General features: G+C 62.7%; 58 protein-coding genes (1 of these 58 only partly in view). 30 read left to right on the top strand and 28 right to left on the bottom strand.

The features are described from left to right. Positions 1-125 precede the first annotated feature (125 nt). From RSO67_RS23815 to RSO67_RS23805, 3 genes are all read right to left on the bottom strand, one after another. A complete protein-coding gene (locus RSO67_RS23815; RefSeq protein WP_170849743.1) occupies positions 126-269 on the bottom strand; it encodes a hypothetical protein in 144 nt (47 codons plus the stop codon). A 125-nt stretch (positions 270-394) separates the two neighbouring features. Next, positions 395-877, bottom strand: coding sequence for a MaoC family dehydratase (locus tag RSO67_RS23810; RefSeq protein WP_315840836.1), 483 nt, complete (start codon positions 875-877; stop codon positions 395-397). A gap of 8 nt (positions 878-885) precedes the next feature. After that, positions 886-1,344 (bottom strand): MaoC family dehydratase, encoded by a 459-nt coding sequence (locus tag RSO67_RS23805; RefSeq protein ID WP_315840835.1) that lies wholly within the window; start codon positions 1,342-1,344, stop codon positions 886-888. Between the two features lie 178 nt (positions 1,345-1,522). Between RSO67_RS23805 and RSO67_RS23800 the strand changes: the two genes are divergently transcribed. Further along, a complete protein-coding gene (locus RSO67_RS23800; protein WP_315840834.1) occupies positions 1,523-1,852 on the top strand; it encodes a DUF4282 domain-containing protein in 330 nt (109 codons plus the stop codon). Between the two features lie 126 nt (positions 1,853-1,978). Here the strand turns inward: RSO67_RS23800 and ychF are convergent, their stop codons facing one another. The 4 genes from ychF to RSO67_RS23780 form a co-directional block, all read right to left on the bottom strand. Beyond that, the gene (gene ychF, locus RSO67_RS23795) at positions 1,979-3,076 is read right to left on the bottom strand and encodes a redox-regulated ATPase YchF (RefSeq protein WP_175367602.1); all 1,098 of its coding nucleotides are present in this window, start codon (positions 3,074-3,076) and stop codon (positions 1,979-1,981) included. 9 nt (positions 3,077-3,085) lie between these two features. Beyond that, a complete protein-coding gene (pth, locus tag RSO67_RS23790) occupies positions 3,086-3,709 on the bottom strand; it encodes an aminoacyl-tRNA hydrolase (RefSeq protein WP_184513813.1) in 624 nt (207 codons plus the stop codon). Positions 3,710-3,730: 21 nt separating this feature from the next. After that, on the bottom strand, positions 3,731-4,447 hold the full coding sequence (locus RSO67_RS23785) for a 50S ribosomal protein L25/general stress protein Ctc (RefSeq protein ID WP_315840833.1): 717 nt from the start codon (positions 4,445-4,447) through the stop codon (positions 3,731-3,733). Between the two features lie 241 nt (positions 4,448-4,688). Next, positions 4,689-4,940 carry an accessory factor UbiK family protein gene (locus RSO67_RS23780; RefSeq protein ID WP_089261793.1) on the bottom strand — a complete coding sequence of 84 codons (252 nt, stop codon included), beginning with the start codon at positions 4,938-4,940 and terminating at the stop codon, positions 4,689-4,691. A 199-nt stretch (positions 4,941-5,139) separates the two neighbouring features. On the opposite strand from RSO67_RS23780, the gene lgt reads away from it, so the two are divergent. The 5 genes from lgt to RSO67_RS23755 all read left to right on the top strand — a co-directional run bounded on the left by lgt (position 5,140) and on the right by RSO67_RS23755 (position 9,806). Further along, entirely contained in the window at positions 5,140-5,991 is an 852-nt protein-coding gene (gene lgt / locus RSO67_RS23775) for a prolipoprotein diacylglyceryl transferase (protein WP_315840832.1), read from the top strand. A 1-nt stretch (position 5,992) separates the two neighbouring features. Beyond that, entirely contained in the window at positions 5,993-7,117 is a 1,125-nt protein-coding gene (locus tag RSO67_RS23770; RefSeq protein WP_315840831.1) for a class I SAM-dependent methyltransferase, read from the top strand. Continuing rightward, positions 7,114-7,881, top strand: a complete 768-nt coding sequence (gene pgeF / locus RSO67_RS23765) for a peptidoglycan editing factor PgeF (protein ID WP_315840830.1) — start codon at positions 7,114-7,116, stop codon at positions 7,879-7,881. Before RSO67_RS23770 ends, pgeF begins: the two co-directional genes overlap by 4 nt. 196 nt (positions 7,882-8,077) lie before the next feature. Next, positions 8,078-8,686 carry a hypothetical protein gene (locus RSO67_RS23760; RefSeq protein ID WP_315840829.1) on the top strand — a complete coding sequence of 203 codons (609 nt, stop codon included), beginning with the start codon at positions 8,078-8,080 and terminating at the stop codon, positions 8,684-8,686. A gap of 166 nt (positions 8,687-8,852) precedes the next feature. Continuing rightward, positions 8,853-9,806, top strand: a complete 954-nt coding sequence (locus tag RSO67_RS23755; RefSeq protein WP_089263589.1) for a ribose-phosphate pyrophosphokinase — start codon at positions 8,853-8,855, stop codon at positions 9,804-9,806. An 11-nt stretch (positions 9,807-9,817) separates the two neighbouring features. Here RSO67_RS23755 and RSO67_RS23750 read toward each other — a convergent pair whose 3' ends face one another. Continuing rightward, positions 9,818-10,330 (bottom strand): 6,7-dimethyl-8-ribityllumazine synthase, encoded by a 513-nt coding sequence (locus RSO67_RS23750; protein ID WP_315840828.1) that lies wholly within the window; start codon positions 10,328-10,330, stop codon positions 9,818-9,820. A 422-nt stretch (positions 10,331-10,752) separates the two neighbouring features. Between RSO67_RS23750 and RSO67_RS23745 the strand changes: the two genes are divergently transcribed. The 4 genes from RSO67_RS23745 (at position 10,753) to proC (ending at position 13,812) form a co-directional block, all read left to right on the top strand. After that, positions 10,753-11,253 (top strand): YbjN domain-containing protein, encoded by a 501-nt coding sequence (locus RSO67_RS23745; protein WP_315844344.1) that lies wholly within the window; start codon positions 10,753-10,755, stop codon positions 11,251-11,253. A 19-nt stretch (positions 11,254-11,272) separates the two neighbouring features. Beyond that, a complete protein-coding gene (locus tag RSO67_RS23740; protein ID WP_315840827.1) occupies positions 11,273-11,653 on the top strand; it encodes a GNAT family N-acetyltransferase in 381 nt (126 codons plus the stop codon). Between the two features lie 26 nt (positions 11,654-11,679). Next, on the top strand, positions 11,680-12,840 hold the full coding sequence (locus RSO67_RS23735; RefSeq protein WP_315840826.1) for an IS30 family transposase: 1,161 nt from the start codon (positions 11,680-11,682) through the stop codon (positions 12,838-12,840). 138 nt (positions 12,841-12,978) lie between these two features. Beyond that, positions 12,979-13,812, top strand: coding sequence for a pyrroline-5-carboxylate reductase (gene proC, locus RSO67_RS23730; RefSeq protein ID WP_315840825.1), 834 nt, complete (start codon positions 12,979-12,981; stop codon positions 13,810-13,812). Here proC and RSO67_RS23725 read toward each other — a convergent pair whose 3' ends face one another. From RSO67_RS23725 to RSO67_RS23715, 3 genes are read right to left on the bottom strand one after another with little or no spacing between them, the layout of a single operon-like run. Further along, a complete protein-coding gene (locus tag RSO67_RS23725) occupies positions 13,813-15,201 on the bottom strand; it encodes an ATP-binding protein (protein WP_089261811.1) in 1,389 nt (462 codons plus the stop codon). An 18-nt stretch (positions 15,202-15,219) separates the two neighbouring features. Beyond that, positions 15,220-15,942: a response regulator transcription factor gene (locus tag RSO67_RS23720; protein ID WP_315840824.1), complete on the bottom strand. Its 723-nt coding sequence runs from the start codon at positions 15,940-15,942 to the stop codon at positions 15,220-15,222. Further along, on the bottom strand, positions 15,939-16,505 hold the full coding sequence (locus RSO67_RS23715) for a MarR family winged helix-turn-helix transcriptional regulator (RefSeq protein WP_315840823.1): 567 nt from the start codon (positions 16,503-16,505) through the stop codon (positions 15,939-15,941). Before RSO67_RS23715 ends, RSO67_RS23720 begins: the two co-directional genes overlap by 4 nt. A 236-nt stretch (positions 16,506-16,741) precedes the next feature. Between RSO67_RS23715 and RSO67_RS23710 the strand changes: the two genes are divergently transcribed. Beyond that, entirely contained in the window at positions 16,742-17,854 is a 1,113-nt protein-coding gene (locus RSO67_RS23710) for a branched-chain amino acid aminotransferase (protein WP_315840822.1), read from the top strand. 62 nt (positions 17,855-17,916) lie between these two features. Here the strand turns inward: RSO67_RS23710 and RSO67_RS23705 are convergent, their stop codons facing one another. The 6 genes from RSO67_RS23705 to uvrC form a co-directional block, all read right to left on the bottom strand. After that, on the bottom strand, positions 17,917-19,314 hold the full coding sequence (locus RSO67_RS23705; protein WP_315840821.1) for an MATE family efflux transporter: 1,398 nt from the start codon (positions 19,312-19,314) through the stop codon (positions 17,917-17,919). A 145-nt stretch (positions 19,315-19,459) separates the two neighbouring features. Beyond that, on the bottom strand, positions 19,460-20,497 hold the full coding sequence (prmB, locus tag RSO67_RS23700; RefSeq protein WP_315840820.1) for a 50S ribosomal protein L3 N(5)-glutamine methyltransferase: 1,038 nt from the start codon (positions 20,495-20,497) through the stop codon (positions 19,460-19,462). After that, a complete protein-coding gene (locus RSO67_RS23695; protein WP_315840819.1) occupies positions 20,497-20,976 on the bottom strand; it encodes a molybdenum cofactor biosynthesis protein MoaE in 480 nt (159 codons plus the stop codon). The genes prmB and RSO67_RS23695 overlap by 1 nt, the downstream gene beginning before the upstream one ends. Before the next feature lie 24 nt (positions 20,977-21,000). Then, positions 21,001-21,252 (bottom strand): molybdopterin converting factor subunit 1, encoded by a 252-nt coding sequence (gene moaD / locus RSO67_RS23690; protein ID WP_315840818.1) that lies wholly within the window; start codon positions 21,250-21,252, stop codon positions 21,001-21,003. After that, complete coding sequence (gene pgsA / locus RSO67_RS23685; RefSeq protein ID WP_315840817.1) at positions 21,249-21,860, bottom strand: CDP-diacylglycerol--glycerol-3-phosphate 3-phosphatidyltransferase; 612 nt, start codon at positions 21,858-21,860, stop codon at positions 21,249-21,251. The genes moaD and pgsA overlap by 4 nt, the downstream gene beginning before the upstream one ends. Before the next feature lie 121 nt (positions 21,861-21,981). Further along, positions 21,982-24,075: an excinuclease ABC subunit UvrC gene (gene uvrC / locus RSO67_RS23680; protein WP_315840816.1), complete on the bottom strand. Its 2,094-nt coding sequence runs from the start codon at positions 24,073-24,075 to the stop codon at positions 21,982-21,984. Between the two features lie 317 nt (positions 24,076-24,392). Between uvrC and RSO67_RS23675 the strand changes: the two genes are divergently transcribed. Next, a complete protein-coding gene (locus RSO67_RS23675) occupies positions 24,393-25,013 on the top strand; it encodes an outer membrane protein (protein ID WP_068731146.1) in 621 nt (206 codons plus the stop codon). 149 nt (positions 25,014-25,162) lie between these two features. Here the strand turns inward: RSO67_RS23675 and RSO67_RS23670 are convergent, their stop codons facing one another. From RSO67_RS23670 to RSO67_RS23655, 4 genes are all read right to left on the bottom strand, one after another. After that, positions 25,163-25,378: a cold-shock protein gene (locus RSO67_RS23670; protein WP_068731145.1), complete on the bottom strand. Its 216-nt coding sequence runs from the start codon at positions 25,376-25,378 to the stop codon at positions 25,163-25,165. A gap of 253 nt (positions 25,379-25,631) precedes the next feature. Beyond that, positions 25,632-26,492, bottom strand: coding sequence for a 23S rRNA (adenine(2030)-N(6))-methyltransferase RlmJ (locus tag RSO67_RS23665; protein ID WP_315840815.1), 861 nt, complete (start codon positions 26,490-26,492; stop codon positions 25,632-25,634). A gap of 32 nt (positions 26,493-26,524) precedes the next feature. Next, entirely contained in the window at positions 26,525-27,211 is a 687-nt protein-coding gene (locus RSO67_RS23660; RefSeq protein WP_120288589.1) for a ribonuclease T2 family protein, read from the bottom strand. An 86-nt stretch (positions 27,212-27,297) separates the two neighbouring features. Further along, on the bottom strand, positions 27,298-27,768 hold the full coding sequence (locus RSO67_RS23655) for a hypothetical protein (protein ID WP_089261833.1): 471 nt from the start codon (positions 27,766-27,768) through the stop codon (positions 27,298-27,300). 164 nt (positions 27,769-27,932) lie between these two features. Here RSO67_RS23655 and RSO67_RS23650 point away from each other — a divergent pair, with 164 nt between their 5' ends. The 3 genes from RSO67_RS23650 to RSO67_RS23640 all read left to right on the top strand — a co-directional run bounded on the left by RSO67_RS23650 (position 27,933) and on the right by RSO67_RS23640 (position 29,726). Further along, the gene (locus tag RSO67_RS23650) at positions 27,933-28,226 is read left to right on the top strand and encodes a hypothetical protein (RefSeq protein ID WP_068731365.1); all 294 of its coding nucleotides are present in this window, start codon (positions 27,933-27,935) and stop codon (positions 28,224-28,226) included. Between the two features lie 50 nt (positions 28,227-28,276). Then, complete coding sequence (locus RSO67_RS23645; RefSeq protein ID WP_315844343.1) at positions 28,277-28,819, top strand: DUF3617 domain-containing protein; 543 nt, start codon at positions 28,277-28,279, stop codon at positions 28,817-28,819. Between the two features lie 115 nt (positions 28,820-28,934). Next, on the top strand, positions 28,935-29,726 hold the full coding sequence (locus RSO67_RS23640; protein ID WP_315840814.1) for a thioesterase family protein: 792 nt from the start codon (positions 28,935-28,937) through the stop codon (positions 29,724-29,726). A gap of 3 nt (positions 29,727-29,729) precedes the next feature. On the opposite strand, the gene RSO67_RS23635 is transcribed toward RSO67_RS23640, so the two are convergent. Next, positions 29,730-29,933 carry a tautomerase family protein gene (locus RSO67_RS23635; protein ID WP_068731140.1) on the bottom strand — a complete coding sequence of 68 codons (204 nt, stop codon included), beginning with the start codon at positions 29,931-29,933 and terminating at the stop codon, positions 29,730-29,732. Between the two features lie 132 nt (positions 29,934-30,065). Then, complete coding sequence (gene hisS / locus RSO67_RS23630) at positions 30,066-31,574, bottom strand: histidine--tRNA ligase (protein ID WP_315840813.1); 1,509 nt, start codon at positions 31,572-31,574, stop codon at positions 30,066-30,068. Positions 31,575-31,912: 338 nt separating this feature from the next. Here hisS and RSO67_RS23625 point away from each other — a divergent pair, with 338 nt between their 5' ends. The 4 genes from RSO67_RS23625 to RSO67_RS23610 all read left to right on the top strand — a co-directional run bounded on the left by RSO67_RS23625 (position 31,913) and on the right by RSO67_RS23610 (position 36,143). Continuing rightward, complete coding sequence (locus RSO67_RS23625; protein WP_315840812.1) at positions 31,913-32,506, top strand: phage holin family protein; 594 nt, start codon at positions 31,913-31,915, stop codon at positions 32,504-32,506. Then, positions 32,506-33,633, top strand: a complete 1,128-nt coding sequence (locus tag RSO67_RS23620; protein ID WP_315840811.1) for a YihY/virulence factor BrkB family protein — start codon at positions 32,506-32,508, stop codon at positions 33,631-33,633. The genes RSO67_RS23625 and RSO67_RS23620 overlap by 1 nt, the downstream gene beginning before the upstream one ends. A 152-nt stretch (positions 33,634-33,785) precedes the next feature. Beyond that, a complete protein-coding gene (locus RSO67_RS23615) occupies positions 33,786-35,273 on the top strand; it encodes an EAL domain-containing protein (RefSeq protein WP_315840810.1) in 1,488 nt (495 codons plus the stop codon). 15 nt (positions 35,274-35,288) lie between these two features. Then, positions 35,289-36,143 (top strand): TIGR01459 family HAD-type hydrolase, encoded by an 855-nt coding sequence (locus RSO67_RS23610; RefSeq protein ID WP_315840809.1) that lies wholly within the window; start codon positions 35,289-35,291, stop codon positions 36,141-36,143. A 1,123-nt stretch (positions 36,144-37,266) separates the two neighbouring features. Here the strand turns inward: RSO67_RS23610 and RSO67_RS23605 are convergent. After that, complete coding sequence (locus RSO67_RS23605; protein WP_089263591.1) at positions 37,267-37,662, bottom strand: response regulator; 396 nt, start codon at positions 37,660-37,662, stop codon at positions 37,267-37,269. 261 nt (positions 37,663-37,923) lie between these two features. Between RSO67_RS23605 and RSO67_RS23600 the strand changes: the two genes are divergently transcribed. The 8 genes from RSO67_RS23600 to RSO67_RS23565 all read left to right on the top strand — a co-directional run bounded on the left by RSO67_RS23600 (position 37,924) and on the right by RSO67_RS23565 (position 47,758). Beyond that, complete coding sequence (locus tag RSO67_RS23600) at positions 37,924-38,895, top strand: bifunctional riboflavin kinase/FAD synthetase (RefSeq protein ID WP_315840808.1); 972 nt, start codon at positions 37,924-37,926, stop codon at positions 38,893-38,895. After that, on the top strand, positions 38,892-39,452 hold the full coding sequence (locus RSO67_RS23595; protein ID WP_315844342.1) for a sugar O-acetyltransferase: 561 nt from the start codon (positions 38,892-38,894) through the stop codon (positions 39,450-39,452). Before RSO67_RS23600 ends, RSO67_RS23595 begins: the two co-directional genes overlap by 4 nt. A gap of 198 nt (positions 39,453-39,650) precedes the next feature. Further along, on the top strand, positions 39,651-42,647 hold the full coding sequence (gene ileS, locus RSO67_RS23590) for an isoleucine--tRNA ligase (RefSeq protein ID WP_315840807.1): 2,997 nt from the start codon (positions 39,651-39,653) through the stop codon (positions 42,645-42,647). After that, the gene (gene lspA / locus RSO67_RS23585) at positions 42,620-43,141 is read left to right on the top strand and encodes a signal peptidase II (protein WP_315840806.1); all 522 of its coding nucleotides are present in this window, start codon (positions 42,620-42,622) and stop codon (positions 43,139-43,141) included. Before ileS ends, lspA begins: the two co-directional genes overlap by 28 nt. Before the next feature lie 100 nt (positions 43,142-43,241). After that, a complete protein-coding gene (locus RSO67_RS23580; protein ID WP_315840805.1) occupies positions 43,242-43,955 on the top strand; it encodes a hypothetical protein in 714 nt (237 codons plus the stop codon). Between the two features lie 129 nt (positions 43,956-44,084). After that, positions 44,085-45,482 (top strand): pitrilysin family protein, encoded by a 1,398-nt coding sequence (locus RSO67_RS23575; protein ID WP_315840804.1) that lies wholly within the window; start codon positions 44,085-44,087, stop codon positions 45,480-45,482. A gap of 2 nt (positions 45,483-45,484) precedes the next feature. Next, the gene (locus tag RSO67_RS23570) at positions 45,485-46,846 is read left to right on the top strand and encodes a M16 family metallopeptidase (RefSeq protein ID WP_410001912.1); all 1,362 of its coding nucleotides are present in this window, start codon (positions 45,485-45,487) and stop codon (positions 46,844-46,846) included. A gap of 9 nt (positions 46,847-46,855) precedes the next feature. Continuing rightward, the gene (locus RSO67_RS23565; protein ID WP_315840803.1) at positions 46,856-47,758 is read left to right on the top strand and encodes a 2-dehydropantoate 2-reductase; all 903 of its coding nucleotides are present in this window, start codon (positions 46,856-46,858) and stop codon (positions 47,756-47,758) included. Here RSO67_RS23565 and RSO67_RS23560 read toward each other — a convergent pair. Beyond that, a complete protein-coding gene (locus RSO67_RS23560; RefSeq protein ID WP_315840802.1) occupies positions 47,755-48,438 on the bottom strand; it encodes an ROK family protein in 684 nt (227 codons plus the stop codon). The two genes, RSO67_RS23565 and RSO67_RS23560, sit on opposite strands and share 4 nt — an antisense overlap. A 155-nt stretch (positions 48,439-48,593) precedes the next feature. Between RSO67_RS23560 and arfB the strand changes: the two genes are divergently transcribed. The 3 genes from arfB (at position 48,594) to mutL (ending at position 51,442) form a co-directional block, all read left to right on the top strand. Beyond that, a complete protein-coding gene (gene arfB / locus RSO67_RS23555) occupies positions 48,594-49,010 on the top strand; it encodes an alternative ribosome rescue aminoacyl-tRNA hydrolase ArfB (RefSeq protein ID WP_093759989.1) in 417 nt (138 codons plus the stop codon). Between the two features lie 47 nt (positions 49,011-49,057). Continuing rightward, entirely contained in the window at positions 49,058-49,453 is a 396-nt protein-coding gene (locus tag RSO67_RS23550; RefSeq protein ID WP_315840801.1) for a VOC family protein, read from the top strand. Positions 49,454-49,621: 168 nt separating this feature from the next. Further along, a complete protein-coding gene (mutL, locus tag RSO67_RS23545) occupies positions 49,622-51,442 on the top strand; it encodes a DNA mismatch repair endonuclease MutL (protein ID WP_315840800.1) in 1,821 nt (606 codons plus the stop codon). 126 nt (positions 51,443-51,568) lie between these two features. Here the strand turns inward: mutL and RSO67_RS23540 are convergent, their stop codons facing one another. The 3 genes in view from RSO67_RS23540 to RSO67_RS23530 are tightly spaced (at most 23 nt apart) and all read right to left on the bottom strand, a layout consistent with a single transcriptional unit that may run on beyond the window. Beyond that, positions 51,569-51,958 (bottom strand): VOC family protein, encoded by a 390-nt coding sequence (locus RSO67_RS23540; RefSeq protein ID WP_315840799.1) that lies wholly within the window; start codon positions 51,956-51,958, stop codon positions 51,569-51,571. Positions 51,959-51,981: 23 nt separating this feature from the next. After that, positions 51,982-52,536: a 16S rRNA (guanine(966)-N(2))-methyltransferase RsmD gene (rsmD, locus tag RSO67_RS23535; RefSeq protein ID WP_315840798.1), complete on the bottom strand. Its 555-nt coding sequence runs from the start codon at positions 52,534-52,536 to the stop codon at positions 51,982-51,984. A 3-nt stretch (positions 52,537-52,539) separates the two neighbouring features. Continuing rightward, on the bottom strand, positions 52,540-54,762 hold the 3' portion of the coding sequence (locus RSO67_RS23530; protein ID WP_315840797.1) for a pseudouridine synthase. The gene runs 72 nt beyond the window's last position; the window shows 2,223 of its 2,295 coding nt (coding positions 73-2,295); its start codon lies off the right edge, out of view; its stop codon occupies positions 52,540-52,542.

The following is a 54,762-nucleotide window of genomic DNA, read 5'->3' as shown; positions in this document are numbered from 1 at the left end:
GTCGGATTGCTGTTGGTGGCCGTGGCATTGCTCGCCTGGGCCTGGAGTCGCTGAGGTCGCCATCGACCCCACTCACGAAAAAACCCGCGCAGTTCGGCGCGGGCCTAGTTAGCAAATCGTAAAAATTACTCGCTGACGACCGCGCTGCTCTCGAGCGTATAGGCGCCATCGGCATAACCCTTGACCACCATGCAGGTGGCCAGCATCACCGCAAGCGTTACGCTCGCAAAGATGAAGCCCACAAATTTCAATCCGGTGCGGTCAGCCATTGTCGTCCCCAAAATCGTCCTACGAAGTGTCGTCTCGGTCGTCATACCCGTGAGTCGCAGATCACGCTCACAAGGTTCAGAACCCCTTAACAGAGTTCGGGTTCCATCGATAAAGTTTGAAATGGTTAAGCCGCGTCGCCCCGTTGCGGCAGGAAGACCGAACCAAGGAAGCTGTAGACCTCCTCGCCGCGCTGATTAACGGCAACGTTCTTCGACTGCAAGATCCCCCAGCCCGGACGCGTAGCCGTCGCACGCACGGACACAACCTCGCTGCGATAGGTCAGGGTGTCACCCGCAAGAACAGGCCGTATCCAGCGCAGATCGCGAAAGCCCGGAGATGGCCCACCGACTGGGGGCTCTTCGCCCCGCGCTTCGGCTTCCGCCTTGGCGCGCTGGCCATCGGCCACCAGCAACTTCATGCAGATCGATGCCACGTGCCAACCCGACGCAGCAAGACCGCCGAACAGCGATTTGCGACCCGCCTCTTCATCGAGATGGAATGGCTGCGGATCGAATTGTTCGGCAAACGCCTTGATCGACTCGGCCGTGAACGTGAACGAACCGAGTTCGCGGCGATGACCGATTTGGATGTCTTCCAGATAGCGCATGCTGCGACCTAATTCCCGGCGACGGCTTCACGCCGCCCGATCATGATCGGCGTGATCATCTCGGAAATCATATGCCCCTTGGCGTTGAGTACGCTGAACTTGAATTTGACGATGCCCAAAGTCGGCCGGCTTTGCGATTCGCGTGCCTCGACCACTTCGACATCCAGTGTCAGATCGTCGCCCGGGCGAAACGGCGCAAGCCATCGCATCTGATCGACACCCGGCGAGCCCATCGATGCGGTCTTGTGCAGAAAGCCGTCATAGATCATCCGCATCATCAGCGAGCACATGTGCCAGCCGGAGCCGGAAAGTCCTTTGAGCATCGATGCGCTTGCGGCAACTTCATCGAGATGCATCGGCTGCGGATCGTATTCTTTCGCATAGGCGATAATCTCGTCGCGCGTAATATGGCGCGGCCCGAAGGTCCCGAAGTGGCCGGGCTTAAAATCTTCAAATGTCAGGGTCATAATGGGGAATGCCGTCGAGGAAGCCTGATTGTGGCCGTTATTTGCAGCAATCTCAACCCGGTCGCTTGCATGGCTTTCCCGCGATCCTGCCCGTCAATGTGGTCGGGCCGGGATATTTGAAGCCGTTTCTCAATGCAATTGAATTTGTCAGTCATCTACACGGCGGGGGATTTCACCGATGTTCGAATTTCGCGATCTGTTTCAGTGGGACCGTTTCATTACGCCCACCATCATCAAGACGTTCTACTGGCTGGTGATCGCACTGATCATTCTGTTCGGCATCTCCGGGATCTTCTCCGGTCTTGCCGCAATGGCCATCAGCCCGTTCGGCGGGTTCATCCTCGTGATGTCGAGTCTCGCCAGTGTGATCGTCGGAATCATCTTCGCACGCATTGCGGCTGAGTTCGTTCTGATCGTGTTCCGTATCAACGAACATCTTGGCGCGCTACGGGATCAGGGGCAAAACCTCGGGCAGGATCACGGCCACGGCCACGGCCAGCAGTACTGAGCGTTAGTTCTCTCCGCCGTCATTGCGAGGAGCCCTTGCGACGAAGCAATCCAGTCTTCGCTTATGGCTCCTGGATTGCCGCGTCGCTTCGCTCCTCGCAATGACGGGGAGAGGATTGAGAATATCTTACGTGTTGAACCGGAAATGCAGCACGTCGCCGTCGGCGACGACATATTCCTTGCCTTCCAGCCGCAGCTTGCCGCCATCGCGCGCGCCGGCTTCGCCACCGAGCCTGACATAGTCTTCATAGCCGATGGTTTCCGCGCGGATGAAGCCCTTCTCGAAATCCGTGTGGATCACGGCTGCAGCCTGCGGTGCCTTGGTGCCCTGGGTGATGGTCCAGGCACGGGCTTCCTTGGGGCCGACGGTGAAGTAGGTGATGAGGTGCAGCAGCGAATAGCCTGCACGGATCAGGCGATCGAGGCCCGCTTCTTCAAGCCCGAGCGTATCGAGGAATTCCACGCGTTCGGCACGTGACAGCGTCGCGATCTCGGATTCGATCTTGGCGGAGATGGCGACTGCGACAGCGCCCTCCTTCGCAGCATGTTCTGCAACCCGCTTCGAATATTCGTTGCCCTCGCCGGCCGCACCTTCCTCGACATTGCAGACGTAGAGAACAGGCTTGGAGGTCAGCAGGCCGAGCATTCCGAAAGCGCGCTCTTCCTCGGGCTTTCGCTCGAGAAAACGCGTCGGCTTGCCGTCACGCAGCAGCACCAGTGCGCGCTGGACCAGATCGAGCTGTTCCTTCGCGTCCTTGTCGTTGCCCTTGGCCTTCTTGGTCAGGTTGTCGATGCGCTTCTCGCAAGAATCCAGATCCGCGAGCATCAGCTCGGTCTCGATGATCTCGATATCGGCGAGCGGATCGATCTTGCCTTCGACATGGGTGATGTCATCATCGATAAAGCAACGTACCACATGGGCGACAGCATCGACTTCGCGGATGGTGGCGAGAAACTGATTGCCGAGGCCTTCGCCCTTCGACGCGCCCTTCACCAGGCCCGCGATGTCCACGAAGGTCAGGCGCGTCGGAATGATCTGCTGCGACTTGCCGATCTCGGACAATTTGTCGAGCCGCTTGTCCGGCACCGCGACTTCACCGACATTCGGCTCGATGGTGCAAAACGGATAGTTCGCAGCCTGCGCCGCGGCAGTTTCGGTGAGCGCATTGAACAGCGTCGATTTGCCGACATTCGGCAGTCCGACGATCCCGCATTTGAATCCCATGACCCTGTCCTAATTCTTCGACGGCTTCTCAGCGGAGCCGTTGTCGTCCTTCGACGTGAAACCCTTGGCCTGCATCGTCAGATGCACCTTGTTCTGAAACGACGAGTCCTGACCACCGACCAGCAGGCCGACATGATCGGACACCGCATCGTTGAACGCTTCGAGCTGAGGTCGTTCGGCCTTGGCGAAATCGCTCAGCACGTGATTATGCACCAGCTCCTTGGCACCGGGATGTCCGATGCCGAGGCGCACGCGCCGATAGTCGTTGCCGACATGCGCGGAGATCGAGCGCAAACCGTTATGTCCGGCAATGCCGCCGCCGATCTTCACGCGCACTTTCGCGAATGGCAGTTCGAGCTCGTCGTGAAACGCGGCGATGTCGCCGAGTGAAATCTTCAAATAGGCGGACGCTTCCTGCACCGAGCGGCCGGACTCGTTCATGAAGGTCATGGGCTTCAGCAGGATGACGCGCTCACCAGACAGCGTGCCTTCCGAGGTCTCGCCCTGAAAGCGACGGCGCCACGGTCCAAAACCGTGACGCCGCGCGATATCATCGAGAACCATGAATCCGATATTGTGCCGGTTTCCCTGGTATTTGGCACCAGGGTTTCCGAGTCCAACAAAGAGAAGCATGACGCGGAGCTCCGCGCCGGATTACTTCTTCTTCGCCGGAGCGGCGGCAGCAGCCGGAGCCTTTGCACCAGCGGCAGGAGCCTTGGCGCCGGCAGCCGGAGCCTTCGCACCCGCAGCGGCAGGAGCCGCAGCAGCAGCCGCAGCCGCAGGGGTCGCAGCTTCTTCACCGTAGCCCGACGGCGGCACGATGGTGACCAGCGTCAGGTCAGCATCGCGAGCCAGCGTCTTCACGCCCTTCGGCAGAACAACGTCGGTGATGTGCAGCGACGTGCCGATATCGAGCTGGCCGACATCGACTTCGAGGAACTGCGGAATGCTCTCGGCTTCGGCCTCCAGTTCGATCGTGTGGGTCACGATGTTGATGGTGCCGCCACGCTTCACGCCCGGAGCGCCTTCAGCACCCTTGATGTGCAGCGGAACGCTGACGCGGATGGTCGCGCCTTCGCCGAGGCGGAGGAAGTCGACGTGAAGCGGGAAGTCCTTGACTGGATCGAGATGGAAGTCGCGCGGAATCACGCGGTGCTTCTTGCCCTCGAGTTCGATGTCATAAATCGTGGTGAGGAACCGGCCAGCCAGAATGCGCTGACGCAGTTCGGCATCATTCACCGAAATCGCCACCGGGGGCTTGTTGTCACCATAGATCACTCCGGGCACTCGGCCGGCGCGACGCTCTGCCCGTGCGGCCCCCTTGCCGCCGACCGGACGTGAGGTCGCCTTCAATTCCTTGACGGTCGCCATCGTATAAGTCCTTGTTTTCTAAAAGTTAAAGGCCGCAATGCGGCCCGTTTTCACGCTGCAGCAAGCCTCCAGGGGTGCGGGGGCTGCGGACGTGGGCGGCTTCTACCGCCGAAATGCCAAAAAGACAAGGAAATGACAGGCTTTTTCTGCGTCTGTGGGGGCCCTCCAGGGGCTTATTTTAGCCGTCCGTGCACGGGCAGCCGATGTCCGACCGCCGTGCAGGCCACCGGCAGGCGCCCGCTCAGCCGCCGAGCTTGGCTTCCAGCGCCGCGATCCGGGCCTTCAGCGCCTCGTTCTCCTCGCGGGCGAGCCGGGCCATGTCCTTGACCGCCTCGAATTCCTCGCGCTTCACGATATCGAGGTCGCGCAGGATCTTCTCAGCCTGGTTACGCACAACCGTATCGACCTCGCGCTTGACGCCCTGGGCCGCGCCGGCGGCATCATTCATCAGGCGGCCAATCTCGTCGAAGAACCGATTGTTGGTCTGGGTCATGGCAAGAACTCCGGTCGGATGAACAAACACGCGGGATCGATGTGTGGATCGGCAATAGCGATCCCTCGGGATCGACAATGGCGATCCCGGCCGCGCAGTTCAAGTATCGCCTGCTTTTGGCGTTCACAACTGCAGAAGTCCCTTAATTCGTCACATGCCAATGCTTTACTGGCGCCATCGGGAGCCGTAAGCCCACCACATGCCATTCCTGACCATCGCCTTCCCCGTTTTCGATCCGGTCGCCATCGCGCTCGGCCCCATCGTCATTCGCTGGTACGCGCTGGCCTATATCGGCGGCATCGTGCTCGGCTGGATCTATGCCCGCGCGCTGATCAAGAGCACGAAACTGTGGGGCGGCCCCTCACCGATCTCCCTGCTGGATTTCGACGACTTCATCCTCTGGGTAACCATCGGCATCATTGTCGGCGGCCGCACCGGCTATGTGCTGTTCTACAATCTGGATTTCTTCATTGCCCATCCCGCCGAGATCTTCGAGTTATGGAAGGGCGGCATGTCGTTCCATGGCGGCTTCATGGGCTGCGTCTTTGCCGTGTTTTTGTTCTGCTGGAAGCGTGGCCTGTCAGTGCTGTCGCTCGGCGATATCACCTGCGCGGTCGGCCCGATCGGTCTGCTGCTTGGACGCCTCGCCAATTTCATCAACAGCGAATTATGGGGCCGCCACGCCGACACCAGCGTGCCATGGGCAATGGTGTTCCCCAATGGCGGCCCGCTGCCGCGCCATCCCAGCCAGCTCTATGAAGCCGGCCTCGAAGGCATCGGGCTGTTTCTCATTCTGGCCCTGATGATCCGGGCCGGTGCGCTGAAGCGGCCTGGCCTGATCCTCGGCGCCTTCATCTTTTTTTATGCGCTGGCGCGTATTACGGGAGAATTCTTCCGCGAGCCGGACCCACAACTCGGATTTCTGTGGGGCGGGCTCACCATGGGCATGCTGCTCTCCGTGCCGATGATATTTGTGGGACTCGTTTTGATGGTGCGCGCCTGGCGAAAGCCGCAGGCATCGCTCGAATTGAGTCCGGGCAAGAAGGCCTGATGTGACCGACCAATCGCCGCTGCAGGATGAAATCAAGCGCCTGATCAAGTCCACCGGACCGATGCCGGTGTGGCGCTACATGCAGCTGTGCCTCACCCATCCGCAACACGGCTACTATATTTCGCGCGATCCGCTCGGTCGCGAGGGCGACTTCACCACGTCGCCCGAAGTCAGCCAGATGTTCGGCGAGCTGCTTGGCCTGTGGTCGGCCTCGGTCTGGCGCGCGATCGGCGCGCCGCCCTTCGTGCACCTGATCGAACTGGGCCCCGGCCGCGGCACCATGATGGCCGACGCGCTCCGTGCCCTGCGCGTCCTGCCGCCGCTGTATCAGGCGCTCAACGTGCATCTCGTCGAAATCAATCCGGTGCTGCGCGAGAAGCAGAAGGCGACGCTGTCCGGCGTCCGCAACATCACCTGGCACGACAGTATCGAGACCGTTCCCGCGGGCCCGTCGATCATCCTCGCCAATGAATATTTCGACGTCCTCCCGATCCATCAGGCCGTGAAGCGCGAAGGCGGCTGGCACGAGCGCATGGTGGATATCGACAGCAACGGCCAGCTGATGTTCAGCGCGTCAACTGATCCGCTGCCGCGTTTCGACGTGCTACTGCCGCCGCTGGTGCGCGCAGCCCCTGTCGGCGCGGTGTTCGAATGGCGCCCCGATACCGAAATGATGAAGATTGCCAGCCGTGTGCGCGACGAAGGCGGCGCGGCTCTGATCATCGATTACGGCCATGTCCGCAGCGATGCCGGCGACACCCTGCAGGCTATCGCACAGCACAGCTATGCTGATCCGCTGAAGAATCCCGGCATGGCCGATATCACCGCGCATGTGGATTTCCAGGCGCTCGGCCGCGCGGCGGAGGATGTCGGCGCACGCGTGCACGGGCCGGTGACGCAGGGCGAATTCCTCAAGCGCCTCGGCATCGAGACGCGCGCGTTGACCCTGATGGCCAAAGCCACGCCGGAAGTATCGGAAACGGTCTCCGGCGCACTGAAACGCTTGATCGACAGCGGCCGCGGCGGCATGGGCTCGATGTTCAAGGTGGTCGGCATCTCCGATCCCAATATCGACACGCTGGTGGCACTGAGCGACGACACCGGCATAGAGACCCCGACATCATGACTTTCATATCACCTTTGCTGTCAGCCATTCCCGGCCTGCGCCACGCGTTCTTCACGCGCGACGGCGGCGTCTCCGAAGGCATCTATGCCGGCCTTAATGGCGGGCTCGGATCGAACGACGATCCTGCGCATGTGGCGGAGAACCGCCGGCGCATGGCGGCGGAGATGGGCGTCGCCCCCCTGCACTTCCTCACCGCCTATCAGGTCCATTCGCCCGATGTCGCCGTCGCCACGGCACCGTGGAATGGAGATTCACGGCCGCGCGTCGATGCGATGGTGACGAAGGTCGAGGGCCTGGCGCTCGGCGTTACGACGGCCGATTGCGGACCGGTGCTGTTTGCCGATCCCAAGGCGCGCGTCATCGGTGCTGCCCACGCCGGCTGGAAGGGCGCCTTCACCGGCGTGCTCGAGGCCACAATCGCAGAGATGGAAAAACTCGGCGCCAACCGCTCCGACATCGTGGTCGCGATTGGTCCGCTGATCCGCCAGCCGAGCTATGAGGTTGGCGCCGAATTCGTCGAGCGCTTCACCCAGGCCGACGCTGGCTTCGCCCGGTTCTTCATTCCCTCGACCCGCGCCGGCCATTCCATGTTCGATCTCGGCGGCTTCATCCGGATGCGGCTGGAGCGCGCCGGCATTGCCATTATCGACGACACCGGCATCGACACCTATCCAGACGACAACCTGTTCAGCTATCGCCGGTCAGTGCATCGGAACGAGCCGGATTATGGCCGCCAGATCCACGCCATCGTGCTCGAGCGGTAACTCGTGCGTTGACGCGCCGTTATCCTTAACGCGGCCGAACTGCCTCAAACTGAACGTGAATTGTCGGGGAGCGGTGACCATTTCGGTCACCCTGGAAAGACCTGTGGCTGCGCTGCCCTAGACCTTAACGCATTTTAACGATATCGCTCGACCTGTCCGGCCGCTTGCGGCAAATGGACGGAAGTCGGGACGCCCTATGCGATTTTCTGCCCTTACGACCGATCGAGCCAGACCGCGCCTGATCCAGGCCGCGCTGTTACTGACCGTAGCGTTCGGGCTTGCTGGCTGCGCCAATGTCCCCAATTCGGGCGGCGCCATGAACGCGCAGGCCAGCCTTTCCACCGCCTCCGGCCCGACGGTCGCATTCGAATCCATCGACGGACCCCCGCCGCAGGTATTCGACCGCATGGTCAACCTGCTGGATAGTGAAGCGCGCCTGCGTAACCTTGCGGTTGTGTCGCGCAAGGAGAGCGCGGCTTTCCGGGTTCGCAGTTATCTCGCTGCCCAAGTTCGCGGCGGCCAGACCTCGATCGCCTGGGTGTGGGATGTCTATGACCGCGACCAGAATCGCGCTTTACGCCTGTCAGGCGAGGAACAGAGCGGTAAAGGCGGCCGCGACGCCTGGGCCACGGCCGACGACCTCGTCTTGCGGCGGATCGCGCAGGCGGGGCTCACCGGCCTCAATGGCATGATCAATGGCACCACACCCGGCGAGCAGCCACCCGCGCCGCGCGGCAACGGACCCGCCATCGCCAGCACCGATGAATTGCCCGTGCAAGCCACCGCATTTGCCGAGACGCGCTGACTTCAGTTCACGTTAAGCAGAGGCCCGTATTTACGCAGGAAAACAGCGGCTCACGGGTTGCCAGCGGATGGCCGACCTTGATATCACCTCGCTCAGCTAGACGAGTTCTTGTGGGTAATCCGATATGCTGAACGTTGTATCCACCAAGCCGCGGGGAGACGCGTCGATGTCGGCCAAGAACGGTTCGATCAAACTGGTCGCCGGTAATTCCAATCCTGTCCTCGCGCAGGAAATCGCGACCTCGCTGAATATCCCGCTGACCAAGGCCAGCGTCCGGCGCTTCGCCGACATGGAAATATTCGTCGAGATTCAGGAAAACGTCCGCGGCTCCGACGTCTTCATTCTTCAATCCACGTCGTTCCCGACCAACGACCATCTGATGGAATTGCTGATCATCACCGATGCGCTGCGCCGCGCTTCCGCGCGCCGCATCACCGCGGTGATCCCCTATTTCGGCTACGCTCGCCAGGACCGCAAGGCCGGTGGCCGCACCCCGATCTCGGCCAAGCTGGTCGCCAACATGATCACCCATGCCGGCGCCGACCGCGTCATGACGCTCGACCTGCATGCCGGCCAGATCCAGGGCTTCTTCGATATCCCGACCGACAACCTCTATGCCGCGCCGCTGATGGTGCGCGACATCAAGGAGAAGTTCGATCTCGCCAATGTGATGGTGGTTTCGCCCGACGTCGGCGGCGTCGCCCGTGCCCGCGGCCTTGCCAAACGCATCAACGCGCCGCTCGCCATCGTCGACAAGCGCCGCGAACGCCCCGGTGAATCCGAAGTGATGAACGTGATCGGCGACGTCGCCGGCTACACCTGCATCCTGATCGACGACATCGTCGACTCCGGCGGCACGCTGGTGAACGCCGCCGATGCGCTCCTCAAATACGGCGCCAAGGACGTCTCCGCCTATCTCACCCATGGCGTCTTGAGCGGCGGCGCCGCCGCGCGCATCGCCAATTCCAAGCTCAAGGAATTGGTGATCACTGACTCGATCCAGCCCACGGAAGCGGTGAGCAAGTCACCGAACATCCGCGTGCTCTCGGTTGCCTCGCTGATCGCCGAAGCGATCGGCCGCACCGCATCGGAAGAGTCGGTATCGAGCCTGTTCGACTAAGGCTCGCGCCTTTACACGATCCCAGCCGCGACCTGACCGCGCAGACGTTCCAGACTGAGCAGGGTCTCGGCGCAGGCGGCGGCAACCTTGAGGCCGCTCTCCGCAAAGTGCTTGCGGAAGAATGCCGCGCGCTCTTCGGTCTCGTGGAAATCCTCCGGCGCCGTCACGGCCGAGAACACCGGGATCTCGGTACGTAGCTGCACATCCATCAGCGCACGGATGACGGTGTCAGCCACGAAGCCGCGGGTGCCGCTGTCGATCACGAGGCCGGCCGCGACGATGGCCGTATAGCGCCGCGTCTTGGCCAGCACCTGGACATGCAGCGGGATCTCGAACGAGCCGGGCACTTCGAACAGATCGACCTGGGACGGGCTGATATGACGCGCCTCGATCTCACTCAGAAACGACTCCCAACAGGGCGCAACAATGTCGCGATGCCAGGATGACTGCACGAAGGCGACGCGCTGCGGCTTGGCGAAGCGCGGATGCTGGACTGCGGATGCCTCGGAGGTGGTGTCGTTCATGGCCTGATACTTTCGTTACGGCCAAACTATGCCGAAACCGAACCAGCCCAGCAAGGCCGTCCACAGGCTGTATTGGGGTCCAACAGGACTCCCACGAGGCCGGGAAAGCTTGCGGGCCGCACGGAAGAATCAATAGTTACCACCCCAACCGGACTCGCGGCGCGCGAGGGCGCACCGCACAGACTCGCAATCCGAGAATCCGATTCCGATTTGTTCTCATTGCGGCGAGATGACCTGTGGATGAGGGCCGGTTTGTCTGTGGATGGATTCGTGGTGCCGTTGCGCAGATTCAGCAAATCACATCACTTCAAACTCGCAAGGTCTGGACGAATAGAACTTGCAGCCTGCAGCGACGCTCCGACATTTTCGCGTACCGGCCAGCTGTTTGCATCATCACATTTCAAGAGCAAGGTCGCGACGGCATGTCACTCCTCGAAGGTACTATCGATTCACGGCTCAACCCGCTCGCCGTTGTCGAGGATATTGCCGCCGATCATAACTGGGCGTTCGAGCGTTCCGGCGAAGACGAAGTCACAATTGTTTCCAAAGGTGACTGGACCGATTACCAGCTCTCCTTCACCTGGATGAACGAGATCGAGGCGCTGCATCTGGCGTGCGCCTTCGACATGAAGATTCCGCCCGCTCGCCGCGCGGAAGTGCAGCGCCTGATCGCCGCGATCAACGAACAGATGTGGGTCGGTCATTTCGATATCTGGACTCACTCAGGCATGGTGATGTACCGGCAGGCGCTGGTGCTGCCCGATGGCCTCACCGCGACGACCGCGCAGTGCGAAGCGATGCTCGTCTCGGCGATCCATTCCTGCGAGCGCTACTATCCGGCATTGCAGTTCGTGGTATGGGCCGGCAAGACCGCAGCCGAAGCGATGTCTGCTGCGATGTTCGACACTGCCGGCGAAGCATGACCACGCGCCGGTCATCACCGTGCCGGATGCGCCCGGTGAGGCCGAACGGCTGATGGTCGCAAATGCGTTGCTGGCCTACAATACCAAGACCGTTGGCCCCAACAATTATCAGCCGCTCTCGATCCTGATCCACGATCCCGCAACCGGCGAGCCGATCGGCGGCATCTGGGGCAAGACCGCGTTTAACTGGTGTTTCGTCGAGCTGTTCGTCGTGCCCGAACAATTTCGCGGCCAGGGCATAGGCTCGAAGGTCCTCGCCAAGGCGGAAGAGATCGCGCGTGAGCGCGGTTGCATCGGTCTGTGGCTCGATACCTACTGGTTTCAGGCGCGGAGCTTCTATGAGAAGCAGGGCTATGAAGCGTTTGGCGAGTGGGCTCAATTGGTCGGTGCAACACTCTAATCTTGTAGCAAAGATGGAGTGCGGACATGAACCGGCGACAACGCATTAACTACTCGGCGGCGCAACGATCCGAGATCTGGGATCGTTGGCAAGCAGGCGAACCGATGAGTTCGATCGGACGCCGGTTTGACCGCGATTCCTCATTGGTATTCTCGATCATATCGCCGACTGGCGGTATCCGGCCGCCGGATCGGTGCCGTGCCAAGCGAGCGCTTAGTCTGTCTGAACGGGAGGAGATTTCTCGTTGGCTCAGCATGTGCCGCTCCTTGCGGTCGATCGCACGTCATTTGGGACGATCGGCTTCAACCATCAGCCGTGAAGTCCGACGCAATGGTGGGGCGGATCGCTATCGGGCAGCCCGGTCCGATCAGGCCGCCTGGGATCGATCGCGGCGACCCAAGCTCTGCAAGCTGGCTTGTCGTCCGTTCTTGAGGCGGACAGTATCGACCTTGTTGGGGAGGCACTGGTCGCCGGAACAGATTGCCGGCTGGCTGAAGCGGACGCACCCGGCGGAGCCCGAAAAGCAGGTGTCACACGAGACGATCTATCGCAGCCTGTTCATCCAGGCGCGCGGCGTCCTGAAAAAGGAGCTTCTTGAGCACCTGAGAGCAAAGCGTACGGTTCGTCGCTCCAGGCATGCGAGCATGAAACGGAACGGGCTCGGCCAGATCAAGAACGCCGTATCCATCAGTGAACGACCGCCTTCCGTCGATGATCGTGCGGTCCCTGGCCATTGGGAAGGCGATCTGATCGGTGGATCGAGGAATAGCTATATCGCAACGCTTGTTGAACGGCATTCGCGCTATGTGATGCTGATTAAAGTCGCGAACAAAGATACCGAAAGCGTTGTCTCGGCGTTGATCAAGCAATCGCGGCGGTTGCCCAGCGAACTTTACAGGTCCCTGACTTGGGACAGAGGTAAGGAGCTCGCCGACCATCAGCGACTGGCATTGGCCGCCGACGTCGATATCTATTTTTGTGACCCTCGCTCCCCATGGCAGCGCGGATCAAACGAGAACACCAACAGGTTGCTGCGCCAATATCTGCCGCGGGGCACCGATCTCTCCTTGCACAGCCAAGCCAGGCTCAGCGCCATTGCAAGGCAGCTCAATGAGCGACCACGGAAAACCTTGCTTTATCAGACGCCGGCTGAGAGGTTTGCCGAATGTGTTGCAGCGATCGGTTGAACTCACCCGAAATCCCGAACTATCCGCGCGGCGGCCCGCGCTACTTCCTAAAAAAGAGCTTCGTATAGATCGGTTCAGGCTGTGCAGCCCGCCCCGCAATGATATGGTCCCGGCCGTTCTGACAGTCGGGATTTTGCGATGACCTCCTCCACGACCTCACGCGCGCTCAACACCATCGACGCCCACATCGTGCTGGCCGGCGCCGGGAAGATGGGCGGCGCGATGCTGACGGGCTGGATCGCTGGCGGGCTCGATCCCAAACGCGCCGTCGTGATCGATCCGTATGTCTCCGACGAGATCAAGGCACTCGCGGCCAAAGGCGTCCGCCTCAATCCGGATGTGAGAGACATCGGCGCTGTCGCCGCACTGGTTATCGCCGTGAAGCCGCAGATGTTCGCCGAGGTCGGGCCGACGCTGCGCACAATCGCCGGATCATCCCTCGTGGTCTCGATCATGGCCGGCACCACCATCGCCGGCATCGCCAAGGCCTGCGGCGGCAATGTGGTTCGCGCGATGCCGAATACACCGGCCGCAATCGGCCGCGGCATCACCGTGGCGGTTGCCGCCAGCGACGTATCGCAGGAGCAACGCGGCCTGACCGACGCGCTTTTGCGCGCCACCGGATCGGTCGAATGGGTCGATGACGAAAGCCTGATCGATGCTGTGACGGCCGTCTCCGGCTCGGGGCCTGCCTATGTGTTTCTGCTAGCCGAAGAAATGGCCCGCGCCGGCATCGCTGCAGGTCTTCCGCCTGAACTCGCGATGAAACTTGCACGAGAAACCGTATCCGGCTCAGGCGAATTGCTGCGCCAGTCCGATCTCGACGCAGCGACGCTGCGCAAGAATGTCACCTCGCCCGGTGGGACCACTGCAGCGGCGCTCGGCGTGTTGATGGCCGATGACGGCTTCGAGCCGTTGCTGACACGCGCCATCGCCGCGGCAACGGCGCGGTCTAAGGAACTGGCGAAGTAGTTACACCGGCACCCGCACCACCGCCCTCAATCCGCCCATCGGACTCTCGGCCAGCGTGATGTCGCCACCATGGGAGCGCGCGATATCGCGGGCGATGGCGAGGCCAAGACCTGTACCGCCTTCGTCCTGATTGCGGGCATCATCGAGCCGCAGGAACGGCTTGAACACTTCCTCTCGCATGTCGGCGGGGATGCCGGGGCCGTCATCATCCACAGTCACCGTGAGATAGCGATGATCGCGATGGCCGGTGATGGCGATGTCATTGGCATGGCGCGCCGCGTTCGAGACGAGATTGCCGAGGCAGCGTTTGAAGGCCGCAGGCTTCACCGTGACGATCGGCAGGCCGTGGAACGTGACCGTCGCCTTGTGGCCGTTGCGCTCGGCATCGCTGCGCAATTCTTCCAGCGCCGCCGCCATGTCTGTCGGCTGCGCCTGCTCGCCGCTGTCGCCGCGCGCAAAGGCGAGATAGGCCTCGAGCATGCCGGACATCTCATCGATATCCTTGCGCATGCCATCGACTTCCGGACCGTCCTCGATCAACGCAAGCTCAAGCTTGAAGCGCGTCAGGATGGTGCGCAGATCGTGCGAGACGCCGGCCAGCATCGCCGTGCGCTGCTCCATCGCGCGTTCGATACGCGCCTTCATCTCGATAAAGGCATTGGCGGCACGACGGACCTCGCGTGCACCACGCGGCCGGAAATTCGGCGCCTCGCGGCCCTTGCCGAAACTCTCGGCGGCGTCAGCGAGTTTGAGGATCGGGCGGATCTGGTTACGCAGGAACAGGATCGCGACGATCAGCAGGATCGAGGACGTCCCCACCATCCAGAACAGGAAGATTTCCGAATTCGATGCGTAAGCAGCACTACGCTGGGCGAAGATGCGCATCACGGCATCATCGAGCTGGATGCGGATTTCCACGAGATTGGAGCGGCCCACGGTGTCGATCCAGAACGGCCGCGTGATCTGTCGACCGATCTGGACAGACAGCGCCTGATCGAGCAACGAGAAGAACGGCTTCGGACCGGGCGGCGGCATGTCGCCGAGTGGCAGGAAATCCACCACGAGGCCAAGGCGCTGCTGAGCGATGGCTTTGATCTGCGTGCGGTCCTTATCCTGCGGATAGACCTTGTAGACATCGATCAGCGTTGCGATGTCCTGCACCACGGCCTGCGACAGGCGGCGCGTCACCGTGTTCCAGTGCCGCTCCATGAAGACAAAGGCGACCACCGACTGCAGCAGCACCATCGGTACGATCATGATCAGCAGCGTGCGGGCATAGAGGCCCGTGGGCATCACACTCTTGAAGCGCCGGCCCATCAGACTGTGCGCCGCAGAGACGCGGCCTGCCGCAGAGCGGAGGATGGTGATGCCGGTGTCGAGCGTGGTCATCGTGCAAACTTCATCAAACTATGGCGACGCGACGAGGCGATAGCCGATGCCACGCACGGCCTGCAGGAAGAGCGGATTGGCCGGATCGGTCTCGATCTTGCGACGCAGACGATTGATCTGCACGTCCACCGCACGCTCGTTCACGGTGCCACCGCCGCCGGTGAGTTCACCGCGTGGCACGGTCTCGCCTGGCGCCGCGGCCAGCACGCGCAGCATGTCACGCTCGCGGTCGGTGAGATGGATGATCTCGTCACCCTGGCGTAGCTCACCACGCGCGAGGTGATACACATAAGGCCCGAATTGCAGCGACTCTGCGCGTTCGACTGGCACCGGCGCACTACGCTTCAGGATGTTTGCGATGCGCAGCACCAGTTCGCGCGGCTCGAACGGCTTGGCAACATAGTCGTCGGCACCGATCTGCAATCCCTCGATCCGGCTTTCCGCCTCGTGCCGCGCCGTCAGCATGATGATCGGCACGGCCGAGGATGTGCGAATGAAGCGCGCGAGCTCGAAGCCGGTCTCGCCTGGCATCATCACATCGAGGATCAGGAGATCGAAATGCAGACCGAGCAGCTTGGCGCGCGCTTCCTTGGCGCTCGGCGCCGTGGTGACGCGGTAGCCTTCGCCCGAGAGAAAGCGCGAGAGGAGATCGCGGATACGGCGGTCGTCATCGACCAGCAACAGATGCGGCGCATCGTCGGCCAATGGCACCGGCATTCGTTTGGCCTGAGCTAACATCATGTCTTGTTTGTCCTGCCGTCAGTTTTGGCGGATGCTTGGCCCAAGATGACCTGCAGCACCTTGTCGGGATCATTGCGGTCGATCATGGCCGAGAGAAACCTGCCGATCGCTTCAACTTCGACCGGCGTAAAATCCTTGAGCGCGCGGTTGATGCGATCGGTCTGCAAACCCGCGAGCTGCGCAACGAGAGCTTCACCCTTGGCCGTGGCGAAAAGAAGCCGTTGCCGTCGATCGGCCTCGCCGGATTTCTGAACGATATACCCTTCATCGAGCAATTGCTTGAGGACACGGCCCAGCGACTGCTTGGTAATACGCAAGACATCGAGCAGATCGGCAACCTTCAGGCCGGGATAGCGATGCACGAAGTGTACGACCCGGTGATGGGCGCGCCCGAAACCGAACTGGTCCAGCACATCGTCGGGGTCGCCCACAAAGTCGCGATAGGCAAAGAACAACAGCTCGATGATGTCCCAGCGGCGCGGTTTCGCAGGATCGCCGCTGGATTGCCGCTGGATCGTCTCAAGCGATCGTGACGCCGCGTCCTTGGAATTTACGTCAACCATATTGACATATCTTGGGTTCAATCTTACAAAACTGACCATCGCGACGAAACATTAGAACTCTCGCCGCATGGCCCAATAGGGCCGATCTGAGACCATACCGGACTTCGGCATGGCGCTAAAGCCTGTCCTCGGTCATCCACCGGGGCCGGAAACGCTTTTGCCGTGGGTCCGCTTGACGTAGAACAACATCGACGCTGCCGCCCCCAGGAGCTGCGCCGTAAGCAGGAGTGAGATCCATGGGAGTTTCGTTCGATAAAATCGATGGCGCAGCTTTGCTGAAATTCGACATTCAGCCCGCGGGGAACGCGGTGTCCGAGGCTGACCGCGCAGCAAAGCTCAGGGATCCGGGCTTCGGCCGGGTTTTCACCGACCACATGGCTCTGGTCCGCTACAACCAGAAGGACGGCTGGCATGGCGCGCGCATCGAATCCCGCGCGAATTTCCCGCTCGATCCCGCGGCGGCCGTCCTGCATTACGCGCAGGAGATTTTCGAAGGGCTCAAGGCCTATGTGCGTGAAGACGGCGGCGTGAATCTGTTCCGCCCCGATGCCAATGCAAGGCGCTTCCGAAATTCTGCCGATCGTATGGCCATGGCCCCGCTGCCCGAGCCCGTGTTTATCGAAGCGATCGAGCAACTCGTGCGCATCGACCGCGCCTGGATTCCATCAGGCGAAGGCAGCCTCTACCTGCGCCCCTTCATGGTCGCGAGCGAGATCTTCCTCGGTGTGAAGCCGTCTGCGGAATACATATTCGCTGTCATCGCCTCGCCGGTTGGCTCCTATTTCAAGGGCGGCCCCGCCCCGGTGTCGATCTGGGTGTCGGAGAACTACACGCGCGCTGCGATCGGCGGCACCGGCGCCGTCAAATGCGGTGGCAACTACGCCGCGAGCCTGCGCGCGCAGGCGGAAGCCAGCGATCACGGCTGCGATCAGGTCGTGTTCCTCGACGCGGTCGAGCGCCGCTACATCGAAGAACTTGGCGGCATGAACATCTTCTTCGTATTCGAGGACGGTTCGCTGCTGACACCGCCGCTCGGCACGATCCTGCCAGGCATCACGCGTGATTCGATCATCGCATTGGCGAAGGACAAGGGCACGCAGGTGCGTGAAGAGGCTTACACGCTCGACCAGTGGCGTGCCGATGCTGCCAGCGGCAAGCTGAAAGAGGCCTTTGCCTGCGGCACGGCGGCGGTCATCTCGCCGATCGGCCAGGTGCGCTCTGCGAGCGGTGATTTTACCATCAATGGCGGCGCGGCTGGCCCCGTCACGATGGGACTGCGCAAACAGCTGGTCGACATTCAGTACGGTCGCGCGCCCGACCCGCATAACTGGATCCGCAAGGTTCTGTAAGCCTACGCGCCTGAAGACAACAAATGCCGCAGCCCTTCGAGACTGCGGCATTTTTATTTGGCTCAAGTCGCCGGCACGAGCCCGAGTTGCTCGCGCCGGGTCCAACGCCAAAGCATGACCGGTGCAACGACCGCCAGACCCGCTGCTAGCCCGATCCAGATGCCGACGCCGCCGAAGCCCAGCTTGAATGCGAACAGCAGGCTGAGACCCATGCCGAAGCCCCAATAGCCCAATGCGGCAAAGATCATCGGCACGCGCGTATCCTGCAATCCGCGCAGCATCCCTGCAGCCACCGACTGCGCGCCGTCCGCAATCTGGAACACCGCCGCACAAAACAGAAACGACATTGCCGTATCGATGACGACGGCATTGGCGGGATTGCTCAGATCGATGAAGGCGCCAATCAGGAGACGCGGCGCAGCCAGCAACAACATGCTCATCGACGCCATGAATACCACCGCAAGGCCGAATGCAGTCCATCCTGCTCGCGTGATGCCATCGCGATCCACGGCGCCTTTGGCCAATCCAACGCGGACAGTTGCCGCCTGGCTCAGTCCCATCGGCACCATGAAGGAGATCGATGCGATCTGGATTGCAATCGCGTGCGCCGCGATGGCGGCCGTTCCAAACTGCCCCATCAGGAACACCGCCGCATTGAAGACGGTGATTTCGAATGCGAGCGTCGCGCCGATCGGCAGACCGATGCGCCATAGCTTTGCAAGGCGCGGCCAGTCGGCACGCCACCAGTTGCCGAATAGACGATAGCGCCGAAACTTCGGATGCCATCCGACGACGAGCGCAAAGACTGCGAACAGAAAGATATTCGACAGCGTGGTCGCAAGACCGGAGCCGCGCAAACCCATCTCCGGAAATCCGAGATGGCCGAACACCAGGACCCAGTTGGCAGCAGCATTGAACAGAATGGTGACGCCCGTCACCACCAGTGCCCAGAGTGGGCGTTGCACGGCGGCAACGAATGAGCGCAGCACGATGAAGCCCAGCGCAGGCAGGAAGCCCCACTGCAACATGTGCACGAAGCTCTGGGCGTCGGCAGCGGCCTGCGCCTCCTGACCGAACAGCAACAAGATCGCCTCGGCATGCCAGAGGACGATCCACGCCGGCACCGAGACGATGAGCGCTGTCCACAAACCTTGCCGGAACGTCCGCCGGACATCGCGCACCGCATGCAGCTTACGGCCGATCGCCTCCGCCATCATCGGCGACGTCGCCGTGACAAGACCGATGGCGAAAATCAGAAGCGCGAAATAGAGATTCACGCCCAGCGCCGACGCAGCCAGAGCCTCCGCGCTCACGCGGCCGAGAATGATTACGTCGGTCGTCGTCAGTGCGATCTGTGCCAGATTGGTCAGGATCAGCGGCCAGCCGAGCGCAAGCGTCGCCCGCAACTCGGTGAGCCACAGATCGCGCGTTGGCGCTTTCCGACCGACAGCCAACAGCATGGAATCCTTCACTCGATTTGAGTGACGCGGCTGCAAGGGCTGTCGCGTCAAAATCCGTCCGACAACGATGTCGGACATTCACACATCAAAATGCGCGTGAAGGTGCCGTGATAAACGCTACGGGCGTATTTGGCCAGATGCCGAACTAGCCGACGCCGCGACCTTGCAGCGCAGCAGCGGACACCCAGAACACCTCGCCTTCGGAGTCTTCAGTGTCCAGCCAGATCAACGGCAGATCGGGAAAGGCTTCATCGACATTGGCGCGGCCGCGACCGATTTCACACAACAAACCGCCATGCGGGTTCAGGTGATCGCCAGCCTGTTCAATGATCTTCCTGACGATATCGAGCCCATCATCGCCGCCATCGAATGCCATCGCGGGTTCGGCCAGGCATTCATCCGGCAAATCCGCCATGCCCTGTGCATCGACATAAGGCGGATTGGTGATGATGAGATCGTAGCGGGTATCTCCGAGCGGTTCGAACAGATCGCCCTTGTAAAGCGTCAGTCGCTCGTCGAGACCGTAATCGATGACGTTGCGCATGGCGACGGCGAGCGCTGCGGGCGACAGATCGACGGCGTCGACCTGCGCATTAGGGAACGACTGGCTGGCCAGGATCGCAATGCAGCCAGAACCTGTGCAAAGATCCAGCACGCTTTCGATCTCCATGGGATCGTCAATCAGCGATCCGCCTTCGCCGTCGTCACCGCTGAAATGCGAATCCAGCAATTCGCCGATAAAGGAACGCGGCACGATAGTGCGCTCGTCCACATAGAACGGCAGGCCGCGCATATAGATCTTGTTGAGCAGATAGGCCGCCGGTTTGCGCGTCGTCACGCGGCGATGAATGATGTCGAGGATCTGCTTGCCTTCGGCCGCAGTTACCCGCGCCATGGCGAAATTCTCGAACTGGTCGGGATGCAGATGCAGGACTTCGCAGACGATGAAGGCGGCTTCGGCCACGGGATCGGTGGTGCCATGCGCAAAAGAGAGCCGGGCCTCGATGAAACGGCTGGTGGCGTAGCGCACATAGTCGAGCAATGTCGCCAGCTCGCCCGGCGCCACCTTCGGGAGGGTCGCCGTTGCGATCTTCTTCACGGAGGTCTTTGCCTTTGCAGAAGCCTTGCGCGCAGATTTCCTGACCGCCTTCTTCGCGATTGTCTTCACAGTCTTCTTTGCCATCAGTTTTTATCCCAGCGCGCCGCGGCGTCGTCATCGTCGGTCTTCGCAGCAATCCAGCTGCTGCCACCGGCGGTTTCCTCGCGCTTCCAGAACGGAGCATGCGCCTTGAGGTAATCCATCAGAAACTCGGCGGCCTGAAACGCCGCCTGGCGGTGCGCCGACGCGGTCAGCACCACCATGATATTCTCGCCGGGCAGGATGCGGCCGACGCGGTGAACGATCGTCAATCCGGTCAGCGGCCAGCGGCTCATCGCCTCGTCGGCATGGCGCGCGATCTCCGCCTCGGCCATGCCGGGATAATGCTCCAACGTCAGCGCCGTGGTTGCGTCGCCGCTGCCACTTAAGTTTTCTTGGCCGCGGCAGATGCCGCTGAATGTGACCACCGCGCCGATATCGGTCCGGCTAGCCGTCAGCGCGGCGATCTCGCTGGAGACGTCGAAATCGGCATCCTGAATGCGGATGGTCACGTTGGAGGTCATGAGATCAACGCAGTCGTTGGTAAATCAGCCGCCGGTCATCGGCGGGAAGAATGCAATCTCGCGGGCGCCAGCGATGACGGTGTCGGGCCGCACATGGGTGTGGTCGATGGCGACGCGGATCACCTTCGGCGTCTCGAATGCATAGGCATATTCGTCGCCGCGCGTGCTCAGCCATCCGATCAGATCGCCGACAGTGCGCACGGCTGCTGGCGGCTCGACCGTCTCTTCGGCCTTGCCGATGCGTTCGCGCACCCAGGCGAAGTAGACAACCTTCATGCATCCTCCGCGATGAGGTGATGAATGCCGGAACGGAAATAGTCGTAGCCTGTGTAGATGGTGACGAGCGCCGAAATCCACAACAGCAGCAGGCCGAGCTGCGTGGTGATCGGGATCACCTGATCGCCGGCCTCGCCGGCCAGCAGGAAGCCGATCGCGATCAGCTGGGCCGTCGTCTTCCACTTCGCCACCTTGGTGACCGGGACACTGACACGGAGCGCGGCGAGATATTCGCGAAGGCCCGAGACCAGAATTTCGCGGCACAGGATCACGATGGCAGCCCACAGGGTCCAGCCATGGATGATACCATCGGCCGCCAGCATCAGCAGGCAGGAGGCGACCAGCAGCTTGTCGGCGATCGGATCGAGCATCCGGCCAAAGGCCGACTGCTGATTCCAGATCCGGGCGTAATAGCCATCGAGAAAATCCGTGACCGCGGCGCCGATGAAGACGGCCAGCGCAACCCAGCGCAGCCATAGCGGGCCATCCATGATCGATTGCGAATAGATGCAGCCGACCACCACCGGAATGGCGGCAATGCGGGTCATGGTCAGGATATTTGGCAGGGACATCGCGGAATTCGCGGCCCGTCTCGTGGTCTCTGTCATCCGTCTTACCAATACTGCCAGAGCGCGGAGGTCAACCGCCAGCGAAGCGGGGCGGCTCAGTTTACCGCAAAACTGCCCCAAGGCATGCGACAGCCAGATTACGTCTCGTTCATCTTCGCGGTCATCGGGCCCCGGGCTGGGGGTGGAAAAAGTCGAAAATCTTGCGGGCGCTCTCGGCCGAGATGCCGGGAACCTTGCCAAGGTCGCCCACCGAGGCCCGCTCAATCTCCTTCAGCGTTCCGAAATGGTGCAGGAGTGCCCGCTTGCGGGTTGGGCCGATCCCCGGGATTTCCTGCAATCCGGCCTCGCGGATGTCCTTCTTGCGCAGTGTGCGGTGCGATCCGATGACGAACCGATGCGCCTCGTCGCGCAGCCGCTGGATAAAATACAGAACGGGGTCCCGGGGCTCCAATTTGATAGCCTCGCGGCCAGGAATGAACATCGTCTCGCGGCCGGCGTCGCGATCCGGCCCCTTGGCCACCGCCATCAGGGTCACATCGGTCAGTTTCAGCTCGTCGAAGATTTCCTTGACCGCATTGAGCTGGCCGCGGCCGCCATCGATGATGACCAGATCGGGCCAGAGCGGCACGTCATCGTCCTTCGGCTTCGCCGCTTCCCCTTCAGCCGGCGGCGCCAGCAGCCGCTTGAAACGGCGCTGCAGCACCTCCTTCATCATCCCGTAGTCGTCACCGGGCGTGAGCCCTTCCGACTTGATGTTGAACTTGCGGTACTGATTCTTGATGAAGCCATCCGGCCCCGCCACGATCATGGCACCGACCGCGTTGGTGCCCTGGATGTGGCTGTTGTCATAGACCTCAATACGCTTCGGCACGGTGGCCATGCCCGCCATCTTCGACATGCCTTCCAGCAGACGCGTCTGCGTCGCCGTGTCGGCGAGCTTGCGGCCAAGCGCCTCGCGGGCGTTGGTCAGCGCATGGACGACCAGCTCTTTCTTTTCGCCGCGCTGCGGTGTCAGCACCTCGACCTTGAAACCTGCCTTGACGCCGAGCGCGCTGGCCAGCAGCTCGCTTTCCTCGATGGCATGCGACAGCAGCACCATCTTCGGCGGCGGCTTGTCCTCGTAGAACTGCGCCAGGAATGAGCCCAGCACTTCCTCCGGCGTGTATGATTTCTCGGCCTTGGGGAAGTAGGCGCGGTTGCCCCAGTTCTGGCCGGTGCGGAAGAAGAACACCTCGACACAGGAATAGCCGCCCTCCTGATGGATGGCGAAGACGTCGGCCTCCTCCACGGTGCGCGGATTGATGCCCTGCTGCGACTGGATCGCAGACAATGCCGCAAGACGGTCGCGATACAGCGCGGCGCGCTCGAAGGCGAGTTCGTCCGACGCTTTCTCCATTTCGCCGGCCAATAGCTGCTTCACCGCGCGGCTGCGGCCGGACAGGAAGTCCTTCGCTTCACGCACCAGTTCGGTATAGCCGGGAAAATCGATCTCGCCGGTGCAGGGGCCAGAGCAGCGGCGGATTTGATACAGCAGACACGGGCGCGTGCGGCTCTCGAAAAATGAATCCGTGCACGACCGCACCAGAAACGCGCGCTGCAGTGCCGTGATGGTGCGGTTGACCGCGCCCACCGACGCGAATGGACCGAAATAGCGGCCGGGCCGCGACTGCGCGCCACGATGTTTCAGAATCTGGGGTGCCCAGTGATCGCCCGAGATCAGAATATACGGAAAGGACTTGTCGTCACGGAGCTGTACGTTGAAGCGCGGACGCAGCTGCTTGATGAGATTGGCCTCGAGCAGCAGCGCCTCGGTCTCGGTCGCGGTCGAGATGATCTCCACCACCACGGTCGCCGCGATCATGCGCGCGATGCGCATCACCTGCCCGGTCGGCCTTGCATAGGACGACAGCCGCTTCTTCACGTTCTTGGCCTTGCCGACATACAGCACGTCGTTGGCCGCATTCAGCATCCGGTAGACGCCCGGCGATGTAGGCGCATGGCGCACGGCATGTTCGATGGCCGCGCGGCCGATCGCCAGCGGGCCTTCGGCGACCACGTCGCCGAAATCGTCATCGCCAGCATCCGGGAGCGCGCCGTCTTCCTCGTCGTCGGCGACCGCGGGTTCCGGTTCGAGATCGGGTGGTGCCTGCAAGGTGGACTGGATGCCCTCTCCGGAACTAGGGCTGTCGGAACCTGGCTCTGCCGCGGGCTCAGATGGCGTCTCGTGCAGCGGCTCGGTGGGGTCTTGAATCATGAGCCCAATTTAGGCGCTGCGGCGGGCCATCGCCAGCATCCGACCGCCCCGAATGCCCGTGTAACAACCGGTTTATCGGGGGCTTGCAGCAAGCCACAGGATTTTGGCTGTCCACACGGGAAATTCGCGGATTGTCAAAAGTAAGACTCTTTTAACGCCAATACGGCGCCGCTCAGGGCCGTTAAGGACCGCTTAATCTAAAACTCTCGATAAATCGTCTCGATAAATGATGGAATTCCGTAACCCTAAGGCTTCGTTCGGCAGATCCCGAGCGCGCTCCCATGGGCCGGCAGTAACGCGTATTTTGGAGAGTTGAGATGAGTAAGTTTGCGTTCGCGGCAGTCGCCCTCGTGGCTGCAGGTGCGACAACAGCACATGCGGCGGACATGCCTTACCGGTCGCGCGCGCCCTATACCGTTGCCCAGCCGCTCAATGCCTATAGCTGGGCCGGCCCGTATCTCGGCGCCACTCTCGGTTACGAATGGGGCAGCGTCTCCAACACCGGCGCGAAGCCCTCGGGCATCGCGGGCGGCGTGACCGGCGGTTACAACTGGCAGAGCGGCAACATCGTGTTCGGTCTCGAAGGCGATCTGCAGGGCACTGGCGCAGATGACCGCTTCGCCACCTACAAGTTCTCGAACCCCTGGTTCGGCACCGCGCGCGGCCGCATCGGCTACGCCTTCAACAACGTGCTGCTCTACGGCACCGCTGGTCTCTCCTTCGGCAGCCTCGAAGCCGAGCTCAACGGCCTGCAGCAGTCGCAGACTTCGGTCGGCTGGACCGCGGGTGTCGGCGCCGAAGTCGGCATCTACCAGAACTGGACCGCCAAGATCGAATATCTCTATGTCGATCTGTCCAAGAACACCTACACGCTCACGGGTACCGACAGCGCGCTCAGCTTCGGCACTGTGCGTATCGGCGTGAACTATCACTTCTAGGTTCGGCTCCGGACGCCGCATCCGGAACTCTGCTCAAGTACTTCGTCTCCAGATACGTCATCTCCAAGTACAAGAAACCATCGCCATCCACTCCCGGCCGCGCTGCGGCCGGGATTTTTTTATGGCCCACTCCCAAGCTGGATCCGCCGCTATCCTGTGATGACCAGATTGACCGCTTTGGGGCCCTTGCCCTTCTTGTCGGGCTCGACCTCGAAGGTGATCCGCTGTCCTTCGATCAGGTCCTTCAAGCCGGCGCGCTCGACTGCGGTAATGTGCACAAACACGTCCCGTCCGCCATCGTCCGGCTTGATGAAGCCGTAGCCACGCTCGCCATTGAAAAACTTGACCGTACCGCTCATGCCCATCGGGTCCCTCCCCGCAATGCTCCGCCGCGGCGCTTTCGCGCTGCGACCGACCGGACATTCACTCCACGGAAGCTAGGCCTTGTTTCAATATCGATTTGGGCCACGTCACTCCGCCGCAACCATTCGCGGAAGCGGAACGTAAAGCCAGTCATAATGACAGCAGCTTAATACGGTTCCACCGGGATTGACTACCGTTTTTGGCGGCGCCGTTTGATAGTTGGAGTTTGCGTAGTTCAGCGCAGGCTGTGCGACGTCAGGGTTTGGCCGTCTCGAGCCGGAAGCGTCCGGCGCCGCCAAGGCCAAGCGGCTTCTCGAGTTGCGGCAGGATTTCCTTGAGCTCCGCAGCGAGCTTCCACGGCGGATTGACGATCAAAAGTCCCGTCGAGGTCAGCGGACCATCCGCCGTTTGCGGTGCAACGCTGAATTCGAGGCGCAGACATCTACCAGGCGTGGCGGATGCAGCAGCCGTCGCGGCGACGTGCTGCGCCAGCTCATCGGTGGCGCGGCGGCTCTTGGCGGGATACCACAGCATGTAAATGCCGGTCGCCCATTTGGCATAGACCTGCTCGAACACTGCAGCCATCCGCGCGAATTCGTTCTTATCTTCATAGGGCGGATCGATCAGCACCACGCCGCGTCGTTCCTTCGGCGGCACATAGGCCGGCAGACCGATCCAGCCATCGATATCGACCACGCGCGCCTGCTCGTCCCTGCGCAGCGCAGAGATCAGCTTCTTGCGCGCCTGCGGCTCGACCTCGCAGCACACCATGCTGTCCTGCGGCCGCATCAAGGCGCGCGCGATCAGCGGCGAGCCGGGATAGGCCTTGAGTTCGCGCGGCGCATTGAATGACCGGACAATGTCGAGATAGGGCGCGACCAGCGGCACACTGGCTTCGCTGAACCGCGCCTGCAGGGCGCGCGCGATGCCGGTGGTCCATTCGCCGGAGCGCGTGGCTTCATCGCCGGTCAGGTCATAGAGCCCGGCGCCGGCATGACTGTCGATGACGCGGAACGGCGCCGGCTTCTCCTGCAGATGGGTCAGGATGCGGACCAGCACGATATGCTTGATGACATCGGCAAAGTTGCCGGCGTGGAAGGCGTGGCGATAATTCATGCGCCAGCAGTACGCTACGATGGCGGTTTGAGCTAGCCGCCTCGCATCGGCGGCATCACCACCTGATCGCGGCGGCAGGCGCGGCGGTCAATCTCCTCGCAGGCGCGGAACTGGAGATCCTTGCTCATGCAGACCCGGACCTCGGTCAGGCGGTTTCGATCGCAGGTCACGGCGATGGCCGAATTGCTGAGACCCGGATTGACCTTGATGAAGGCTTCCTCGATTGCGTCAGGCGCAATTGTCTTGGCCTGCTGCAGATCGAGAAACTCGTCGGGAATTTTGACGCCGGCGCGCGCCTTGCGGATGGCTTCGAAATAGGCGCGCTGGCCGAGGCCGGAGCAGGTGCCGTGCTTGTCCCATTCATTGAAGATCAGGCCGGGCGCCGGCATCAGGTCGAGCATCGACTGCATGATATTGCGTGCCAGCCGCGGGGCCGGACGCTCGCAGTAATTCGGGAAGCCGCGGTCATATTGCGGCCACAGGCCATGAACCACGAAAGAGTAAGGCCGGCCGCCGCATTGCATCTGGGCCGAGCGGTTGTTGCCACCGCGCTCCTGGGCCGCCTCGCAGAAACTCGGCGACCACGACAGCGACAATACGTAAAAATCGAATTCGCCCGGCGCGTTCTGCCGGCGGTCCTGTGCTGAGGCCGGATCGACGCTCAGCGCCGCGAGCGCGAGAAACCCAAGCGAAATGACAAGTCGAAATGCCTGAAACATGACGCGCCCCACCCCTGAGAAGGGCAAACCTAATCAGGCATCAAGAACAATTCAAGAACAAAATGGGTTGGATCCGCAAACGAAGCTTAGTGCTTCGCCGCCCGGCAACGCGGGTTATAGGCCCAGTCGCGGTCGAGACCGACGACGCACCATTCCACGCCCTGGCCGTAGCCGGCAAAGCCGCCATCCTCGATGATCGAGTAATGCACCTGGCGCGTCTTGCCATCGGTCAGCATCGCGTCGGCGGTGCAGTAGCGGCGCGGGATGTTGTCGGAGGTCCAAGGGCGGAAGGCCGTCTCGTGGACTCGGCTGAAGCCGGTAATCTGCAGCGCCGAATTCCAGAAGGTGCTTTCCTTGTCCTGGAACTGCGACGAAATCGTCGAGAGACCAGCTTCGCAATCCGCCAGACGGCCCTCGTAGTTCGGCCCGGACAGCCAGAAGTTCAGCTCGAGCAGGTTCGCAGCCTGTGCGCCCGGAGCCAGGGTCATAAGCCCGAGAACGGCGCCGGTAACGGCAGCCAGGACGGCTTTCTTCCAGGATGAAATGAGGTCGCGCATGGGGAATCCGCCGTCTGATGATTGTTCCCGGAACGTGCCGCGAAGCCCGTGCAGGGTCAAGTGCATCGCGGCCACACCCAGCGCACAACTCTGTCAGAACCCGGACGGCGTTCTTTTCAGCGTCGCCGATGCCCTCTAAGGTGCCCATAACGATGGAGACGGTGATGCGAATGATTCGGTTGGCGATTTTGGCTGCAGGTCTGAGCGGTGCGATCATGAGCAGCGCGGCCAAGGCCGACTGGGTGCCTCCATTCAAGGGCAATGACACCGGCGGCATCATCTCCACATCCCTGATCAGCCAGACCGACATTCGGGCCCTGGCGATCGATCATTGCGCGCGTTACGGCAAGGTCGTGAAATTCCTGAGCGCACCGCAGGAATATGGCGCCTACGTCTCGTTCGCCTGCCGCTGGGTGCCCTATGGCGCCTCGGATCGGCCGCTCCGCGTTCGCTACTGAACCTTTTCACGCGACACAGCGTCTCATCGGCTTGGGGAGAACCAAGCATGATGCGACGCTGTGTTTCACTGTTGAATATTTCCGTTTTGAGCGCGACTGCGATGTTGTGGGCAATACCCGCCATCGCCGATCCCATCGAGTTGCCGGCGCGCAAGGCCGGGCTCTGGGAAATGAAGATGCATGGCAGCGCCGGGATGCCCGGCATGACGATGCAGCACTGCACCGACGAGACCACCGACAAGTTCATGAACACGACCTTCTCGCCGATGGCGAAGGACATGTGTTCGAAGAACGAGATGAAGAAGACCGCGACGGGCTATGTCACGGATTCGGTCTGCAATATCGGTGGCACCACCAGCACGTCGCATGCCGAGATCACCGGCGATTTCAACTCTGCCTATACGATGAAGATCACCTCGCAGAGTTCGGGCGGCGCCAAGGCCAACACTGGCGACAGCACCACGCAGCTGGAAGCAAAATGGCTCGGCGCCTGCAAGCCGGACCAGAAGCCCGGTGACATCATGATGCCCGGCGGCATGAAGATGAATGTCAAAGACATGGAGAAGATGAAGGGCATGCGCCGGCCGCAATAGAGCAGCGCGCCCGCTGACTGGATGTTTCCCGCCGCTGCGTTCCCCGCTATAGATGATGCTAATCATCCCAATGGCGCGTTACGACGCCGGCGACAGGAAACATCAGGAACACGCGATGACCGAATTCACCGCATTGATGGCCGGCATGGCCAAGTCCGGCGATGGCTGGAACGCCCATGTCAGCGACGACTGGCTGCAGGGCCGCACTGTCTATGGCGGACTGGCCTCTGCGCTGTGCATGCAGGCCGCACTGAATGAATTCGGCGATGTGCCGCCGCTGCGCTCCGCACAGATCGCCTTCATCGGCCCGGCATCGGGGCAGTTGCAGCTGAAGGCGAGCGTGCTGCGCAAGGGCAAGTCGACGCTGTTCGCGACTATCGATCTGATCGGTGAAGCGGGTCTCGCGACCCGGGCCATGTTCTGTTTCGGTGCTGCCAGAGAATCCGCTTTCTCGCATGTCGCCATCGGAACGCCAGAACTCAAGGCGCCGGAAACTTGCCCTGACTTTTTCAAGAGCGCCCCGCCAACCTTGCGCTTCGTGCAGCATATTGAAGGGCGTTATGTCAGCGGCTCGCCGCCGTTCAGCGGCAGCGACGATCCACAGATGACGCTGTGGCTGCGGCACCGCGAGCCTGCGATCAAACCTTCGCTGGTCGCCCTGCTTGCTCTGGCCGATGCGCCGCCGCCGGCAGCCTCGGCGCGCTCCAAGGCGCCCTCCCCGATCTCGACCATGACCTGGTCGATCGACATGCTGACCGACAATATCACGACCGACGATGGCTGGTGGCTGATCCACAACGTCGCCGAGCAGATCGCCGACGGCTATTCGAGTCAGGCGATGACCCTGTGGAATCGAAACGGCCAGCCAATCATGGCCAGCCGTCAGAATGTTGCGGTGTTCGGGTAGAACTTACTTCTTCGCGGCGGCTGCGCGCTCGACGAAGGTCTGGCCACCCTTCATCTTGTTGTTGAGCGGCGCTTCATTGATCTGGATGACGACGGCATCGGCGGTGACGCCGAGGTTCTTCACCAGCGCCTGGGTAATGTCGAGCATCATGCCCTTCTTCTGCTCGTCGGTGCGGCCGGCCGCCAGGTTGATCGTGATCTCAGGCATTGATGTCTCCCATTATGATTTCACTCTCGTCATGGCCGGGCTTGTCCCGGCCATCCACGACTTTCTCAATCGACTGTATCAAACAAGACGTGGATGCCCGGGACAAGCCCGGGCATGACGATCAAGGGATGGTTATGAGCCCCAAGTCACGCCATGCTTGTCGAGAATCTTGCGGACAGCACTGACGAGATCGGCTTCCGCAACCTTGGTCTGCGCATCTGCCTGCTTCTGCAGATAGGCCTCGCGATCGCCTTCCAGATCCGACAATCCGGCACCGAGGATCAGATCCTTCAGCATCACTTCGCTGGTCGCCTTTTCGTCGGAGCCTTGAATGATCACACAGGGCGAATTGCGCCGGTCGGCATATTTCAGCTGGTTGCCCATGCTCTTGGGATTGCCGAGATAGAGTTCGGCGCGGATGCCGGCATTGCGCAGGCTCGCAACCATCTTCTGATAATCGGCGACACGGTCGCGATCGAACACGGTCACAACCACCGGGCCCGGCTGTGGCGTGGTATCGATCTTGCCGAGCAGCGTCAGCGCCGCCTGCAGGCGCGACACACCAATCGAGAAGCCGGTGGCCGGCACAAGCTCGCCGCGGAAGCGCGAGACGAGACCGTCGTAACGACCACCGCCGCCGACGGAGCCGAAGCGAACGGGACGGCCCTTTTCGTCTTTGGTTTCGAGCGTGAGTTCAACTTCGTAGACCGGGCCTGTGTAGTATTCGAGGCCGCGCACGACAGACGGATCGATCTTGATGCGATCAGTTTGATAGCCCGCCGCAGTGATCAGCTTTTCGATCTCGGCAAGCTCGGCGCGTCCCTGCTTGTATGCATCGGAGCTATCGAGCGTCGCCGTCGGCTCGCTCGCCGCGTCGAGGCTCCGCAACACGGTTTCGGAATCGTCCGGCGAGAGTCCCGCACCCTTGGTGAAATCGCCCTTGCCTTCCTCGCCGCCATCCCAGCGGCCGGGGCCGAGCAGCTTCTTGATTTCATCAACCGGAAACTTATCCATCTTGTCGATGGCACGCAGCACGGTGAGGCGGCGTCCGGCGTTCTCGTCGCCGCCGAGGCCGATGCTCTCCATCACCCCGTCGAGCACCTTGCGATTGTTGACGCGCACCACATAGCTGCCGCGCGGAATGCCCAGCGCTTCCATCGTATCGGCCGCCATCATGCACATCTCGGCATCTGCCGCCGGCGAGCCGGAACCGACGGTGTCGGCATCGAACTGCATGAACTGGCGGAAGCGGCCGGGGCCTGGCTTCTCGTTGCGATAGACGTAACCTGCGCGGTAGCTGCGATACGGCTTCGGCAGCGCGTCCCAGTGTTCGGCAACATAACGCGCCAGCGGCGCGGTCAGGTCGTAGCGCAGCGAGATCCACTGCTCGTCGTCATCCTGAAACGAGAACACGCCTTCATTGGGCCGGTCCTGATCGGGCAGGAACTTGCCGAGCGCATCGGTGAATTCCATGGTCGGGGTCTCGACCGGCTCGAAGCCGTAGCGCTCATAGACCTCGTGGATGGTGTCGGTCATGCGCCGGGTCGCGGCTATATCTGCCGGTCCGCGGTCGCCAAGGCCACGCGGCAGACGCGCGCGCAGTTTCTGGGGTTTTTTGGGCTTTTCAGACTTTTCGCTCATAGCGGCGTGGTACCAGCGCAGGCAGGAACCGGCAAGCGCAGCGGTGGAAACCCACTCGTCATTCCGGGGCGAGAGCGACGCCGAAGGCGGCGGTCGCGAGCCCGGAATCCCCTCATGTTCATCACTTCTGAACCGGTTGCGAAGGGGCGCTCATCACTTCGAAATTCCCCGCCACTCCAATTGGAGTGGCTGAGGTTCGCGCCGTCCCGCTTCGCGGATCGACGCGCCCCGGAATGACAGCAATGGTCGCGGAACCTTCGTCATGCCTCCCCGTTCAATTTTAAATGCCGGTCGCCGCAACATTCATATTTTGGCCGGCGCAGAACGAGGCTTTCCATATGCCACCGCTCGCAAGTGCCCTGCTGCAAACAGGGCTCGCGCTCAAGCTCAATCAGGTCAAGCGCGCCACGTCGTCATATGTCCGTGACCGCAGTGAGCAGACCCAGGGCATCGCGGTCTCTTACGCGGTTGCTGCCGGACTCTATGCCGCCGCAGGCGTCTTCCTGATCGCCACCTTGCTCGTCGGCGCTGCCGCGCTGTTTCGTTGGGTCGAACTGCGCTACGGGCTGTTTCAGGCCTTTGGCGCAACCGGCGGACTACTGCTGGTGCTCGCTGTCCTCTTCGCCGTCCTTGCGGCGAGCCGGCTGAAACGTCCGGCGAAGCAGTTTCCAAGCTTAGGGAGCCGCTTGCGTGTCGCGATCAATGCGAGCCCCAGCCAGCATGAGCAGACGATCTCGGCAGCACCCCATCGTGCAGCCGCACCCAATGAATTCAGGCCGAGCACACGCCCTGTCCAGTCCTCGCAGAGCAGCGGCCCGGTGAAAGCTGGACTGGTGCTCGCCGCGACGCTTGCCGGCTGGGCTTTCGCCCGGCGCCGCAGCCTTGCGCAGCCGGCCCCTGCCCGCAGACCTGTGAGCAAAGCGAACGCCTGATGGCCGTCCGCCGATCCGACGCGGACAGTCTGCTGCTTGTCGCGGCGACAACCTTTGCCGTGCTCGCGTTGCAGAGCTTTTTCTCGGCGCGGAAGGTGGAGAGGTCCGTTGTCGATGAGCCGCAACCGATCGGCGACACCGACATCCCGCCAGCGGCGACATTCACCCGCGAACTCGCCCAGTCCGGCCGCGGCCGCCATTCGTCCAGCCCGCTGCAGATTCCATGGACGGGCTGGAAGGACGTGCTTTGGCGGACCTATGAGCAGATCAATGAAGACCGGTTGCTGGCCATTGCGGCCGGCGTAGTGTTCTTCGGCCTGCTCGCGGTGTTTCCGGCGATCACTGCGCTGGTTTCCTGCTACGGGCTGTTCGCCGATGCCTCGACGATCTCCGACAATCTGCAGACGCTGGCACTGATGCTGCCGGATGGCTCGTTCCAGATCGTGCAGGACCAGATCGCGCGCGTGCTCGCCAATGGCCAGGCCAAACTCGGCCTCACCTTCCTGTTCGGCCTTGCGCTGGCGCTGTGGAGCGCCAATGCCGGCGTGAAGGCCGTGATCGATGCGCTCAATGTCGTCTATGGCGAACGCGAGAAGCGCAGCTTCATCAAGCTCAATATGCTCTCGCTCGCTTTCACCACCGGTGCCATCGCCGCGCTCCTTCTCATGGTGAGCGCCATCGTTGCGCTGCCGCTGACGCTGGACCGGATCGGTCTCGCGACCGACAGCAAGACGATCATCAGCCTCGCCCGCTGGCCGCTCTTGCTGCTAATTGTCGTGCTGGCGCTCGGCATCCTCTACCGCTTCGGCCCGAGCCGCCCCGGCGCGCGCTGGGAATGGCTCAGCATCGGCACCCTCGTCGCCGCCTTGCTCTGGCTCGCCGGCTCGGCGCTGCTGTCCTGGTACCTGTCGAATTTCGGCAATTACAGCGCCACTTACGGCTCGCTCGGTGCCGCCATCGGTCTGATGATGTGGATGTGGATGTCCGCGATCATCGTTCTGTGCGGGGCCGAACTGAATTCCGAGATCGAACACCAGACCGCCGTGGATACCACCGTCGGACCGGGACGACCGATGGGCGCACGTGGCGCTGCCATGGCCGATACGCTGGGCCGCGCCAGCATCTGAGGTGCAAAAGCACCGGTGGGCAAGTTCTCCCAGCCCTGCTTTCCGAATCAACAATAATGCTAAGCTTCCCCGTACACTTAGCGCGGAAGCGCTCGCGGCCGTGCCTCCGCCGCGCCGTTCAGGAGTTTGGATTTGAGGATGTTGCGCGCGTTATGATCCGCATCTCCACGATTTTTGTCGGCATTTGCATGGTGCTGGTCTCAGCTTCGCTTGGCCTGGTGCTGTATGCGATCGCCGGCATCAGCGGCTACGAATCGGCCATCGTCGCACTGACGGCGCTTACCGTGATGATCCTCTACAACGCGGTGTCGATGCGTATCAAAGACCGCACCGAATCCACCGGCCAGATCACCGATCTGTCGCGCGGCACCGCCGACCTTGCCCGGCAGGTCGCCGAATTCGGCCGCCGGCTCGCCGTGGTCGAGAGCAAGATCGCATCCGCCGGCACAGCCAATCAGGACCGTATCCAGACCGTCGCCGGTGAGATCGGCGAATTGGGCGCGCTGGTGAAGCAACTCGCTACATCGGTCGCCACCCATGAGGACATGCTGACAGCAATGCCTGCGCCGGCGACTGTTTCGGCGGCGATCGCGCCGCCATCGCCGCCGGTCAAAGCCGTGACCGCTGCCGATGTGCCGCCCGCCGTCGAGGTCGCCGAAGACACCGTGACACCGACGGCGCCCGCCATCGTCGTCAAGCCGGAGGCAAAGCCGGCGCGCGACAATGCGCAGTTCACCGCCATGGTGAAGGATGCCATCGCCGACAACCGCATCGACATCTATCTGCAGCCGATGGTCACGCTGCCGCAGCGCAAGGTGCGCTTCTACGAGGCGATGACCCGGCTGCGCGACGACAAGGATCAGGTAATCACCGCCGACGAGTTCATCGGTCCCGCAGAAGCCGCAGGCCTGATGGGCCAGATCGACCACATCGTGCTGCTGCGCTGCATGCAGGTGCTGCGCCGCCTGATGGTGCGCAACAAGGATGTCGGCGTGTTCTGCAACATGGCCGGCGCAACCCTGTCGAATGCCGAAACTTTCGCGCAATGCATCGACTTTCTCGAAGCCAATCGCGCGCTGGCGCCATCCTTCGTGCTGGAATTCAAGCAGAACGTGTTCCGCAATCTCGGCCCGATCGAGAGCGAGCATCTCGCCGCCCTCGCCCAGCGCGGCTACCGCTTCTCCATCGATCACGTCACGGATTTGCGGATCGAGCCGCGCGACCTCGCCGATCGTGGCGTGCGCTTTATCAAGGTACCGGCAGCACTCCTGCTCGACCCCAAGCAGACGTCGAATTCCGACATTCACCCCGCCGATCTCTCCGACCTGCTCGGCAGGTTCGGAATCGACCTGATCGCCGAGCGAATCGAGGGCGAACGGGCCGTGGTCGACCTGCTCGACTTCGACGTCCGGTTCGGGCAAGGCTTCCTGTTCGCGGCGCCCCGCCCGCTCCGGCCGGAAACGCCGGCCAATGGTGGTGCGCCAAATCCTGCTACCAAGGAACCCGCTAGGGAACTTGCCAAGGCCCCCACGAACCCCAATGGCCCAGCGATCTCTGCCCCAACCACGCCTGCGCGGCCTGAGCCGCCGCGCTCCACCGGCAATGCCGCGCTGGCGCGCCGCGCCACCGGCCCGAACTGAACGGCCCTCAACCCAATGACCACACTACGTTTCGCCGAGCGCTTGCGCGATCTCACGGGCAATGTCGATGTCGTCCTCAGCGACATCTGGGGCGTCGTCCATAACGGCCTCGAGTCGTTCCCCGAAGCCTGCGAGGCGTTGCATACGTTTCGCGCCAAGGGCGGCACGGTGATCATGATCACCAATGCGCCGCGCCCCGCCGACTCCGTGCAGCGGCAGTTGCGCAAGCTCGGCGTCGCCGACGACACCTATGACGCCATCGTCTCGTCAGGTGACCTCACACGCAATTTCGTCGCCGGCCGGCCGGGTCAGGCGATGTATCTGATCGGGCCGGACCGCGACAGTTCGATCCATCGCGGCCTCGATGTGAAGCTCACGCCGCTCGAACAGGCCGACTACATCGTCTGCAGCGGATTGTTCGACGACGAGACCGAATCCGCCGACGACTATCGCGACATGATGCAACAAGCACTGGCGCGCAAGCTGACGCTCGTCTGCGCCAATCCCGACATCATCGTCGAACGCGGCGACCGCTTGATCTACTGCGCCGGCGCGGTCGCTGAACTGTATCGCGAGATGGGCGGCGAGGTGATCTTCTACGGCAAGCCGCATCGGCCGATCTACGATCAGGCCATGGCGCTGGCCAAAACAAAGCGCGGCAAGGACACGGCGCTGGATCGCGTGCTGGCGATCGGCGATTCCGTGCGCACCGACCTCGCCGGCGCGCATGCCTATAGCATCGACCTGTTGTTCGTCACCCGCGGCATCCATGCCGGCGATTTCGAAGGCATCGAACAGATGGGCGCCGCGGAAGTGAAGGAACTGTTCGGCCATCCACCGAAAGCGCTGATGCGCGAATTGAAGTGGTGAGCTGAAACATAGAATGGGATGACGCTCTCGTCATGGCCGGATGGCGCAAAGCGAGCTTCGCAATGATCCCAGGCTTCTCCCCACGTCATGGCCGGGCTTGACCCGGCCATCCACGTCTTCCTTCATGTGTGACTAAGGCGTGGATACCCGGCATGCGCCGGGCATGACGGCGTTTGTGTTGAGCGTTCGCGCGTCACGTCTTCACGGATTTAACTGTCAAACAGCCACGGTGCTTCAGACATGCGTCATCGCCCCCATTGTTTGCGGCGCGGGGGCGCCGTCGTCGCTTGCATTCCCGCCCTCCTGTGAGAGGGCGTGCGGAACGCCGGGTGCCCGTTGCACCCTTGGGCCTGATGCGAATGCGGTCTTCCGCAAGTGTGAGTGCATCAGGACTTTCGGAGGCGTCGAGCGAGTGCCCGACGTTCCGCATACGGTGTTTTTTCAGCCTGCTTGCACTTTGCCTTGGCGAACGGTCCGATCACCAAAATGATGGTCCCACGGCGGAGGGACAGGGAGCCTCAAGCGAGTAAGCCGGACGCGTTTCGAGTTGGTCGTCCGTCACACTGTCCAGGGGTCTTTCCATCCCAAGGTCGGCCGTCTCCTTGCCAGTGGCAGTGCTGGCGCAGATCCGTCCTGCCCGAAGACAGACGTCATCCATGAACCGCGCGACGCCGCATCTCCGGCGTCCACCGCATCCCACCCCGCGAACGTGACGATCGCGATCGCCCCTCTCGGTGGGGCAGGACGAAGTGGAATATAAACTTTATAGGTATATTGTCAACGGGAGGTAGGAAAAAATGTTTAGGCGCTATTTGCCGCCTCACACTGTCTTTCCGGGGCGGCTGCGCGCCTTCGCGCGGACGAACCCGGAATCCTGACCTGTTCAGCGCGAAACACTCCGGGATTCCGGGTTCGCGCCGGCCCGCTTCGCGGTCCTTTGCGCCCCGGAATGACGAGCTTGGATCGGGATTCCCCGCCACTCTCGTGGAGCGGCTGAGGTTCGCGCTCTGCCGGCTTCGCCGGCGACGCACACCCCGGAATAACAGAGGGAGCCGAAACGCAAAACGCCCGGCACGAGGCCGGGCATTGCGAAACTCGAAAGCTCTGTGCGAAGCTGCGCGGCTTACGCCGGCACGGTGTCGGGGAACACGGCTTCGATCTTGGTCTTCAGCGTCGCCGCGTTGAACGGCTTGACGATGTAGTTGTTCACGCCGGCCTTCTTGGCGGCAATCACGTTCTCGGTCTTGGATTCTGCCGTGATCATGATGAAAGGGGTCTGCGACAGGTTGGGGTCGGCGCGGACTTCCTTGAGCAGGTCGTAGCCCGTCATCGGCTCCATGTTCCAGTCTGAAATCACCAGGCCATACTTCTTGGTGCGCATCTTTTCCAGCGCCATCGAACCATCGCTGGCATCGTCGATGTGTTCGAAACCAAGCTGCTTCAGAAGATTGCGAATGATGCGGATCATGGTGTTGTAATCGTCCACCACCAGCACCGTCATCGACAAATCAACCGCCATCTTCATTCCCCCTGAGGCACGATACGCAAATGCAAAAAAATGATATTTGCCGTCAGGCAAACCGTTCCAACCGGGATTGGCGAGTATTGCTGTCCGCGGCTTGGGGCAAGAATTAGCAGGGTGGGTTAAATTTCCAGTTAACCGCCCCATGGCGCGAAATTCGTCAAATTCGAGAAGAAAGCCGATTTTACCTTCGCTTGACTTCGACGTGGTGGGCGCGCCACGGTCCCTCACCCGCCAAAACCACCAACGAATCCAATCATGACGACTGCTTTCAGCGTGATCCGCGACACAACGCCTGCCAATGCCATCCCGCGCGGATGCGTCGTGGCAATGGGTAATTTCGACGGTGTCCATCTCGGCCACCGCGCCGTCATCGGTGCTGCGTTACGCATGGCGGAACTGCATAAAACAAGCGCTTTGGCGGTGACCTTCGAGCCGCATCCGCGCAGTTTCTTCAGCCCGAACACGCCGCAGTTCCGGCTCTCCGACGAAGCCGCCAAGCTGCGCCTGCTGGCAGGAACCGGCCTCGCCGGCGCCGTCGTCATGACCTTCGACAAGGGACGCGCCAGCACCACGGCGCAAGACTTCATTCACCACGATCTCATTGAGCGTCTCGGCATCAGCGGCATCGCCGTCGGCTATGACTTTCATTTCGGCAAAGGCCGCGTCGGTTCGCCCAGCCTGCTGGTGAATGAAGCCCCGCGGCTCGGCATCGAGGTCGATGTGCAGCCGCATATCGACATCGATGAGCGCCCGGTGTCATCGACGGCGATCCGCATGGCCTTGGCCGAGGGCCAGGTGACCGAGGCCACGGAGATGCTGAACGGGCCGTGGTTCATTACTGGCGAAATCATCCACGGCAATAAGCTCGGCCGCGACCTCGGCTATCCCACCGCCAATATCCGCCTGAATACCAATTGCGGCCTCAAGCACGGCATCTACGCCGTGCGGGTTGGCCGTGGAAACGAGCGCTTCGACGGCGTTGCGTCGTTCGGCCGCCGCCCGACCTTCGACAACGGCGCGCCTCTGCTCGAAGTGTTCCTGTTCGACTTCAAGGGCGACCTTTACGGCCAGACACTGGACGTCGCCTTCATTGCCTTCATCCGCGATGAAATGAAATTCGAGGGCATCGAACCGCTGATCCGCCAGATGGACGACGACAGCACCAAAGCGCGGGCCGCGCTGGCAGCCGCACCGGATGCGTTTCCGAAACTGGGAGACATCGACTGACCAGGACCGAAAAGCAGAAAATGCTGGCGGGCGAACTCTATCGCCCCGGCAGCCCCGAGCTGGTCGCTGACGAGAAGGCCAACAAGGCCTGGCTCGCGAAATACAACGCGCAATTGGACCGGCCTGTGGCCGAACGACGGACACTGCTCGCCGAGCATTTCGGCAAAGTCGGCGCCGACTGCGTCATCCGACCGCCGTTCTTCTGCGACTACGGCTACAACATCCATCTCGGCGACAATGTTTTCCTGAATTTCAACTGCGTGATCCTGGACATCGTCGAGGTCTCCATCGGCGACCGGACGCAAATCGGCCCGGCCGTGCAGATCTACGCTGCCGACCATCCCCGCGACGCCGAGACCCGCCGCAGCGGACTGGAATTCGGCCGGCCGGTCAAAATCGGCGCCGATGTCTGGATCGGCGGCGGGGCCATCATCGTGCCCGGCGTGACCATCGGTGACGGCGCGGTGATCGGGGCCGGCAGCGTGGTGACCCGGGACGTCGCCCCGAACCAGACCGTGGCAGGCAATCCCGCCCGGCCAATCGGCAAGCAGGCCTGATCGGCGTCAAAACCCCGTTAGGACGCTTTGCGATCCCTGTTCCGGCTGCTATTGAGTGCCGGATGTCTGCACGGCGCCCCATCATAAGCATTATCGGCCCGGCTTCCGCCTGAGCTTCGCTCGGCGCAAGACCGGGACCGTCCAGTTTCATCGCGTTTTCACGCGTTTCAGCGCCATTTCGAGCAAGCCAGAGCCCCCATGTCCGAGAAGCCCACCAAGTCCGAAGCCCACGACTATTCCAAGACCCTCTATTTGCCGCAGACCGAATTTCCGATGCGCGCAGGCCTGCCGACCAGCGAGCCGAAAATGCTGGCGCGCTGGAACGAGATCGACCTCTACGGCAAGCTCCGCGAGACCGCGAAGGGCAAGCCGAAATTCGTGCTGCATGACGGCCCGCCCTATGCGAACGGCAACATCCATATCGGGCATGCGCTCAACAAGATCCTCAAGGACGTGGTGACCAAGAGCCAGCAGATGCTGGGCTTCGACTCGAATTACGTGCCGGGCTGGGACTGTCACGGCCTGCCGATCGAGTGGAAGATCGAGGAAGAGAACTACCGCTCCAAGGGCAAGACCAAGCCGAACTTCAAGGACGGCGCGGCGATGATCGCGTTCCGCCAGGAATGCCGTGCCTATGCCAACAAGTGGCTCGACATCCAGCGCGAGGAATTCAAGCGCCTCGGCATCATCGGCGACTGGGCCGGCCGCTACGCCACCATGGACTATTTCGCCGAGGCGCAGATCGCGCGCGAGCTGATGAAGTTCGCGGCCAATGGCACGCTGTATCGCGGCTCGAAGCCTGTGATGTGGAGCGTGGTGGAAAAGACCGCGCTGGCCGAAGCCGAAGTCGAATATGAGGACTACACGTCGGATGCGGTGTGGGTGAAATTCCCGGTCGCCGCCGAATTCGGCCGCCTCGCCAAGGCCGCAGTGGTGATCTGGACGACCACACCATGGACGCTGCCGGCCAACCGCGCCATCTCGTTCTCCAGCAAGATCGCTTACGGCCTCTATGAGGTCACCGAGGCGCCGGAGGATAACTGGCTGAAGACCGGCGATCTGCTGATCCTCGCCGACGCACTGGCCGAGAGCGTGTTCAAGCAGGCGCGCGTCACGTCATGGAAGAAGAGCAGCGAGCTGTCCTCGGACATCCTCGAAGATCTGGAATGCCGTCATCCGCTCAAGGGTCTCGCCGGCGGCTATGATTTCATCGTGCCGCTGCTCGACGGCGATCACGTCACCGACGATACCGGCACCGGCTTCGTGCATACCGCGCCAAGCCACGGCCGCGACGACTTCGATATCTGGACGTCGAATGGCCGCCAGCTCACCGAGCGCGGCATCGCGACCACGATCCCCTATACGGTTGATGAGAACGGCACGCTCACCGAACAGGCGCCGGGCTTCACCGGTGCGCGTGTGCTCAACGACAAGGGCGAGAAGGGTGACGCCAACGAGGCCGTCATCAAGGCGCTGGTCGAGCGCGGCATGCTGGTGGCGCGTGCGCGCCTTAAGCATCAGTATCCGCATTCCTGGCGCTCCAAGAAGCCGGTCATCTATCGCAACACGCCGCAGTGGTTCATCGCGATGGACAAGGACATTTTGGACGACGGCAAGGCGAAGTCCGGCGACACGCTGCGTCACCGTGCCCTCGAGGCCATCAAGATCACGCAATGGGTGCCGGCCACCGGGCAGAACCGCATCAACGGCATGATCAACACCAAGCCCGACTGGGTGATCTCGCGCCAACGCGCCTGGGGCGTGCCGATCGCGGTATTCGTGCGCGAGAAAGGCGACGGCTCCGCAGAGATCCTGCAGGACGAGGTCGTCAACAAGCGCATTGCCGACGCGTTCGAGAAGGAAGGCGCCGACGCCTGGTATGCCGAAGGCGCGCGCGAGCATTTCCTCGGCTCGCTTGCCAATGAGGAGTGGAAGAAGGTCGACGACATCTGCGACGTCTGGTTCGACTCAGGCTCCACACATGCCTTCGTGCTCGAAGACCCCGTGCACTTCCCCGGCCTTGCCGGCATCAAGCGCAAGGTAGAGGGCGGTGCGGACACCGTCATGTATCTGGAAGGCTCCGACCAGCACCGCGGCTGGTTCCAGTCGTCACTGCTGGAGAGCAGCGGCACCCGCGGCCGCGCGCCCTTCGACGTCGTGCTGACTCACGGCTTCACGCTCGACGAGAACGGCCGCAAGATGTCGAAATCGATCGGCAACACCATCGAGCCGCAGAAGATCATCAAGGACTCCGGCGCCGACATTCTGCGCCTGTGGGTCTGCGCCACCGATTATGCCGACGACCAGCGTATCGGCGCGGAGATCATCAAGAACACCATCGAGACCTATCGCAAGCTGCGCAACAGCGTGCGCTGGATGCTCGGCAGCCTCGCGCATTTCCACGACGAGGAGCGCGTAAAGGCAGACGATATGCCGGAGCTCGAGCGGCTGATGCTGCATCGTCTCTCGGAAGTCGATGCCGTGGTGCGGCAGGCCTATACCGATTTCGACTACAAGACGGTGGTGGCCACGCTCGCCGCCTTCATGAACACCGAACTGTCGGCGTTCTATTTCGACATCCGCAAGGACACGCTGTATTGCGACGCGCCGTCGTCGGTGACACGCAAGGCGTCGCTGACCGTGATCGATTACCTGTTCCGCTCGATCGTGACCTGGTTCGCACCCATTCTGAGCTTCACCGCCGAGGAAGCGTGGCTGTCGCGCTACGGCAGCGCGGCCGTATCGGTGCATCTCGAACCGTTCCAGAAGACGCTGCCGGCATGGCGCAACGAGGCGCTCGCCGCGAAGTGGGAGACCATCCGCAACGTCCGCCGCGTCGTCACCGGCGCGCTGGAAGTCGAACGTGCTGCCAAGAACATCGGCTCGTCGCTGGAAGCCTCGCCGCTGATCCATGTCACCGACAAGGCGATCTTCGCCATTCTGGCCGACGTCGATCTCGCGGAGATCTGCATCACCTCGAATGCGATGCTGACCAATGCCGAAGCGCCGGCAGGCGCCTTCGCGCTGAACGACGTGCCCGGTGTGGCCGTGGTGGTGGAAAAGGCCGTCGGCACCAAATGTGCGCGGTCGTGGAAGATCCTGCCGACGGTGGGCGAAGACAAGGAGTATCCCGACGTCACCCCGCGCGACGCGCAGGCGCTGCGGGAATGGAAGGCGCTGGGAGTGGCTGTTTGAAACCAGCCGTCCGCTCCGGGCTGATCGCAGCCATCGTCATCCTGATCCTCGATCAGGCGACGAAGCTGTGGCTGCTCTATGCCTTCGATCTTGGCCATCGCGGCGTGGTCCCGGTCACGCCGTTTTTCGATCTCGTCCTGGCCTGGAATACCGGCATCAGCTACGGCTGGTTCTCCGATTCTGGCCCGACCGGCCAGATCGTGCTGGTGGCCATCAAGGCGATCGCGGTGGTGGCGCTGGCCGTCTGGATGGCGAAATCCGAGACCAGACTGGCCACGATCGGGCTGGGACTGATCATCGGGGGCGCGATCGGCAATGCCATCGACCGGTTCGCCTATGGCGCCGTGGTCGATTTCGCCCTGCTGCACGTCGAAATATCCGGCAAGACCTACAACTGGTACGTGTTTAACCTTGCCGATGTCGCCATTGTTGCCGGTGTAGCGGCCCTGCTGTATGACTCTTTCTTCACGGTACCCGCCGCAAAAGCGCCCTGATCCCAGCCGATACGCAAGGCCAAGGGCGATACCAGCGGAACCGCACCAAGATTCTTCGGATTCTTGCCGATCCGCCAGATATTTGAACAGGATGAACACGATGCGCGAGACCGAAACCGGTTGGGCTCTGCACACTTCATCGGGCGCCTGGACGCGCGCCCTGCGCCTTACCGCCGTTGCCCTTAGCGTTGGTCTCGTGATGTCGGCAGGCGCTGTACGCGCGGCCGATGACGATGACGATGACTCCACCGTCGAACAGAAAGTGATCAAGCAGATCATGACTGGCCTCGGTGGCACCAACATGGAAAACACCGGCATCGACTACCGCGAGCGCTCGCCGCTGGTGGTCCCGCCGAAGATCGACCTGCCGCCGCCGGATGCCAGGGGCCCTGCTCCTGTCGCGAACTGGCCGAAGGATCCGGACGTGCAGCAGCGCCGCGCGGCTGCCGCTGCCGCGAAGACCGGACGCCCTGAAGAAGTCCTGGAAGCCGCGCGGCCATTGACCCCGCGCGAAATGGCGCCGAAGCGCGCACGCGGCGCGTCTGCTGCCGTGGACAATTCCTCGCCGGGCGATCCGAACAAGAACATCGTGCTGAGCCCGAAACAGCTCGGCTATGAAGGCGGCCTGTTCAAGAACATGTTCGGCAGCAACAAGGGTGAGACCGCCGAGTTCAAGGGCGAGCCGACACGCGAGTCGCTGACCCAGCCGCCGGCCGGCTACCAGACGCCTGCCTCGGGCTATGCCTATGGCACCGGGCCGAAGGAAGTCATGAAGAACGATTACAACGTGAACCCGATGACGGGTAAGTTCTGATCGCAGCGCTCCCTTTGCGCCGCCATTCCAAAGACGTCCTTTCACTGCGATCAGCTAGTACGCGCGGATGTGTCCCGCGCGATGGCTTGGTCACGCCTTTCCCCATGCTTTGGAGCTGTTAGCCCCGCCATGACCTCATCATTCCGACTTGCCGCACGATCCGTCGCAGTCGTCACTTTGCTGCTGGCTCCCGCCCTTGCGATATCGGGCGCCCGCGCACAGACGGTGACGGCGAAGCCGCCAACCACGTTCAAGCTCGATAACGGCATGCAGGTTGTGGTGATCGAGGATCACCGCACGCCCGTCGTGACGCAGATGATCTGGTACAAGGTCGGCTCCGCCGACGAGACGCCCGGCAAGTCCGGCCTCGCACATTTCCTCGAACATCTGATGTTCAAGGGCACCGCGAAACATCCGGTCGGTGAATTCTCGCAGACCGTGCAGCGCGTCGGCGGCGAGGAGAACGCTTTCACCTCGACCGACTATACCGGCTACTACCAGCGCATCAGCAAGGACCAGCTCGGCAAGATGATGGAATTCGAGGCCGATCGCATGACCGGTCTCGTGCTGAAGGATGAGAACGTGCTGCCCGAGCGCGACGTCGTGCTGGAAGAATACAACATGCGCGTCGCCAACAGCCCGGATGCCCGGCTGTCGGAGCAGATCATGGCCGCGCTCTATCTCAACCATCCCTATGGCCGCCCGATCATTGGCTGGCATCAGGAGATCGAGAAGCTCGACCGCGAGGATGCGCTCGCCTTCTACAAGCGCTTCTACGCCCCCAACAATGCGACGCTGATCATCGCCGGCGATGTCGACCCGCAGGAGATCCGCCCGATGGTGGAGCGCACCTATGGCGTGGTCCCGGCGCAGCCGGCGATCCCCGAACGCCGCATGCGCCCACAGGAGCCGACGCCCGCCGCGCCGCGCACGGTGACGCTCGCCGATCCGCGTGTCGAACAGACAAGCCTGCGCCGCTATTATCTGGTGCCATCGGCCACCACCGCTGCGGCCGGCGAGAGCCAGGCGCTCGATGTGCTCGGCCAGTTGATCGGCGGCGGCGCGAACTCATATCTCTACCGCGCCCTCGTCATCGACAAACAGCTCGCGATCAATGCCGGTGCCAGCTACCAGGGCACGGCCCTCGACAGCGCACAGTTTCTGATTTCAGCTTCGCCGAAGCCGGGTGCCGAATTCGCCGATATCGAAAAGACCATCGACGCCGTGATCGCCGACCTCGCAACCAACCCGGTGCCGGCTGCCGACCTCGAACGCGTCAAGACGCAGCTCGTCGCCGAAGCCACCTATGCGCAGGACAGCCAGGCCTCACTGGCGCGCTGGTACGGCGCGGCACTCACCACGGGCCTCAGCGTCGAGGACATCCGTAGCTGGCCCGACCGCATCAAGGCAGTCACCGCCGAGCAGGTGCGCGCAGCCGCACAGACCTGGCTCGACAAGAAGCGCTCGGTCACCGGCTATCTGATCAAGGATACATCTGCGCCGAAGCGCGAGGAGAAGCGGTCGTGAGCATCATCTTCAACGCCGGCCGCCTCGGCATAGCCGTCGCCACCGCCTTCTCACTCGTTACCCTGACGGTGACGCCATCTTTCGCCGCCGCCAAGGTGCAGCGGCTCGTGACGCCAGGCGGAATCGAAGCCTGGTTCGTGCAGGATGCAACCGTTCCCCTGATCGCGATGGAATATGCGTTCGGCGGCGGCGCGGCACAGGATCCGAAGGATAAATCCGGCACCGCCAACATGGTGGCCAGCCTGATGGACGAAGGCGCGGGCGATCTCGATTCCACGACCTTCCGCGATCGCATGGAACGCCGCGCCATCGAGCTCAACTTCAACGCCCAACGCGATTACCTGCGTGGCTCGCTGCGCATGCTGAAAGAGCATCGTGACGAGGCGTTCGACCTCGCCCGGCTCGCTTTGACGTCGCCACGCTTCGACGCCCCCGATGTCGAGCGCATCCGCGCGCAGATCATGTCCGGCCTGCGCCGCGAAACCTCGAACCCGAATTCGCTGGCGACGCGCAAGTTTCTGCAGATGGCGTTCGGCGACCATCCCTACAGCCGACCATCCAATGGCAGCCTGACCGACGTGCCGACCATCAACGTCGACGACATCAAGGCCTACAAGCAACGCATCGTCGCGAAGGACACGCTGAAGATTGCCGTGGTCGGCGACGTCGATCCCGACACGCTCGCGACACTGCTGGACAAGACCTTCGGTGGCCTGCCCGCCAAGGCCACGTTGACGCCGGTCCCGGAAGTCACAGCGGCCAAGCCTCCGCAGAAGGAATCCGTGACGCTGGACGTACCGCAGACGGTCATCACCTTCGGCAGCCCCGGCGTCAAACGCGACGATCCGAACTTCATGGCCGCCTATATCGTCAATCACATCCTCGGCGGCGGCACACTGTCGTCGCGACTGTATCACGAAGTGCGCGAGAAGCGCGGCCTGGTCTATTCCGTCAGTGGCTCGCTGCTGTGGATGCAGCATTCCGGCATCTATATCGGCAGCACCGCGACTCGCGCCGACCGCGCCACCGAGACGGTCGATACCGTGACCAGCGAAGTGAAACGCATGGCCGAGCAGGGTCCGACCCAGCGCGAGCTGGACGAGGCCAAATCCTATCTCAAGGGCTCGCAGATGTTGGCGCTCGACACCTCGTCGAAACTGGCCAGCGCTCTGCTGCAATACCAGCTCGACAAGCTGCCGATCGATTACATCGAGAAGCGCAATGCCGTGGTCGATGCCGTGACACTGGATCAGGCCAAGGCTGCAGCCAAGAAGCTGTGGGCGGACGGGCTCCTCACGGTGGTCGTCGGACGCGCGCCGCAAGCGGCCGCAACGCCGGTGGTCCCGGCGCCAAAGGCCAACTGAGGCGCCGACGTGCGGATCGCGGTGATCGGTGCCGGCGCGGTTGGCTGCTACTACGGCGCCAAGCTGCTGCGTGCCGGCCACGACGTGACATTGGTCGGGCGCCAGATCCATGTCGATGCCATCAATGCACGCGGCCTTCGGTTCGAGAGCGCCGAGTTCGACGGTTTCATTCCGGCGAAGGCGGTGACGCAGATTGCCGATCTCGCACCGCCGGACCTCGTTCTGTTCGCCGTGAAGTCCGGCGATACCGACAGCTCGGCAACAGCGCTGAAGCCTGTGCTCAAGCCCAACTCCATCGTGCTGAGCCTGCAGAACGGCGTCGACAATCCCCAGCGCCTGCGCGCCATCCTCAGCCAGCCGGTGATCGCTGCAGCCGTCTATGTGGCCGCCGAGATGCCGGGTGCCGGTCATGTGAAGCACAATGGCCGTGGCGAGCTGATCATCGGCGCATCGCCCGAGAGCGACGCTCTGGCGAAGCTACTGTGCGACGCCGGCGTGCCGGCCACCGTCGCCGACGACATCGACGCGGTGCAGTGGTCGAAGCTCATCAACAACTGCGCCTATAACGCGCTCTCGGCGGTGGCCGGGATTGCCTATGGCGAGATGTTCAAGGTCCAGGGCGTGCCTGATATCGTGACCGATGCCGTGACCGAGTGCCTGGCGGTGGCGCGCGCCTGCGGCGTATCGCTTCCCGCCGACCTCCTGGACAAGACGCTCGCCCTCGCGGCCAGCATGCCGCTTCAGCAATCCTCGACATCGCAGGATCTCGCCCGCGGCAAGCCATCGGAAATCGACTTCCTCAACGGCTTCATTGTCCGGAAAGGCGCCGAGCACGGCATTCCGACGCCGACCAACCATGCGCTGCAGGTCATGGTGAAGCTGGTCGAGCGCAGCGGATCGCGGCGCGCCTAGCGGCGCTTCACTGGCTTCGGTGGATCCCAGAGCCGGAAGCCGCCTTTGAACGCATTCGCGTTGTCGCCGCGCCGGGTCTTGCGCGGGAGTTTGTCGAGCATCTCCACATTGCCACCACCGAGCACCGTATAATCGGGCTCAAGCGCTGCCGTGAGATCGGCAATGACCTCGGCCACGCGGTGGCACCACTTCTTCTTGCCCAATAGCTTGAGGCCGGCCGCGCCGACATAATCCTCGAATGTCTTGTGGCAATACGGCAGATGGCCCAGCTCCATCGGCTCCAACACGCCATCGATGATCATGGCCGCACCCAGTCCGGTGCCGAGACCGAGAAACAGCATCCGGCCGCCATCATAGCTGCCGACCGCTTGCATCATGGCGTCGTTCACAAGCTTCGTGGGCTTGCGGAATGCCCGTTCGAAATCGAAACCCTTCCAGCCCGTGCCGAGATTGTGTGGCTCCTTGAGCGGACGATTGCCGGCCACCGGGCCGGGATAGCCGGCTGAGACGACGTCATAGCGCCAGTCTTTGGTCAGCGCCTTGACCTTGCGCACCATTTCCTTCGCGGACAGGTCCGGACCGGATTCGAATTCGCGTTTGATCCCTTCATGGCTGGTCATCACCTTCACATGGGTACCGCCGATATCGATGGTGAGAATATTGCGGGGGGTCTTGGTCATGAGACGTCCGGATTGACTGATGGTGCAACGATAAGCCTCGGCAGGGCGCCAGTTCCAGCATTGCCGCCATGTCCCGGGCATATCTTTGCGATCTGCGATCAAGCGCACGGGGGCACCAAGCAAAACGCGGTATCCTGTGCTACGGAGACAGAATGCTGCTCCGGATCACCCGCTCCATCGCCATCGACGAAGACGATATCGATATCGTCTTCGTCCGCGCGTCCGGACCCGGCGGGCAGAACGTCAACAAGGTCTCGACCGCCGCGCAATTGCGCTTCGACAGCCGCAAGCTGACGCTGCCGGAGGATACCGCGATCCGGCTGCGCACGCTCGCCGGACAGCGCATGACCAAGGACGGCGTGATCGTGATCCACGCCCAGCGCTTCCGCACCCAGGAGCGCAACAAGGCCGACGCCATCGAGCGGCTGGTGGAGCTGATGCAGGAAGCCGCCTTCCGGCAGGCGCCGCGGCGGGCCACCAAACCGACGCTGGGCTCGAAGATGCGCCGCCTCGACGGCAAGAAGCGCCGCAGCGACGTCAAGGCCGGCCGCGGCGGGCGTTTCGACGACTGAGCGGCACCCCACACAACAAGCCAGACCACTTTTCCAGGAATTTCCCGATGGCCAAACCCGTTCACTCCATGATCCGCGTGCTCGACGAAGCGCGGTCATTGGACTTCTACAAGCGCGCCTTCGGGCTGGAGATTGCCGAGCGCATCGCATTTCCCGACTTTGCGCTGATCTATCTGCGCCATCCCTCCTCGCCATTCGAGCTGGAGCTGACGGTGAATTTCGATCGAAGCGAGCCCTATGTGCTGGGTGACGGTTACGGCCATCTCGCCGTCGTGGTGGACGACGTGGCCGCTGAGCATGCCCGGTTCGAGCGCGAACATCTCGCCCCCGGACCGCTGCGTGATTTCAAGCATGAGGGCCGCACGCTGGCGCAATTCTTCTTCGCCACCGACCCCGACGGCTACAAGATCGAGGTGATCCAGAAGGGCGGCCGATTCGCGTAAAGCGTTCTCAAGCGAAGTGGATACCGGTTCGCGTCAGGAAAACGCGTCAAACAAAAAGCCAGAACCGGGGAAAAGCGGGCTGCGGCGGGGACATCAGGCGCCCGGGGCCATAGAATGGCGCTTCAGGTTCCCTACATATCCTCGACCCGTCACCACGCCCCGAGATCCATGCCCGTTCGCCAGCTCCCAGAAACCATCGTCAACCGCATCGCCGCCGGCGAGGTGGTGGAGCGGCCGGCCAGCGTGGTGAAGGAGCTGGTGGAGAATGCCATCGATGCCGGCGCCTCCAGGGTCGAGATCTTCACCGATGGCGGCGGACGGCGGAAGATCGCCATCACAGATGACGGCGGCGGCATGACCCATGCCGATCTCACCCTCGCAGTGGACCGCCACGCCACCTCGAAGCTCGACGACGAGGACCTGCTGCAGATCCGCACCCTTGGCTTTCGCGGCGAAGCGCTGCCCTCCATCGGGTCTGTCGCGCGGCTCAGCATCACCACACGCCACGCGAGCGAACCACATGCCTGGTCGCGCACCGTCGATGGCGGCGAGAAGTCTGACATCACGCCCGCCGCACTGTCGCAGGGCACCCGCGTCGAGGTCAGCGATCTGTTCTACGCGACCCCTGCCCGGCTGAAATTTCTCAAGACCGACCGCACCGAGGCCGAAGCGATCCGCGAAGTCGTGCGCCGTCTCGCCATGGCGCGGCCGGACATCGCCTTCACCATGGCCGGCGAGGAACGCGCGCCGGTGACATGGGCGGCTGCGCTGCCCGGTCCGGCCGGACAGTTGACGCGGCTTGGCGACATTCTCGGGCCTGAGTTTCGCCTCAGCGCCATCGAAGTGCGCAGCGAACGCGAAGGTGTGGTGGTCGAAGGTTTTGCCGCCGCGCCATCGCTGACCCGCGCCAATGCGCTCGGGCAGTATCTGTTCGTCAATGGCCGTCCGGTCCGCGACAAGCTGATCATCGGTGCGGTGCGCGCAGCCTATTCCGACTATCTGCCCCGCGACCGCCATCCAATCGTCGCGCTGTTCGTCACGCTCGACCCGCAGGAGGTCGATGCCAATGTGCATCCGGCCAAGACCGAAGTGCGTTTCCGCAATGCCGGGCTGGTCCGTGGGCTGATCGTGCATGCCCTGAAGGAAGGCCTCGCCCGCGAAGGACGCCGCACCGCGGCCAACAGCGACGGCGCCGTGCTGGACTCGTTCCGCCCCAACTTCGCACCCAATTTCGCGCCGCGCACGAATGCGAACTGGGACTGGAAGCGATCACCTGCTTTTCCGGTGAGCCCGATGCCGGCATTCGATGGCTCGGCTGCGCTCGCCGAACCCGGCCAGGCGGCCTTCGATGTCGGCACGCCATCAGCCGATGTGCGTTTCGAGGAAGCGCCGCAGACCGATCTGATCGACCGGCCGCTCGGCGCGGCCCGCGCACAGGTGCACGAGAACTACATCATCGCGCAGACACGCGACGGCATGATCGTGGTCGATCAGCACGCCGCGCACGAGCGCATCGTCTATGAGCGGCTGAAGGCATCGCTGGCCGCGAATGGGGTGCAGCGGCAGATCCTGCTGATCCCCGAGATCGTCGAAATGGACGAGGCCATCGTGGAGAAACTGTTCGACCGCGCCGAAGAACTCGCAAGCTATGGTCTCGCCATCGACAGTTTCGGCCCCGGCGCCATTGCCGTCCGCGAGACGCCGTCGCTGCTCGGCAAGACCAATGCGGCGTCGCTGCTGCGCGATCTTGCCGAACACATGGCCGAATGGGACGAGGCGCTGCCGCTGGAGCGCCGGCTGCTGCATGTGGCGGCGACCATGGCCTGTCACGGCTCGGTCCGCTCAGGCCGGCGGCTGCGGCCCGAGGAAATGAACGCGCTGCTGCGCGAGATGGAAGACACGCCGAATTCCGGCCAGTGCAATCACGGCCGGCCGACTTATGTCGAGCTGAAGCTCAGCGATATCGAGAAGCTGTTCGGGCGACGGTAGGTATCTGTCCTCTCCACGTCATTGCGAGGAGCCCTTGCGACGAAGCAACCCAGTCTACGCTTTTGGCTTCTGGATTGCTTCGTCGCTTCGCTCCTCGCAATGACAGCTGAGAGGTCGGCGCTTAGCTCACTTATATTTCGGGTCGCGCTCGAGCAGCTCGATCGACACGCCCTGCGGCGCGCGGATGAAGCAGATGCGCAGGCCGGGCTTCAGCGTATGGGGCTCCTTGGTGAACTCCACGCCCTTGGCCTTCAGCGACGCAGCCACCGCATCGATGTCCTTCACCTGCAGACCGAAATGATCGAGGCCCTGATAGGGCGTGGCCGGCGGCGGGTTGACGCCCATCTCCGGCGTCACCGGTGCAAGAAAAATCATGCCGCCGCCAAGCCTGATATCGATACGGCCAGGCGCACGCAGGATCTCGGCGCCGAGCATGTCGGCAAACCACTGCGCAGTCGCTTCGGTGTCCGGCGTGCGGATATGGACATGATCCCAAGTGTATTCGATCGCAGACATCGGCGGCTCCTTTTGACGTCTTCTTACAATGATCGCAGAAACGTAAACTCGGTATCGTCATAGGCGCGGCGCTCGAGTTCTTCAAACCCGTCGGGCGCCGCAAAGGCAGCATCCTTCGCCTCTTCCACCACCAGCAAAGCGCCCGGCGTCAGCCAGCCACCATCGCGCAGCGAGGCCAGCGCCTTTTCGGCGAGCTTCATGCGATAGGGCGGGTCGAGGAACACCAGCGAGAACGGCTCGACCGGATGGGCGGGGCCGAGATCGGCGGCATCGCGGCGATACACTTTGGTCACGCCGCCGAGACCCAGCGCCTCGACATTGTTGCGGAGCAAGGCGCGCGCCTCGGAACCGTTATCGACGAACAGCGTGAACTTGGCGCCGCGCGATACGGCCTCGATGCCGAGCGCGCCAGTGCCGGCAAACAGATCGAGCACGCGCGCGTCCTCGATCGGACTTTCGTAAGCGTGGATCAGGATGTTGAACAACGACTCGCGCAATCGATCCGCCGTGGGACGGATCGCCTGCGTCGTGGGCGACGCGATGTTGCGGCCCTTCAGCCGGCCACCGACGACACGCATGGCTTACGCGTCCCGCGGCTTCAGATCGCGCTTACCGTGATAGCCGCGCTTCGGCTTCTTCGGCGGGCCGCCGAAGGTGGCCGCGTCTTCATTGCGGGCACGCGACTCTTCCGAGCCGGCGCGCTGCACGAGAATGCGACGGCCCTTGCGGTCTTCCACCGTGGAGCGCTTCAGAACCGGCTTCTTCACGATCACCGGATCGAGTGAGACGTCGCCCTTGCTCGGCAGTTGGCGGCCGAAATCGGCACCCGACGCTTCAGCGATCTTCTCGCCGAGCTGCTCGCGCAGCACGCGGGTCTTCACCTCGTCGACCTGGCCTTCCTCGATCTCGCCGAGCTGGAACGGACCGTAGGAAATGCGGATCAGGCGATTCACCTCGAGACCGAGATGCGCCAGCACGTTACGTACTTCGCGGTTCTTGCCTTCGCGGATCGCGAACACGATCCAGACATTGGCGCTCTTGTCGCGCTCCAGCGTCGCATCGATCGAGCCATATTTGACGCCGTCGACCTCGACGCCGTTCTTGAGCTCGTTGAGCTGCGCCTGCGTGACTTCGCCATGGGCACGCACGCGATAGCGCCGCAGCCAGCCGGTCTCCGGCAGTTCCAGCGTCCGCGCGAGGCCGCCGTCATTGGTCAGCAGCAGCAGGCCTTCGGTGTTGAAATCGAGCCGGCCGATGGAGATCAGGCGCGGCAGGCCTTCGGGCAGATGATCGAACACCGTCGGCCGTCCCTCGGGATCGGCATGGGTCGTCATCAGGCCGCGCGGCTTGTGGTAAAGAAACAGACGCGTGCGCTCCGGCGCCGGCAACGGCTTGCCATCGACGGTGATGACGTCGTTGGTCGAGACATCGAGCGCCGGCGAGTTGATGACGCGGCCGTTGACGGCGACGCGGCCCTGCGTGACCCATTCCTCGGCATCACGGCGCGAGCACAGGCCCGCGCGCGACACGACCTTGGCGATACGCTCGCCGGCCTTCTTGGCCGCGGGAACGCGCGCCGGGCGGCGCGCTTCCGGATCGCGTTCGCGATACTCGCCACGGCCACCAAAGGCGGGACGCTTCGCAAAGATTCTGCTGTCGTCCTCGTTCTCACGACGCGGACGCTCATCACTGTCGCGGCTCTCGCTGCGACCATGCTCCTGCCAGTCGGTGCGGCCACGCGGCTCGCGCGGACGATCGAAGCTCGGACGATCTTCACGCGGACGCGAGAAACGCGGACGCTCGCTGTCGCCACGCTCCGGCCGGTCGTCACGCGAACGCTCGAATTTTGGCCTGTCGAATTTCGGCCGATCGAAATTGCGCGCACCATCGCGCGCCGGACGCGCGCTGCGGCTGCCACGATCATCCGAACCGCCTTCGCGCTTCTGCCAGGGTTTCTGCTCGCTGCGATCAGGGCCGCGCTCGAAATCACGCCCACCGCGATCGTTGCGATCACCGCGATCCGGACGATCGCCAAAGCTCTTGCGCGGGCCGCCGCGATCCGGCGCACCACGGGAGAATTTCTTGTCGCCGCCGAACTTCTTCTCGGCGCTGAAGGGCCGGTCGCCGCGCGGACGATCACCGTCGCGCGAGGGGCGCGGGCTGAACGGACGATCGCCTTGCGGACGATCGTTGCGATCACCCTGCGGGCGATCAAAGCGCGGACGCGGACGGTCACCATCGCCGCCGCGGAAACCTTCGCCGCGCGGCGTATAGGGGCGTTTCTCACCGCCGCCATCGCGCGTCGCGTAGGGCTTCCGCTCACCGAACTTCTTGTCGGAGAAACGTCCGGCCGGACGCGCATCGCCGCGATCACCACGCGGGGCGCGGTCATCCCTGTTGAAATTCGGACGGTCGCCGCGCGGTGCTTCTCCGCGCGGGCTGTAGGGACGTTTGTCGCCGCCACCGGCGCGCGGGGAATACGGACGCTTCTCGCGATCGCCGAAATCCTTGCGCGGACCGCGATCGGGACGATCGCCGCCACCGCTGCGCGCGGGACGGTCGTCGCGGTTGAAGCGGGCCGGACGCGCGTCGTCACGATCGCGGCGCGGCGCGCGGTCGTCATCACGCTTGCCCGCGTAAGGCTTTGCTCCAAAAGGCTTGGCGCCAAAAGATTTGCCGCCAGAAGGCTTGCCACCGAAAGACCGCTTCTCGCCGCCACCAGCACCGGGCGGCTTCGGGGCATATGTGCCGTCGCGCTTGGCGAATTTCTTGTCGGGTCCACGTGCGGCGCCGGAGCGGCCCTT

The sequence above is a fragment of the Tardiphaga sp. 709 genome, from assembly GCF_032401055.1.
In the GTDB taxonomy this organism is placed as follows: domain Bacteria; phylum Pseudomonadota; class Alphaproteobacteria; order Rhizobiales; family Xanthobacteraceae; genus Tardiphaga.
The sequence above is the reverse complement of the archived record's forward strand: the minus strand, read 5'-3'. Positions and strand labels throughout refer to the sequence as shown.

What these genes read in the sequence shown, in the direction of transcription:
- RSO67_RS23810 (WP_315840836.1), bottom strand. Translation starts at nt 877, where the DNA reads ATGCGCTATCTGGAAGACATCCAAATCGGTCATCGCCGCGAACTCGGT.
- RSO67_RS23750 (WP_315840828.1), bottom strand. Translation starts at nt 10,330, where the DNA reads ATGAACGACACCACCTCCGAGGCATCCGCAGTCCAGCATCCGCGCTTC.
- uvrC (WP_315840816.1), bottom strand. Translation starts at nt 24,075, where the DNA reads ATGATTCAAGACCCCACCGAGCCGCTGCACGAGACGCCATCTGAGCCC.
- RSO67_RS23710 (WP_315840822.1), top strand. Translation starts at nt 16,742, where the DNA reads ATGGGAGTTTCGTTCGATAAAATCGATGGCGCAGCTTTGCTGAAATTC.
- RSO67_RS23540 (WP_315840799.1), bottom strand. Translation starts at nt 51,958, where the DNA reads ATGTCTGCGATCGAATACACTTGGGATCATGTCCATATCCGCACGCCG.
- RSO67_RS23645 (WP_315844343.1), top strand. Translation starts at nt 28,277, where the DNA reads ATGCGACGCTGTGTTTCACTGTTGAATATTTCCGTTTTGAGCGCGACT.
- lgt (WP_315840832.1), top strand. Translation starts at nt 5,140, where the DNA reads ATGCCATTCCTGACCATCGCCTTCCCCGTTTTCGATCCGGTCGCCATC.
- ileS (WP_315840807.1), top strand. Translation starts at nt 39,651, where the DNA reads ATGTCCGAGAAGCCCACCAAGTCCGAAGCCCACGACTATTCCAAGACC.
- proC (WP_315840825.1), top strand. Translation starts at nt 12,979, where the DNA reads ATGACCTCCTCCACGACCTCACGCGCGCTCAACACCATCGACGCCCAC.
- RSO67_RS23605 (WP_089263591.1), bottom strand. Translation starts at nt 37,662, where the DNA reads ATGGCGGTTGATTTGTCGATGACGGTGCTGGTGGTGGACGATTACAAC.
- RSO67_RS23720 (WP_315840824.1), bottom strand. Translation starts at nt 15,942, where the DNA reads ATGATGTTAGCTCAGGCCAAACGAATGCCGGTGCCATTGGCCGACGAT.
- RSO67_RS23575 (WP_315840804.1), top strand. Translation starts at nt 44,085, where the DNA reads ATGACCTCATCATTCCGACTTGCCGCACGATCCGTCGCAGTCGTCACT.
- RSO67_RS23735 (WP_315840826.1), top strand. Translation starts at nt 11,680, where the DNA reads ATGAACCGGCGACAACGCATTAACTACTCGGCGGCGCAACGATCCGAG.
- RSO67_RS23805 (WP_315840835.1), bottom strand. Translation starts at nt 1,344, where the DNA reads ATGACCCTGACATTTGAAGATTTTAAGCCCGGCCACTTCGGGACCTTC.
- lspA (WP_315840806.1), top strand. Translation starts at nt 42,620, where the DNA reads ATGGAAGGCGCTGGGAGTGGCTGTTTGAAACCAGCCGTCCGCTCCGGG.
- RSO67_RS23550 (WP_315840801.1), top strand. Translation starts at nt 49,058, where the DNA reads ATGGCCAAACCCGTTCACTCCATGATCCGCGTGCTCGACGAAGCGCGG.
- RSO67_RS23670 (WP_068731145.1), bottom strand. Translation starts at nt 25,378, where the DNA reads ATGGGCATGAGCGGTACGGTCAAGTTTTTCAATGGCGAGCGTGGCTAC.
- pth (WP_184513813.1), bottom strand. Translation starts at nt 3,709, where the DNA reads ATGCTTCTCTTTGTTGGACTCGGAAACCCTGGTGCCAAATACCAGGGA.
- prmB (WP_315840820.1), bottom strand. Translation starts at nt 20,497, where the DNA reads ATGGCAAAGAAGACTGTGAAGACAATCGCGAAGAAGGCGGTCAGGAAA.
- moaD (WP_315840818.1), bottom strand. Translation starts at nt 21,252, where the DNA reads ATGAAGGTTGTCTACTTCGCCTGGGTGCGCGAACGCATCGGCAAGGCC.
- RSO67_RS23625 (WP_315840812.1), top strand. Translation starts at nt 31,913, where the DNA reads ATGCCACCGCTCGCAAGTGCCCTGCTGCAAACAGGGCTCGCGCTCAAG.
- RSO67_RS23615 (WP_315840810.1), top strand. Translation starts at nt 33,786, where the DNA reads ATGATCCGCATCTCCACGATTTTTGTCGGCATTTGCATGGTGCTGGTC.
- RSO67_RS23785 (WP_315840833.1), bottom strand. Translation starts at nt 4,447, where the DNA reads ATGGCGACCGTCAAGGAATTGAAGGCGACCTCACGTCCGGTCGGCGGC.
- RSO67_RS23640 (WP_315840814.1), top strand. Translation starts at nt 28,935, where the DNA reads ATGACCGAATTCACCGCATTGATGGCCGGCATGGCCAAGTCCGGCGAT.
- RSO67_RS23815 (WP_170849743.1), bottom strand. Translation starts at nt 269, where the DNA reads ATGGCTGACCGCACCGGATTGAAATTTGTGGGCTTCATCTTTGCGAGC.
- RSO67_RS23620 (WP_315840811.1), top strand. Translation starts at nt 32,506, where the DNA reads ATGGCCGTCCGCCGATCCGACGCGGACAGTCTGCTGCTTGTCGCGGCG.
- RSO67_RS23705 (WP_315840821.1), bottom strand. Translation starts at nt 19,314, where the DNA reads ATGCTGTTGGCTGTCGGTCGGAAAGCGCCAACGCGCGATCTGTGGCTC.
- RSO67_RS23660 (WP_120288589.1), bottom strand. Translation starts at nt 27,211, where the DNA reads ATGTTTCAGGCATTTCGACTTGTCATTTCGCTTGGGTTTCTCGCGCTC.
- hisS (WP_315840813.1), bottom strand. Translation starts at nt 31,574, where the DNA reads ATGAGCGAAAAGTCTGAAAAGCCCAAAAAACCCCAGAAACTGCGCGCG.
- mutL (WP_315840800.1), top strand. Translation starts at nt 49,622, where the DNA reads ATGCCCGTTCGCCAGCTCCCAGAAACCATCGTCAACCGCATCGCCGCC.
- RSO67_RS23635 (WP_068731140.1), bottom strand. Translation starts at nt 29,933, where the DNA reads ATGCCTGAGATCACGATCAACCTGGCGGCCGGCCGCACCGACGAGCAG.
- RSO67_RS23580 (WP_315840805.1), top strand. Translation starts at nt 43,242, where the DNA reads ATGCGCGAGACCGAAACCGGTTGGGCTCTGCACACTTCATCGGGCGCC.
- RSO67_RS23695 (WP_315840819.1), bottom strand. Translation starts at nt 20,976, where the DNA reads ATGACCTCCAACGTGACCATCCGCATTCAGGATGCCGATTTCGACGTC.
- RSO67_RS23745 (WP_315844344.1), top strand. Translation starts at nt 10,753, where the DNA reads ATGTCACTCCTCGAAGGTACTATCGATTCACGGCTCAACCCGCTCGCC.
- RSO67_RS23760 (WP_315840829.1), top strand. Translation starts at nt 8,078, where the DNA reads ATGCGATTTTCTGCCCTTACGACCGATCGAGCCAGACCGCGCCTGATC.
- RSO67_RS23650 (WP_068731365.1), top strand. Translation starts at nt 27,933, where the DNA reads ATGCGAATGATTCGGTTGGCGATTTTGGCTGCAGGTCTGAGCGGTGCG.
- ychF (WP_175367602.1), bottom strand. Translation starts at nt 3,076, where the DNA reads ATGGGATTCAAATGCGGGATCGTCGGACTGCCGAATGTCGGCAAATCG.
- RSO67_RS23780 (WP_089261793.1), bottom strand. Translation starts at nt 4,940, where the DNA reads ATGACCCAGACCAACAATCGGTTCTTCGACGAGATTGGCCGCCTGATG.
- RSO67_RS23725 (WP_089261811.1), bottom strand. Translation starts at nt 15,201, where the DNA reads ATGACCACGCTCGACACCGGCATCACCATCCTCCGCTCTGCGGCAGGC.
- pgeF (WP_315840830.1), top strand. Translation starts at nt 7,114, where the DNA reads ATGACTTTCATATCACCTTTGCTGTCAGCCATTCCCGGCCTGCGCCAC.
- RSO67_RS23655 (WP_089261833.1), bottom strand. Translation starts at nt 27,768, where the DNA reads ATGCGCGACCTCATTTCATCCTGGAAGAAAGCCGTCCTGGCTGCCGTT.
- RSO67_RS23800 (WP_315840834.1), top strand. Translation starts at nt 1,523, where the DNA reads ATGTTCGAATTTCGCGATCTGTTTCAGTGGGACCGTTTCATTACGCCC.
- RSO67_RS23675 (WP_068731146.1), top strand. Translation starts at nt 24,393, where the DNA reads ATGAGTAAGTTTGCGTTCGCGGCAGTCGCCCTCGTGGCTGCAGGTGCG.
- RSO67_RS23755 (WP_089263589.1), top strand. Translation starts at nt 8,853, where the DNA reads ATGTCGGCCAAGAACGGTTCGATCAAACTGGTCGCCGGTAATTCCAAT.
- pgsA (WP_315840817.1), bottom strand. Translation starts at nt 21,860, where the DNA reads ATGACAGAGACCACGAGACGGGCCGCGAATTCCGCGATGTCCCTGCCA.
- RSO67_RS23560 (WP_315840802.1), bottom strand. Translation starts at nt 48,438, where the DNA reads ATGACCAAGACCCCCCGCAATATTCTCACCATCGATATCGGCGGTACC.
- RSO67_RS23600 (WP_315840808.1), top strand. Translation starts at nt 37,924, where the DNA reads ATGACGACTGCTTTCAGCGTGATCCGCGACACAACGCCTGCCAATGCC.
- RSO67_RS23715 (WP_315840823.1), bottom strand. Translation starts at nt 16,505, where the DNA reads ATGGTTGACGTAAATTCCAAGGACGCGGCGTCACGATCGCTTGAGACG.
- RSO67_RS23665 (WP_315840815.1), bottom strand. Translation starts at nt 26,492, where the DNA reads ATGAATTATCGCCACGCCTTCCACGCCGGCAACTTTGCCGATGTCATC.
- rsmD (WP_315840798.1), bottom strand. Translation starts at nt 52,536, where the DNA reads ATGCGTGTCGTCGGTGGCCGGCTGAAGGGCCGCAACATCGCGTCGCCC.
- RSO67_RS23610 (WP_315840809.1), top strand. Translation starts at nt 35,289, where the DNA reads ATGACCACACTACGTTTCGCCGAGCGCTTGCGCGATCTCACGGGCAAT.